General features: G+C 51.4%; 53 protein-coding genes, 3 tRNA genes and 1 pseudogene. 25 read left to right on the top strand and 32 right to left on the bottom strand.

All coding sequences use genetic code 11. From position 1 onward, the window contains the following. Positions 1-459: 459 nt before the first annotated feature. Complete coding sequence (locus KIS30_04845; protein MBX8646067.1) at positions 460-957, top strand: hypothetical protein; 498 nt, start codon at positions 460-462, stop codon at positions 955-957. 85 nt (positions 958-1,042) lie between these two features. Here KIS30_04845 and KIS30_04840 read toward each other — a convergent pair whose 3' ends face one another. After that, complete coding sequence (locus KIS30_04840) at positions 1,043-1,789, bottom strand: gamma-glutamyl-gamma-aminobutyrate hydrolase family protein (GenBank protein ID MBX8646066.1); 747 nt, start codon at positions 1,787-1,789, stop codon at positions 1,043-1,045. Between the two features lie 111 nt (positions 1,790-1,900). Between KIS30_04840 and KIS30_04835 the strand changes: the two genes are divergently transcribed. Beyond that, entirely contained in the window at positions 1,901-3,799 is a 1,899-nt protein-coding gene (locus KIS30_04835; GenBank protein MBX8646065.1) for a S9 family peptidase, read from the top strand. A 283-nt stretch (positions 3,800-4,082) separates the two neighbouring features. On the opposite strand, the gene KIS30_04830 is transcribed toward KIS30_04835, so the two are convergent. The 5 genes from KIS30_04830 to KIS30_04810 all read right to left on the bottom strand — a co-directional run bounded on the left by KIS30_04830 (position 4,083) and on the right by KIS30_04810 (position 10,095). Continuing rightward, the gene (locus tag KIS30_04830; GenBank protein ID MBX8646064.1) at positions 4,083-6,773 is read right to left on the bottom strand and encodes an AAA family ATPase; all 2,691 of its coding nucleotides are present in this window, start codon (positions 6,771-6,773) and stop codon (positions 4,083-4,085) included. After that, positions 6,770-7,861: a DNA repair exonuclease gene (locus KIS30_04825; protein MBX8646063.1), complete on the bottom strand. Its 1,092-nt coding sequence runs from the start codon at positions 7,859-7,861 to the stop codon at positions 6,770-6,772. Before KIS30_04825 ends, KIS30_04830 begins: the two co-directional genes overlap by 4 nt. Before the next feature lie 558 nt (positions 7,862-8,419). Then, positions 8,420-9,385 (bottom strand): hypothetical protein, encoded by a 966-nt coding sequence (locus KIS30_04820; protein MBX8646062.1) that lies wholly within the window; start codon positions 9,383-9,385, stop codon positions 8,420-8,422. Positions 9,386-9,562: 177 nt separating this feature from the next. Next, a tRNA-Arg gene (locus tag KIS30_04815) sits at positions 9,563-9,637 on the bottom strand. 86 nt (positions 9,638-9,723) lie between these two features. After that, on the bottom strand, positions 9,724-10,095 hold the full coding sequence (locus KIS30_04810; GenBank protein ID MBX8646061.1) for a VOC family protein: 372 nt from the start codon (positions 10,093-10,095) through the stop codon (positions 9,724-9,726). A 334-nt stretch (positions 10,096-10,429) separates the two neighbouring features. Between KIS30_04810 and KIS30_04805 the strand changes: the two genes are divergently transcribed. The 4 genes from KIS30_04805 to KIS30_04790 all read left to right on the top strand — a co-directional run bounded on the left by KIS30_04805 (position 10,430) and on the right by KIS30_04790 (position 13,853). Continuing rightward, complete coding sequence (locus KIS30_04805) at positions 10,430-10,624, top strand: hypothetical protein (protein ID MBX8646060.1); 195 nt, start codon at positions 10,430-10,432, stop codon at positions 10,622-10,624. A gap of 279 nt (positions 10,625-10,903) precedes the next feature. Further along, positions 10,904-12,964: an acetate--CoA ligase gene (acs, locus tag KIS30_04800; GenBank protein MBX8646059.1), complete on the top strand. Its 2,061-nt coding sequence runs from the start codon at positions 10,904-10,906 to the stop codon at positions 12,962-12,964. 145 nt (positions 12,965-13,109) lie between these two features. After that, positions 13,110-13,198, top strand: a tRNA-Val gene (locus tag KIS30_04795). A gap of 136 nt (positions 13,199-13,334) precedes the next feature. Then, positions 13,335-13,853 carry a DNA ligase gene (locus KIS30_04790; GenBank protein ID MBX8646058.1) on the top strand — a complete coding sequence of 173 codons (519 nt, stop codon included), beginning with the start codon at positions 13,335-13,337 and terminating at the stop codon, positions 13,851-13,853. Between the two features lie 62 nt (positions 13,854-13,915). Here the strand turns inward: KIS30_04790 and KIS30_04785 are convergent, their stop codons facing one another. After that, positions 13,916-14,791, bottom strand: coding sequence for a hypothetical protein (locus KIS30_04785; protein ID MBX8646057.1), 876 nt, complete (start codon positions 14,789-14,791; stop codon positions 13,916-13,918). A 223-nt stretch (positions 14,792-15,014) separates the two neighbouring features. Here KIS30_04785 and KIS30_04780 point away from each other — a divergent pair, with 223 nt between their 5' ends. Continuing rightward, positions 15,015-18,554, top strand: coding sequence for a hypothetical protein (locus tag KIS30_04780; GenBank protein ID MBX8646056.1), 3,540 nt, complete (start codon positions 15,015-15,017; stop codon positions 18,552-18,554). A gap of 183 nt (positions 18,555-18,737) precedes the next feature. Here KIS30_04780 and KIS30_04775 read toward each other — a convergent pair whose 3' ends face one another. The 3 genes from KIS30_04775 to KIS30_04765 form a co-directional block, all read right to left on the bottom strand. After that, positions 18,738-19,310 carry a hypothetical protein gene (locus KIS30_04775; GenBank protein MBX8646055.1) on the bottom strand — a complete coding sequence of 191 codons (573 nt, stop codon included), beginning with the start codon at positions 19,308-19,310 and terminating at the stop codon, positions 18,738-18,740. A gap of 287 nt (positions 19,311-19,597) precedes the next feature. Beyond that, positions 19,598-19,795, bottom strand: coding sequence for a hypothetical protein (locus KIS30_04770; protein MBX8646054.1), 198 nt, complete (start codon positions 19,793-19,795; stop codon positions 19,598-19,600). Beyond that, positions 19,796-20,314: a hypothetical protein gene (locus tag KIS30_04765; protein ID MBX8646053.1), complete on the bottom strand. Its 519-nt coding sequence runs from the start codon at positions 20,312-20,314 to the stop codon at positions 19,796-19,798. A gap of 512 nt (positions 20,315-20,826) precedes the next feature. Between KIS30_04765 and KIS30_04760 the strand changes: the two genes are divergently transcribed. Beyond that, positions 20,827-21,003: a hypothetical protein gene (locus KIS30_04760; GenBank protein MBX8646052.1), complete on the top strand. Its 177-nt coding sequence runs from the start codon at positions 20,827-20,829 to the stop codon at positions 21,001-21,003. A 67-nt stretch (positions 21,004-21,070) separates the two neighbouring features. Here the strand turns inward: KIS30_04760 and KIS30_04755 are convergent, their stop codons facing one another. The 3 genes from KIS30_04755 to KIS30_04745 form a co-directional block, all read right to left on the bottom strand. Next, positions 21,071-21,562 carry a DUF1634 domain-containing protein gene (locus KIS30_04755; protein ID MBX8646051.1) on the bottom strand — a complete coding sequence of 164 codons (492 nt, stop codon included), beginning with the start codon at positions 21,560-21,562 and terminating at the stop codon, positions 21,071-21,073. After that, complete coding sequence (locus KIS30_04750) at positions 21,559-22,407, bottom strand: sulfite exporter TauE/SafE family protein (protein ID MBX8646050.1); 849 nt, start codon at positions 22,405-22,407, stop codon at positions 21,559-21,561. The genes KIS30_04755 and KIS30_04750 overlap by 4 nt, the downstream gene beginning before the upstream one ends. Before the next feature lie 107 nt (positions 22,408-22,514). Then, complete coding sequence (locus KIS30_04745; protein MBX8646049.1) at positions 22,515-23,255, bottom strand: site-specific DNA-methyltransferase; 741 nt, start codon at positions 23,253-23,255, stop codon at positions 22,515-22,517. 144 nt (positions 23,256-23,399) lie between these two features. On the opposite strand from KIS30_04745, the gene KIS30_04740 reads away from it, so the two are divergent. Continuing rightward, complete coding sequence (locus KIS30_04740; GenBank protein ID MBX8646048.1) at positions 23,400-24,371, top strand: hydroxyacid dehydrogenase; 972 nt, start codon at positions 23,400-23,402, stop codon at positions 24,369-24,371. 66 nt (positions 24,372-24,437) lie between these two features. After that, positions 24,438-24,797, top strand: a complete 360-nt coding sequence (locus tag KIS30_04735; GenBank protein ID MBX8646047.1) for a hypothetical protein — start codon at positions 24,438-24,440, stop codon at positions 24,795-24,797. Between the two features lie 12 nt (positions 24,798-24,809). Here the strand turns inward: KIS30_04735 and KIS30_04730 are convergent, their stop codons facing one another. Both KIS30_04730 and KIS30_04725 read right to left on the bottom strand, forming a co-directional pair. Next, on the bottom strand, positions 24,810-26,363 hold the full coding sequence (locus tag KIS30_04730) for an oligosaccharide flippase family protein (GenBank protein ID MBX8646046.1): 1,554 nt from the start codon (positions 26,361-26,363) through the stop codon (positions 24,810-24,812). Positions 26,364-26,605: 242 nt separating this feature from the next. Next, positions 26,606-26,711, bottom strand: a tRNA-Thr gene (locus tag KIS30_04725). 101 nt (positions 26,712-26,812) lie between these two features. Here KIS30_04725 and KIS30_04720 point away from each other — a divergent pair. The 3 genes from KIS30_04720 to KIS30_04710 all read left to right on the top strand — a co-directional run bounded on the left by KIS30_04720 (position 26,813) and on the right by KIS30_04710 (position 31,481). Then, positions 26,813-28,687, top strand: coding sequence for an NFACT family protein (locus KIS30_04720; GenBank protein MBX8646045.1), 1,875 nt, complete (start codon positions 26,813-26,815; stop codon positions 28,685-28,687). 34 nt (positions 28,688-28,721) lie between these two features. Beyond that, positions 28,722-30,296, top strand: coding sequence for an aldehyde dehydrogenase family protein (locus KIS30_04715; GenBank protein MBX8646044.1), 1,575 nt, complete (start codon positions 28,722-28,724; stop codon positions 30,294-30,296). Between the two features lie 297 nt (positions 30,297-30,593). After that, positions 30,594-31,481, top strand: coding sequence for a DUF72 domain-containing protein (locus tag KIS30_04710; protein MBX8646043.1), 888 nt, complete (start codon positions 30,594-30,596; stop codon positions 31,479-31,481). A gap of 26 nt (positions 31,482-31,507) precedes the next feature. Here KIS30_04710 and KIS30_04705 read toward each other — a convergent pair whose 3' ends face one another. Further along, on the bottom strand, positions 31,508-33,253 hold the full coding sequence (locus KIS30_04705; GenBank protein ID MBX8646042.1) for a cation:proton antiporter: 1,746 nt from the start codon (positions 33,251-33,253) through the stop codon (positions 31,508-31,510). 134 nt (positions 33,254-33,387) lie between these two features. Here KIS30_04705 and KIS30_04700 point away from each other — a divergent pair, with 134 nt between their 5' ends. Beyond that, positions 33,388-34,245: a hypothetical protein gene (locus KIS30_04700; protein ID MBX8646041.1), complete on the top strand. Its 858-nt coding sequence runs from the start codon at positions 33,388-33,390 to the stop codon at positions 34,243-34,245. A 15-nt stretch (positions 34,246-34,260) separates the two neighbouring features. Here the strand turns inward: KIS30_04700 and dph5 are convergent, their stop codons facing one another. Then, positions 34,261-35,061, bottom strand: a complete 801-nt coding sequence (gene dph5 / locus KIS30_04695; GenBank protein ID MBX8646040.1) for a diphthine synthase — start codon at positions 35,059-35,061, stop codon at positions 34,261-34,263. A gap of 15 nt (positions 35,062-35,076) precedes the next feature. Between dph5 and KIS30_04690 the strand changes: the two genes are divergently transcribed. Beyond that, positions 35,077-36,072, top strand: a complete 996-nt coding sequence (locus KIS30_04690; protein MBX8646039.1) for a class I SAM-dependent methyltransferase family protein — start codon at positions 35,077-35,079, stop codon at positions 36,070-36,072. Here KIS30_04690 and KIS30_04685 read toward each other — a convergent pair. The 6 genes from KIS30_04685 to KIS30_04660 all read right to left on the bottom strand — a co-directional run bounded on the left by KIS30_04685 (position 36,014) and on the right by KIS30_04660 (position 43,895). Beyond that, the gene (locus tag KIS30_04685) at positions 36,014-36,556 is read right to left on the bottom strand and encodes a dCTP deaminase (protein MBX8646038.1); all 543 of its coding nucleotides are present in this window, start codon (positions 36,554-36,556) and stop codon (positions 36,014-36,016) included. The genes KIS30_04690 and KIS30_04685 overlap by 59 nt on opposite strands. 106 nt (positions 36,557-36,662) lie before the next feature. After that, a complete protein-coding gene (locus KIS30_04680; GenBank protein MBX8646037.1) occupies positions 36,663-36,893 on the bottom strand; it encodes a hypothetical protein in 231 nt (76 codons plus the stop codon). 117 nt (positions 36,894-37,010) lie between these two features. Next, positions 37,011-41,027 (bottom strand): hypothetical protein, encoded by a 4,017-nt coding sequence (locus KIS30_04675; GenBank protein MBX8646036.1) that lies wholly within the window; start codon positions 41,025-41,027, stop codon positions 37,011-37,013. Positions 41,028-41,080: 53 nt separating this feature from the next. Continuing rightward, complete coding sequence (locus KIS30_04670; protein ID MBX8646035.1) at positions 41,081-41,626, bottom strand: GTP-binding protein; 546 nt, start codon at positions 41,624-41,626, stop codon at positions 41,081-41,083. A 94-nt stretch (positions 41,627-41,720) separates the two neighbouring features. Beyond that, positions 41,721-42,506: an enoyl-CoA hydratase/isomerase family protein gene (locus KIS30_04665; protein ID MBX8646034.1), complete on the bottom strand. Its 786-nt coding sequence runs from the start codon at positions 42,504-42,506 to the stop codon at positions 41,721-41,723. A gap of 210 nt (positions 42,507-42,716) precedes the next feature. Further along, on the bottom strand, positions 42,717-43,895 hold the full coding sequence (locus KIS30_04660; protein ID MBX8646033.1) for an amidohydrolase: 1,179 nt from the start codon (positions 43,893-43,895) through the stop codon (positions 42,717-42,719). A gap of 425 nt (positions 43,896-44,320) precedes the next feature. Here KIS30_04660 and gcvH point away from each other — a divergent pair, with 425 nt between their 5' ends. Both gcvH and KIS30_04650 read left to right on the top strand, forming a co-directional pair. Beyond that, positions 44,321-44,698: a glycine cleavage system protein GcvH gene (gcvH, locus tag KIS30_04655; GenBank protein MBX8646032.1), complete on the top strand. Its 378-nt coding sequence runs from the start codon at positions 44,321-44,323 to the stop codon at positions 44,696-44,698. Positions 44,699-44,700: 2 nt separating this feature from the next. After that, complete coding sequence (locus tag KIS30_04650; protein MBX8646031.1) at positions 44,701-45,495, top strand: nucleoside phosphorylase; 795 nt, start codon at positions 44,701-44,703, stop codon at positions 45,493-45,495. 3 nt (positions 45,496-45,498) lie between these two features. Here KIS30_04650 and KIS30_04645 read toward each other — a convergent pair whose 3' ends face one another. The 3 genes from KIS30_04645 to KIS30_04635 form a co-directional block, all read right to left on the bottom strand. Next, the gene (locus KIS30_04645; protein ID MBX8646030.1) at positions 45,499-45,996 is read right to left on the bottom strand and encodes a DinB family protein; all 498 of its coding nucleotides are present in this window, start codon (positions 45,994-45,996) and stop codon (positions 45,499-45,501) included. Between the two features lie 80 nt (positions 45,997-46,076). Further along, complete coding sequence (locus KIS30_04640) at positions 46,077-46,973, bottom strand: proline iminopeptidase-family hydrolase (GenBank protein ID MBX8646029.1); 897 nt, start codon at positions 46,971-46,973, stop codon at positions 46,077-46,079. 97 nt (positions 46,974-47,070) lie between these two features. Next, the gene (locus KIS30_04635; GenBank protein MBX8646028.1) at positions 47,071-48,663 is read right to left on the bottom strand and encodes a long-chain-fatty-acid--CoA ligase; all 1,593 of its coding nucleotides are present in this window, start codon (positions 48,661-48,663) and stop codon (positions 47,071-47,073) included. 191 nt (positions 48,664-48,854) lie between these two features. Here KIS30_04635 and KIS30_04630 point away from each other — a divergent pair, with 191 nt between their 5' ends. The 4 genes from KIS30_04630 (at position 48,855) to KIS30_04615 (ending at position 51,908) form a co-directional block, all read left to right on the top strand. Continuing rightward, positions 48,855-49,643: a glycosyltransferase gene (locus tag KIS30_04630; GenBank protein MBX8646027.1), complete on the top strand. Its 789-nt coding sequence runs from the start codon at positions 48,855-48,857 to the stop codon at positions 49,641-49,643. A 51-nt stretch (positions 49,644-49,694) separates the two neighbouring features. Beyond that, positions 49,695-50,381, top strand: coding sequence for a glycosyltransferase family 2 protein (locus KIS30_04625; protein ID MBX8646026.1), 687 nt, complete (start codon positions 49,695-49,697; stop codon positions 50,379-50,381). A gap of 118 nt (positions 50,382-50,499) precedes the next feature. Next, positions 50,500-51,048: a TATA-box-binding protein gene (locus KIS30_04620; GenBank protein MBX8646025.1), complete on the top strand. Its 549-nt coding sequence runs from the start codon at positions 50,500-50,502 to the stop codon at positions 51,046-51,048. Between the two features lie 2 nt (positions 51,049-51,050). Further along, on the top strand, positions 51,051-51,908 hold the full coding sequence (locus KIS30_04615) for a TatD family hydrolase (GenBank protein MBX8646024.1): 858 nt from the start codon (positions 51,051-51,053) through the stop codon (positions 51,906-51,908). Positions 51,909-51,910: 2 nt separating this feature from the next. Here KIS30_04615 and KIS30_04610 read toward each other — a convergent pair whose 3' ends face one another. After that, the gene (locus tag KIS30_04610; GenBank protein ID MBX8646023.1) at positions 51,911-52,186 is read right to left on the bottom strand and encodes an acylphosphatase; all 276 of its coding nucleotides are present in this window, start codon (positions 52,184-52,186) and stop codon (positions 51,911-51,913) included. A 385-nt stretch (positions 52,187-52,571) separates the two neighbouring features. On the opposite strand from KIS30_04610, the gene truA reads away from it, so the two are divergent. The 3 genes from truA to KIS30_04595 are packed head-to-tail and all read left to right on the top strand — an operon-like array spanning position 52,572 to position 54,521. After that, entirely contained in the window at positions 52,572-53,354 is a 783-nt protein-coding gene (gene truA / locus KIS30_04605) for a tRNA pseudouridine(38-40) synthase TruA (protein MBX8646022.1), read from the top strand. Between the two features lie 7 nt (positions 53,355-53,361). Next, positions 53,362-53,898 (top strand): adenylate kinase family protein, encoded by a 537-nt coding sequence (locus tag KIS30_04600; protein MBX8646021.1) that lies wholly within the window; start codon positions 53,362-53,364, stop codon positions 53,896-53,898. Next, a complete protein-coding gene (locus tag KIS30_04595) occupies positions 53,889-54,521 on the top strand; it encodes a CDP-alcohol phosphatidyltransferase family protein (GenBank protein MBX8646020.1) in 633 nt (210 codons plus the stop codon). Before KIS30_04600 ends, KIS30_04595 begins: the two co-directional genes overlap by 10 nt. On the opposite strand, the gene KIS30_04590 is transcribed toward KIS30_04595, so the two are convergent. From KIS30_04590 to KIS30_04570, 5 genes and pseudogenes are all read right to left on the bottom strand, one after another. Then, on the bottom strand, positions 54,478-55,554 hold the full coding sequence (locus KIS30_04590) for a DNA primase large subunit PriL (protein ID MBX8646019.1): 1,077 nt from the start codon (positions 55,552-55,554) through the stop codon (positions 54,478-54,480). The genes KIS30_04595 and KIS30_04590 overlap by 44 nt on opposite strands. A 110-nt stretch (positions 55,555-55,664) precedes the next feature. Further along, positions 55,665-55,931 carry an elongation factor 1-beta gene (locus KIS30_04585; GenBank protein MBX8646018.1) on the bottom strand — a complete coding sequence of 89 codons (267 nt, stop codon included), beginning with the start codon at positions 55,929-55,931 and terminating at the stop codon, positions 55,665-55,667. Between the two features lie 16 nt (positions 55,932-55,947). Further along, positions 55,948-56,118, bottom strand: a complete 171-nt coding sequence (locus KIS30_04580) for a DUF1610 domain-containing protein (protein MBX8646017.1) — start codon at positions 56,116-56,118, stop codon at positions 55,948-55,950. Positions 56,119-56,301: 183 nt separating this feature from the next. Further along, positions 56,302-56,556, bottom strand: a complete 255-nt coding sequence (locus KIS30_04575) for a hypothetical protein (protein ID MBX8646016.1) — start codon at positions 56,554-56,556, stop codon at positions 56,302-56,304. 169 nt (positions 56,557-56,725) lie between these two features. After that, positions 56,726-56,905: pseudogene (locus KIS30_04570) on the bottom strand (GNAT family N-acetyltransferase). Positions 56,906-57,172: 267 nt separating this feature from the next. Here KIS30_04570 and KIS30_04565 point away from each other — a divergent pair. Continuing rightward, on the top strand, positions 57,173-57,671 hold a 499-nt coding region (locus KIS30_04565), incomplete at its 3' end, for a hypothetical protein (protein MBX8646015.1).

The following is a 57,671-nucleotide window of genomic DNA, read 5'->3' as shown; positions in this document are numbered from 1 at the left end:
TGATATCTCAGTCTGATTTCTGGGAACGATCAAAGAAGGAGTCTTGGAAAGAACCCACACAGGTGTCGGGAAGAGCTTTGAATTATTCGACGTAAGATAAACAGAATTAGTCAGTGAATCGACTCCACTTGCAGAGTTTGACGGTACCGCTGACGCTGTTTTATTCACATGATTCGCAGGTTGTCCGCCGTAATAAAAAGCTCCGCTGACTATCAATAGCGAAATGACGATTACCACGGCTGTTTTTTGACCTCGGCGCATCGTTTGCTTAAGTCCATTGATAGGTATATTTAAAAGACTTTGTTCAAGATTTTGTGCAGTAGCACCAGCATCTTCGCCGTCAGATGTTCCATAATAGCCACAGATTGCCGCTTTGGTTCTGGACTGAAGCAATCCGTTTCGGCCTCAGGTCTGACTTTAGGAAAACGGATTTATCAGGAGTGTTATATCCGCCACCATATGAAGACCAAGCAAGAGAGCAAACTGAATGTGACAATCAGAAGGGAGAGAGAGCCGGTACTGTTTCCCTTTACAGACTACTTTCAGGGATTCGATAAAGTCGAAGCCGTAAGGAAGATTTTTGGAGCGGAAACGGAAAAGGTGCTGGCTGACCTGAAGGTTGAGTTCTTTTCATCCCGATGGGGGTATATGAGCACTAGCGACGTTGACGGCCATCTCATTATAAGCTCACATCATCTGAAGAACAGCAAATTCGAGATTGTCTACCTCGATGTGATACACGAGCTGTTCCATGTCAAGCAGTTCATGGACGGAAGAGTGCTTTTCGACCACCGCTACGACTATGTGGACAGCCCCATTGAAATAGAAGCATACAAAGCCACTGTCGATGAGGCCAAAAGAATCGGAATGTCCAGAGAAGAAATAAAGGAATACCTGAAAGTCGACTGGATAAACGAGCAGGAACTTGAGACGCTGGCAAAAAACGTCGGCTTATAGTCTGATGAACCGCGAAGGAGTTAGGAATGCGGCCACAGGAGAACGTGCGCGGATGGGCGCATTCTTTTTGTCCTGTGCCGGCTGTTTATTTCTTTGATGCAGAATATGCTGATGATTCAGACACAAATGCTTTGAAGAGCCTGTGGTCGTCGTCACTCTCTGCAGCCAGTTCCTCCGGATGCCACTGGACAGCCAGCATGAACGACGGCCCGGGACGCTCGATTGCCTCTACGATGCCGTCCTCAGCAAGAGCCGAAACAATCCAGCCGTCCGGTATCTGCAAAACAGCCTGATGATGGATGGAATTCACGTTCCTCGTCTCTCTCCCCTGAATAGCATATAGCCTGGTCCCCGGCTTTATTCTGATTGAATGGGATGGATGATGTCTGTCCTCAACCTGCCTGTGACTGATAGCAGGATGTGTGCCATTTGCTTTCATTGAATGCAGACTGATGTCCTGTATCAAGGTGCCACCGGCAAATACATTCAATGATTGTATTCCCCTGCATATACCGAACACAGGCACTCCTTTTTCCCGGACGCGGTTGAATATGACTCTCTCTGTGCTGTCCCTGATTTCCTCGACAGATGCCGGATCCGTGCCGTTGATTTCTTCGCCGTAATGTTTGGGATGCACATCTCCGCCTCCGGTAAAGAGAATGCCATCGCACATTTCGACTAGTTCTGCAGCCGCATCTACATTGGGAAGCGGGACAGGAACACCGCCGGCGCTTTCCACCGCATTCAGATAGCTGCGGTTGACATAATCATATGGCGATCCGTTCCTTACTGAGTGAGACATGGTTATTCCGATGAGCGGCAATTTTTCCATTACAGCGGGAAAAGACCAGGTCTGGTTTAAAGATATTGCAGACGAAATTGAAGGAGTTGGCTGCATCCGTGTCGCGAAAACAATATTTGATGACATGCGTTGTCTCTCAGCATGAAGCGTTTGAAACCGGACGACTTTTTCAGGCTCAAGTTTCTTTCCGACCTTAATGTGTCGGCAGAAAAGGCAGCATTTGTTGTAACCAGACCAGACAGGAAGAAAGACGACTACAGAAGCGAAATATGGATGTATGACGGCAGATTGAAAAAATTTACCGCGGGTCCCAAGGACAGGTGCCCGCGATGGTCTAACGATGGAGATCATCTGGCCTTCGTTTCTGAAAGGGGAAATGAAAAGGAAAACGGTATTTTCACAATCAGCACGTCCGGAGGGGAGGCCGAACAGATTTGTGCGTTCAAGGGAAAGGTAACAGGCATTTCATGGTCGTATGATGACAAAGCAATCGTATTCATTGGCACAACTGAAGGATCGGCGGAAAAGAAAAGCGATGTGAAGGTCATACGCAGATTCCCGTTCTACTTTAACGGAAAGGGGTTCCTTGACGGGAGAGAGACACACCTTTACAGCGTGTCGTTAAGCGGAAGAATAGAACAGCTTACCAGGGGACAGATGACCGTTAACCAGTTCGCCGTGTCGCCTAAAGGCAAACACATAGCGTTTACTGCAAGAAAGGAAGAGTGGGACGTTTACACTTCAGATCTGTTCGTCTGCGACACACACGGAAAACACGTAAGGAGTGTTACAGGGACCCCTGCAGGATACGGCGCGCCGTCATTTTCCCCTGACGGCGCGCGAATAGCGTTCTCATACAGGGCACCCGGAAAATCAATTTTTCAGCACAGCAGGATTGCTGTGGTGAAAACATCAGGAGGGGAACCGGAGGAACTGGTGTCGGCTGACAGGAATCCCGGCAACTCCATAAATTCAGACAGCAGAGTAGCAGGTGAGCTCACGATTCGCTGGTCGGACGACGGCAGGAGACTGGCGTACACATGCACAGATGGTGAAAAATGCGGCGTTTACACCACCGACATTGACGCTGGCCGGTATGCAAGGACCTTTGACGTTCCGGGGAGCATAGAGGCATTTGACACATACAGGGACGGTTATGCATTCATAGCCCAGGACGCATCGAGACCGGCAGAACTGTATACCGTATCATCGGAGAGAGTGGTGAGGAGGAGCAATTTCAACAGGTACTTTTCCTCCATGAAACTGAAGAAACCGGAGCATCACAGGATCACTGCCTCAGACGGGGCGAAGATAGACGCATGGCTTCTCTCATACTCAAATGCAGGCAGCATTCCTGGAATACTGGAAATTCATGGCGGACCCAAAACTGCCTACGGCGATGCCTTCATGTTCGAATTCCAGCTTCTGGCCAGCTGCGGTTATGCCGTGTTCTATGCCAATCCAAGGGGGAGCGACGGTTACTCGGATGACTTCTCCGGCATGGTGCGACAGCACTTCGGGGAGGGAGATTACGGAGACATAATGGCCTGTACCGACCACGTTCTCAGCAAGGCGAAGAACATTGACGGCAAAAGGCTTGGCGTTACCGGAGGTTCGTATGGCGGGTTCATGACCAACTGGATTGTGGGCCACACAGACAGATTCAAAGCGGCTGTGACGCAGAGGTCGATAAGCAACCAGCTGTCGTTCTTTGGAACGTCGGACATTGGTCCGTGGTTCAATGGCGACCAGATAGGCGGCACACCGTGGGAAAATCTGGAAACGTACTGGTCCAAGTCACCGCTTAAATTTGCAGCAGACGTACATACGCCCCTCCTGATCATACATTCAGAAGAGGATTACAGATGCCCCGTAGAGCAGGCATATCAGTTCTATTCGGCTCTTAAATATTTCAACAGGGAGGTTGAGATGAGACTGTTCCCCGGGGAAAACCATGAACTTTCAAGAAGCGGGAAGCCACAGCACAGAGTCGAAAGGCTGGCTGCCATAATGGAGTGGTTTGACGGTCATCTCAAGTAGGAACAGGACCGGCGGGAACGGCCATTGCATGATGCGCTGCGGCAGCGTCTGCAATTTCTTCGGGTGACCGTAGCTTTTGGTCAATTGACTGTATGCAATCACTCGACTGTCCTCCGGATGAAATTATTACGGTCAATAAGCGCTAATGATAATAATTTGTTGCCCAGCGTTGACGCAAGCCTGAAAAAGATACGGACAGCATACTTTTGTCTGATGCAATCTGCCGGCTCCTGACCCCAGTCTCGGCAGCAGAGAGGTTTTTACGCGGCATGCCGGAATCCGATTACTGGCCGCCTGCCGGCACGCGGATAATTTTCGCATCGAGAGAAGCATACGGCGTATCGTTGCATGTTGCAATAACAATCTGGCAGTGTTTGGCGGCGTTCTCGAGAATTTCCGAAAGGCGCTTCATCCTGACAGTGTCGGCATTGACAAGTCTGTCGTCAATTACCACCAGATTTCTGTTCTCGCCGCTTACAACCACACCTATAGCAAGACGTAGCAGCACGATCACCTGTTCCTGCATACCGTAACTGAGACTGTTGACAGGCAATTCTGAATTGTACGCTGACAGTGAAACGGATGAAGGCTTGAGTGCATCGTCGAGTCCGAGCGAGCTGTAACCGCCGTCCGTGAGAAACGATATCCACGGATTCACAATCCTCCCTATTGGGGCTGAAAGCGCCTGCGTTCTGCGCCGCTCATAACCATCTGCAAGGTTCTTGAGCAATCGGACTGCCTCGGCGCGTCTCTGCAGCACCTGCTGCCTGCTTTTTGCCTCTTCCAGTTTGGTTTCAACCGCCTCAGTGCGCTCGTAACTATTGTCGTTCACGGCCTCGTCGATCAATGCAGACTTAACATTGATCTCGTTTTCGATCCGGTTTATCTGCTCTCGCAGTTTTTCTACACGTGATTCGAGCTCACCATACATCTTTCTGGGCCTGATCACATTTTCCTCGTAGCCTGCAAGCAGATTCCCAAGCTCCCTGCTCTTTTCGGAGAACCTCAGCTCTGCTTCCGAGACCAGCCTGGAGAGATTATCGGCAGTGCCGTAAATCTTCAAAATTGCTTCAATTTCGCTCTCATTTTTCTGTCTCTCTGCCGTGAGTTCCGACAGCCTGCTTGTGAGTGATATCAGCTTGCTCTGACTTTCCTCGAATCGTCTTCTCTCCTTCTTCTCGGCAGCCTGCTTAACGGCGATTTCGGAAATCAGTGTGTCCTTCTCCCTTTGCTTCTGCCGTATCATCTCCCTTATCAGCGTACCTTTTCTTTCCTCGGGCTGAAGCGGATAATGCGATGCGGTGAGTCTTTCCTCATCGATACCCCTGATTACTCTTGCGAGTTCCACATCTGCGTCGGGATATGAGCTCCTTAATTCTTCAAGACTGCTTTGCGCATTTTCAATGCTCTTTTCCATTTCTCTTCCTTTCTCATGCAGAGACAGGAGTTCCTCACGGCTGCTCGCGCCGAATTTCAGCAGAAGTTCGTTCAGCTTATTCTGAAGATCTTCTGACTGCCTGCTGAGTTCTCTGAGTTCCTGTGCGTCGCTCCGTATTACAATAGTGCCAAGCCCCTGCACCCTGAATTCTGTTGGTTCCGTGACCAGAAATTCGTTGCTCTTCAGATTTTTCGCAGGAGGAACTGTTGCGATATTCTTCTCTCTGGACTGCCACCTGAAGATGACACGTATTGCGCTTGCCTGAATCTTGGAGTCGACGGAAAGGATCTCCTCGTGGAGCTTATTGAGTTTCGATACTTCCTGGCCAGAAGGGAACACGAGATTTGATTGCTCATTTTCCAGATGCTCGAGTTCCGCTGTCTTCACGCGCACCTTATTGATGTGATTCTCAAGCTGCTCCTTCTGCTTTTCGAGTGCTCTGAGATTCTTTGCGGCTTGCAGTGCATTGAGTTCCTGCTCGACTTTTTTCAGCGAGGGCAGAAGCTCGTTCTGAACGAGAAACTCATTACGTTCAGACGATTCGTGTGCTGTCTCCATCTCGCTCCGCAGCACAGAAAGTGATTTTTCGATTGAATTTATTTCATTGGTGGACTCATATATGTTCTTCTGGCAGTTCGAAACAAGCGACATATTTCTTCGCAGTTCGTCCAGATTCTGTCTGGAGTCGTCGATATCCCTTTCCAGCCTGCTTTTCGACTCTTCAATGGCTTCGGCGGCTTCAACTTTCACGGAAAGTGATTTCAGCTGAGCATCTGAGACTTCACGCTCCCTGCTCTTTTCGTTTTTGCGCAGCTGCAATTCTTCCATATCCTGACGGTGAGCCGCAATTTTTCTTTCAATGCGCTGAAGCGCAGTAAGTTCTTCCGTCAATCGCGCAACTGCTGCTCTGATTTCGTTCAGTTCGCTCTTCTGGTACTCCAGTCCGGTCGGCGTCCAGTACTTCCTGTATTCGGTTTCCAGATTTTTTATAAAATTCTCTTCAGCGTCGGATCTGATGGCAATACGCACCAGACCCTGAATGCCCTGTCTCACACTCTCATTCCAAGTGCCCTGAGGAATGGCGCCGTCCGATTGCAGATACCACAGTGCCTGAGCTATGCCACGGTTTTCCGCCCTTGCTGAGGTCCTGAGTGATGCTTCACCGCCAAGGACGCTTCTGACATTTGAATCTGCCTGATCGCCGGTATCGCTGAGTTCCCAGTGGCCGTTTCTGTCAATACACAGTTCGCTCAACGGATCCTGCAGAAAACGCTTGTGTATCCTGTACCTGGTGTTTAGAGCGCTGAAAACCATCCATGCTTCAGGGCCGAGAGAGCTTCCGACCGGCTGCATAGACTTGATTTCCTCCGTCCTGGAGGTGTGCCTGTCGAACAACAATCTGGTGAGCACTTCGAAAAGAGTGGATTTCCCTGCTTCGTTTCTGCCCACCAGCAGATTTATTCCGTTGTCGAACCTGAATGTGTGCGCTTCCCTGTATCCGCGCCAGTTGCAGACTGTTAATTCTTCTAGAATCAGTGTTTTCCCTCCATGTACAACCGTCTGAGGATGGCTTTGGCTTCTGAAAGCACAGAGCTTTCTGTATGCACCAGAGGCCCTTCCGGCATTTCCTGCTTGTTTCCGTCAATGAGGGACTGAAGAACGGCATCGATTTCCGACATAATGCCTTCGGGCAATTCGGATGAAATGTTTATCGGAGGTTCAACGGTTTCTCCCGGCCAGTCAAGGTGAAATGCGTTTTCGGCCAGTTCTTCCCGGAGCAATTTGACCGAATTAACGGCGTTTTGAGATATGCCGGGAGCAAGAGCGGTCCTGATTCGCAACAATTGCTCAGAGACAGCACCATTGCCGTATATCGATGAATGGAGCGCCATAATATCTGTTTCATCATTAATCGGCGTCGTAAATTCACGCCATCGGAGCCGTCCAACACGCTTCTTTGTCAGAACAGGCTCGCTCTGAGAACTGTCAATTTGCACGAGGACAACATTGCCTGGATCAATCTCGTCAAATCTTGTCTGTTCGGGTGTTCCGGAATAGACAGTTCTCCCGTGTCTGCTGAAACCATGCCAGTCTCCAAGGGCAAGGTAGTCCAGTCCCGAGCGATCCTGTCGGTCGGATGGTATCGGAAAATTGCCCGGATGGGGGATTACATCCAGTGTGCCATGGGCGACACCTATCCTGATGCACCCGTCATCGGCGGTTCTCTCCGGTATCCAGCCAGTCGGATCCGTTCTGCTCAATTTCTGTGCGACGGGACATGGAAAGAGCACCGCACTGTTCGCAACACGAATTTCCTTTGGCTCTGTAATCAGCCTGACGTGGCTCCCGGCCTCTTTCCACGAAAGCCTGTCCCAGATGCCTCCAGTGAGAAGCGGATCATGATTGCCGGGAAGCACAAAAACGTCTATTGGCGCAAACTTATTCAACACTTCAACCGTTGACCTTACTATACGATCGTCAACGTTGTGACTGTCGAACATATCACCGGCAATTAGGACAAAGTCAACCCTTTCCTCTTTTGCCAGGTCGACTATCAATGACGCTGCCTGATATCTCTTATGCCTAAGATCCCTTGATTTTTCTCCAATATGGGCAGTCTTCAACCCCATATGCCAGTCCGAGGTGTGAATGAATTTAACCGACATTGAATAACCGCCAACTGATGCTGTTCGTTTACATCGTTGAACTACAATCACAGGTTAAAAACATCTTGCCCTACCGACCCGATAACCAAGGCGGAGTGCTGAATCCTGATTTTCGCTGGGTGATCAGGGAGTATCGAAAAGACCAATGTTTTTAAAGGGCGGATGCACGGAATCCAGCATAATGAAGTCAAATATCTATTTCGGAATTTCCTCTATTAAAGGGCATGACATGACATAACTGACCTGACTCATGCAGAGTGAGCATCTTTATTGCGCCTCCTGAAATCACTGTCATGAAAAACCAGGTCAGAACCGCTCACGTTAAGTCATTGCAACCGGACCGGGAAACAGCGTCAGGATTCACGAGCGCAATGTACACGGCAGTCGGTATGCGTGCATTCCCCGGTAGACTCGAAGCACAACCTGCATCATTGGATATCCGGTATTGGCTGTAGCGATAGAAACTGTTGCAGGTACTTTAGCGGGATTACGCAACATGCTATTGCTGCTCCTGCGCTAGCTCGCATCATCAACGCGCTTCAATATTCGAAGAGCGATGAGAGTAATCCACTTGCTCGGCTTGCCGGGCACCTCCTGCTCAAGTGGCTTGACTTTTTTCACACTCAGGTTAATTTTCGTGCCCGGTCCCAGATCCGGATGCGCTCTGTCTAATGCCCATGTTCCATCAGCGCGGCGCTTGTCCTTGAGTATCTTGAGAGCAGGACCGAGGCGCTGGTCGTCTGCGAATCCAAGCTTGGTAATCATGTCGAGGCCAACCAGAATGTCATAGTAGATGTGATTCGGATAATGGAATCTGAGCCAGGGGGCATACTTTCTGCCTTCCTGAAAGAGTCTTCTTTCCAGATAGAACTCAGCTCCTCTCGTTATGGAACGCTCAATCCTGCCCGATCGTTTTGACTTCGGCATAGCCGCAAAGGCGGCCAGAGCCTCCCAGCTGTCCAGCGTCCCAGGCGTGCCCTGTGAACAGTTCCATCCTCCGTCGTCCCTCTGGTCTTCGATGAGCCAATCATAGAGCTTCTTCACACGGTAGTCGTCCCCGTAGCCGAAACGGGTCATCATGCGGGCGGTATTACCGACGTAGCACACCTCCTCATTGAAGATGTTGATCATGGTTCCCGGCTTGAGCTTGTACTCGAAGAAACAATCGGCGATCTTTCTGATTCGAGGGTCTCTGGAAGTGAGGCCCAGGTCCGAGAGAACGATGGCCCTCCACGTGGTGGCGACGTACTCCGGAACACGGAGAAAATTCAGCCATTCGAGTGCATTCGTCGGCCCGTGGGATTCCCAGAACCCTTTCGGTTTCTGGAGTTTCAGTATGTCCCGGGCCCATCCGATTCTCGGAATTCTGGAATAAGCGTCTCTCACTTCAGGATCGTCTTCTCTGCGCTCCAGCAGGTCTACCAGAGTGTGGTAGCGAACGGACGGCTGGTCTTCCTCGAGCAACCAGTTCATGAGTTTCATATACCGGCTGTCGTGCCTTGAATTGAAAGCCTGCGGCATGGTGGGGAGGAAACCTCAATGGTAAAATATTTCGCGGCTATTTAGGTACATGTTATCCCACCGAACTCATGGACAGTGTTTCGCATTCCATCTTTCCACCTGTCGCCGTTAAGCATTGAGTACAAATGTACATTGTTACGGGCCCGCCGGGATTCGAACCCGGGTCGCTGGTTCCGAAGACCAGCAGGATGATCCTGGCTACCCCACGGGCCCATAGCTGAAACCCCGACGATCATATAAAGAGTGCATCGGATTGCACGCAGGCAATCATCTCCACCGCGAAATAAGATGAAAAACATTCACTTCCTTTCTATAATTTCAATCCAGATGCCGTTAGGATCTTTTATGAAGGCAATCCTGCTCGTCCCCAGCACGTATGGCTCCTTTGCAATCTCGACACCCTCCTCCTTCATTCTGGCAATGAACTGATCCATGTTTTCGATGCTGAATGCTATGTGGTCCAGCTGATCGCCTTCCACATACTCGGTCTTGTCCTTCCACCACGTGAGTTCGATGTTGTGATTGCTCCCCTCAATGCTGAGAAATGCAATCTCAGCGTTATTCTGTTTTATCTCCCTCCTGCTTTCAAGCTTCATGCCAAGCTTGTCAGTGTAGAAGTTTATTGTTCTGTCCATGTCCTTCACATTAATCGACGTGTGCAGCATCTTCATGATTCCACCCCGCTTCCTATACCTTCGTCTTCAAGCGGTACAGGAGCGCCAAGTCGTTCAACCATATTACATGCGTCCATTAATAATGCTCCGTACGCTGATGAGTGTATGCATCCCTGACCACAGGCAGTTTATGACGTTGCTTCATTTGAACAAGGCTTCCAGTTAAGCATTCAACCACATTGCCTGCGGTGCCTTCAGTTAGACGTTCCTGAGCATTTTCAGTTTCAAACACTTGTCAAGCATAATGTCATAGGTTGAGTCTGCCCCTACTGCCAAATGTATCCTCCTGACAAATGGCAGTGCGTGCGGTAGGGAAGGTGCCTGGCGTTCGATGAATTCGGATGCGCTCCAGGCATTCTTGCGGGACAGACAGTATCTTCCCAATAGTTACAGAATAAAGGCTCGAGGAAGACTGCATCATGCCAGCATCGAGGAACAGTATCTTTATCCGCGAGTCAACGCCACGGTCGCCTCCAAAGCCGTCGATCTTGGAATCGCAACAAAGAAACTCCATGAAACGAATTGAGCGAGAGTGCGGAAAAAATAATCGTCAAGAGCAGGGAAGTGTTCGCATCATTAAGACGCAGCGGTTTCATCGAAAGATGACGCGTCTGTGTGCTGTGCATTTGCGCACGCCGTGCGCTTACGCGGCAAACTGCTTATTTCCGCTTTTGCTCTTATGGCGCTTATGTCCAGGATACCAGAACCGGCCCGGAGACGACGGCAAAGAATATAGTCAGATGAACAATTCGCCTCAAGAGTACAACGATAGAATCCTTTGGCGGCATAATGAAGGAGGCCGAATATGGCGAATGGAGAAGCACGAGCAACTAAAGAAGCCGGAGAAGAATTGTCAGAGGCGGAAATAGCCGTACACTGGAAGGAAGAACAACACTACTATCCGCAGCCTAAATTCATCGGTCAGGCTAACCTGTCCGATCCGGGCATCAACGAACGTTTCAGCGAGAAGAATTTTCCCGAATGTTTCAGGGAATATGCCGAAATGTTGAGCTGGGACAGATACTGGCACACAACACTCGATACAAGCAACCCTCCTTTCTGGAAGTGGTTTGTTGGCGGGAAGCTGAATGCCTGCTTTAACTGTGTTGACAGGCACCTGGAAAATCACAGGAACAAGGCTGCATTTATCTTTGTTCCGGAACCGGAGAACGAGCCCGTTGTCGCCCTTACATATCAGGAATTGTTTGTAAAAGTTAACGAGTTTGCTGCACTGCTCCGTGACTTTGCAGGCCTGAAAGCAGGTGACAGAGTAACACTTCATCTGCCGATGACGCCGGAGCTGCCGATTACAATGCTTGCATGCGCGAGACTCGGCATCATACATTCCGAAGTTTTTGGCGGTTTCAGCGGAGAAGCGTGCGGCGCACGCATCGTGGATTCGGGAAGCAGCGTGCTGATTACGATTGACGGCTACTACAGGAACGGCAAGCTCCTGGACCACAAGACAAATGCAGACAGAGCTGTCGCTTCAGCAGTCGAGGGCGGACAAAAAGTGGAGAAGGTCCTCATCTGGAAACGCCTTGAAGGCAAATCGGTGTCTGAAACGCCGCTTGTCGAGGGAAGAGATTACATAATCAATGACCTGCTGAAGAGCTTCTCAGGCGCAAGGGTTGCGCCTGTTTCCATGCCTGCGGAAGCCACCCTTTTCCTGATGTATACCAGCGGTACAACCGGAAAGCCCAAAGGCATTCAGCACAGCACGGGCGGATATCTGGCCTATGTGACAGGTACTTCGAAATATATACAGGACATTCACCCGGAGGATGTATACTGGTGCTTTGCCGATATCGGCTGGATCACAGGCCACTCGTACATCGTCTACGGTCCACTTGCGCTTGCTGCCACATCGGTGATATACGAAGGTGTTCCCACTTACCCTGATGCTGGCAGACCGTGGCGCATCGCTGAAAGACTCTCTGTGAACATATTCCACACTTCACCGACGACCATTAGGATGCTTAGAAAATCCGGCCCGGATGAGCCGTCAAAATACAACTTCCATTTCAAAACGATGACTACTGTGGGCGAACCCATCGAGCCTGAGGTATGGAAGTGGTTTTATCACACTGTCGGGAAAGAGGAGGCGGCTATCACTGACACCTGGTGGCAGACAGAGAATGGCGGATTTCTCTGCAGCACTAAGCCGGCGCTTGACAGAATGAAACCTGGAAGCACAGGACCCCCGATGCCCGGCATTTATCCGGTAATTTATGACGAGGATGGAAATGAAATACCCAAAGGCTCTGGTAGAGCGGGAAACATATGCATCAGAAATCCTTGGCCTGGCGAGATGCTCACCATATGGAACGACCATGACAGGTATGTGAAGACGTATTATCAGAAATACTGCAGAAACACTAGCAGCAAAGACTGGAGGGATTGGCCATATTATGCAGGTGACGGAGCGCTGCAGGGAGAGGACGGATACATCAGAATACTCGGAAGGGTTGATGATGTGATAAATGTGGCAGGTCATCGTCTTGGAACCAAAGAACTGGAGTCAGCATGCCTCACCGTCGCGGCGGTGGCGGAGGCAGCGGTCGTGCCCGTTGCTGACGAACTCAGGGGACGTGTGCCGGTTGTATTTGTTTCGCTGAAGCCCGGTTTCAAGCCTGGCGAGGCCATACAGGCGGAAGTTTCACATGCGATTGAAAGCGTCATCGGCAAGATCGCCAGACCGAGGGAGGTGGTTATTGTTCCGGATATGCCCAAGACACGTTCTGGCAAGATCATGAGGAGAGTGCTGGCTTCTCTATCCAACCGGTTGCCGGTAGGCGATATTTCGACGCTTGCGAATCCCGATGTTGTCGAACAGATTCAAAAGATAATGCAGAAAGCCGGCTGATGTAAACCAGCCGGCATGTTTCGGAGACATGCCATTCTTCAGTCAACATCATCATGAGAACGAGGACGAATTCCAAATGCAGGATGCAGCACCACCATATTCAATAGAAAAAAGATTAAACCGGGCTTTGTTAGTGTCGTGCCAAGGGCTGGTGGTCTAGTGGTTATGACGTCGCGCTTACAACCTTCCCGGTATGAAACGCGGAGGTCGGCGGTTCAATTCCGCCTCAGCCCATTTTGGCCGTTGCATTTTAGCCCCGCGCTGTTGAGTTTCAACAGCCTGCAAAAGGCTATCAATCGATTCAGACCTTGCCCATCCTGGACACGATCAGGGAAGTGAGGCAGACACGGAGATACACAACCTGGCCTTTGTGGTGCATAAACACAGAGCTACATCACTTCACTACGATTTCAGGCTGGAAATAGGTGGAGTCATGCCTTCGTGGTCCATCCCGAAAGGTCCGACTCTGGATAGCGGAGTAAAGCGTCTTGCAATGCCTACGGGCGATCATGAACTCGCATACAGAACATTCGAAGGAGTGTTAACCGGAGGTTCGCCTGGAACCGGGGCAGTGATGATATGGGATGACGGAACGTACGTTCCTGAGATGGAGGTAAGCAGGGGCACGAGGAAAGAAGTAACCGATCCGGAGCTTGCAGACGAAGTTGCCAGCAAGAGTCTAGGGGAAGGAAACCTGAAATTCCGCTTGTACGGGAAGAAGCTGCAGGGCTCGTTTGCACTAGTCCGCACCGCTGGCATTCGTGGAAAGGAGTCCTGGCTGCTGATCAAACACCGCGATGAATACTGTAAAACAGGATATAACGCAAATGACTATGATTTCTCGTCCTTCAGCGGCCTGTCGCTTTCGCAGATAACCGCACGCGGATAATCCTCCAGGCTGGAATTCTGTGAGGCAACAATTGTCGTGACTGCAATTGCACTGCGGCTGTATCATCGCTTCTGTTTCAATTGTGCCACTGGACTCAAATCCGGACCTTGTTGTTGAACTGCCTGTCCCGACCAAAGCTTCTCAAACAGCTTCATCATTCTTGAAATGTAATGCCTGTCGCTGACCCAGAAGCCTATCTGCTGATCAGAATTAACGTACTTTCTTGTCAGATCCACGTCAAGAAACACGAACATTTCGGTGCCGTCGGCTGAAATGAAGTTGGGATACACCGATATATCGTGATACCGCCTCAGAATGTCCGCGTTTGAGTCCAGTGAGTGCAGACTCTCGGCATAACCCTCAAGCAAGGGATCGGTTATGATGCGTATCCGTGGCGTGTGAGGTGAGTTTGAATCTTTTGTTCCCAGCACAGACTCGATACGATGCATGTTGTTGCCGTCCACAAGCATCGCGACATCCCTCATCGCGCCCGAAACCATTCTGGTTATCGTGTTCAAAATCGGTCCCGTGCCTCCGATGAACCGCAGCTTGAATGATGAGTACTCGGCATTCATCGCCTGAGTCCTCTTGAGTTTTTCACCAAACAGGCGGATGATGCCCGCAGCTTCCCTGCGCAGGTCGATCAGCTGGTGTTCATACTCGTTGAGTATGCTTGAAACACATGTTTCCAGAGGCACCGCTTCATACCCGACGGGAGATACTGAAACCTGACTTACCATGCCTGCCGACTCGAGTTTCTTGAGTATGCCATATAGTTTTGTTCTGTTGATGCCGCAGCTGCGCGAAAGCGCGGAAACTGAAGAGTTGCCGTAAAGAAGCAGGCAGATGTAACACGCGGATTCCTCCTCGCTGAGGCGACCCTTGCCCAGAAAGGCTATGAGCTCCTGATAAATTTCAAGAAAATGCGCGTATTTCATCGTTGCCAAAAGCATGATGCGACATTAAATAGGTGATGCACGGGAACACAGGCTGTTGTTTGCCGGAAAAATTGATCGGCACTTTCGGGGTAGCGTGTGGCAAGTGCTTTCTGAAGCTTCGAGTCCTTCGTTTCTGTCAAGTCAATCAGACTGAACGTAGGCCGCTGTCTGTCTGGACGTGACAAACACTCGGTTAAATACGATTCCATGATTTCAGGCTTACATGTCTCATGAACGAAGCAGGCTGTTGTTTGTTATTGGTGTGGCCGTTATTGTGACTATGCTGATGACCGGCATCGGGATTCCCGTGTTCCACAGTTCAATCTCTTCGGCAAAGATGCCCTTGGGGCGGAGCACAAGTGAGGGCGGGACATTGAGCACCACCCCTTCATCAATAACATCCACAACTGATTCGCTTGTTTCCTCAAATTCGCTCTCCGAACTGCAGGGTAGTGTTTCCTATATTCCGTCAGGCTCGCTCGCCATTGGACCGCTGATCGGCGAAAACATAACGGTATTTCTGGGACTCGACACGGTCAACAGCACTCTGCTTTCACAGTTCCTCAGGCAGGTATCCAATCCGGCAAGCCCCGAGTACGGACACTACATGTCACATGCTTCATTCATGAAATTTTTTGAACCGAGTGCGGCTGTCTACCAGTCGATTGCGGCATACTACAGTTCGAACGGCATAACAGTCGTGCCGGGAAACGACAGACTGTTCATGCAGTTGTACGGCCCTGCTACCCAGTTTGACACGGTGTTCAACACAAGCATTCAGCTCTACGACACGCAGATGGGTGCATATTATTTCAATACGGAAGCAGTCTGTGTGCCGTCCTCATTTTCCGGGATGATAAGCGGTGCAATCGGTTTTTCCAATTATCCCTACCTACAGTCAATGCTGCTCGTCAATCCGGCGTCCAATATGACAGTCAGCCAGGCAGTGAACGCGTCCAACAACGGCTTCGGAGGAGCAGCATCTCCGCAACCTCCATACACTCCGTATGCCATGCAGCTCGCTTACAATGAGACGGCGCTGATGAACAGCGGATACCAGGGGCAATACGAGACTGTCGCCGTGACGGATGCGTACGGTGATCCGACTCTTGCAGCAGATATGGCCACCTACGATAGCCTGTACAATCTTCCATCCCCGGCTTCGTTTCAAACCATGTATCCGTTCGGGCAACCGAATCTGCTCGGTACCGTGACGCAGTCGCTCAATGCTGCCATCAGTCTGTGGGAAGTGGAGACCTCGCTTGACGCCGAACTGTCTCACGGTTTTGCGCCTCAGGCGAACGTTATTTCAGTGGTGTCGCCGGATGCAGGCTACACTCTGATTCAGACCGTCGCTTATCTCATCACGAATCAGCTCGCGAACGTCATCTCAAACAGCTGGGGAGCCCCCGAACCCGAAGTGGGATCGTTTGCAACCTACATGCATCCGTTCTTCAAGATGGCGGCTGCGGAAGGTATAACGGTACTTGCCGCTTCCGGAGATCAGGGTTCTGCGGGTTATGACGCAAGCGTTCCCAGATCAGTGCTCTGGCCCTCCGATGACCCGTATGTAACTGCAGTCGGCGGCACGACAATTTTCATGAACGGAACAGTGTCGACGGTCAGCAACCCGCTTAACGGCCCGCCGGAAGTCCCTGAAGTCTTCAACCCCGTCGCTATGGTCAATGAGACGGCATGGGACGGATATACCGGCGGCGGTTACAGCGTCATCTTCCCCAGACCGTACTGGCAGACAGGATACGGACTTCCGGTCAACGGAACTGCCGCCGGTGAACGGGGAATTCCCGACGTTTCAGCAAACGCAATGTTCGGAGGTAACGATTTCGTATTCAACGGCCAGACTGGGGGGTCATACCTATTTGGCGGAACCAGCTTTGCCTCTCCGGCATGGGGAGGCATGGTGGCGACCATGGACTCGTACGTTGCGTTTGTGCAGGGAACGCAACTGGGCTTCCTCAATCCCGCGCTGTACAGTATACTGAACTCACCTGTCTACAACCGCAGCTTCCACGATGTAACTGTGGGATTCAACGGCCCGGGCGGCTACTACAATGCCTCCCACGGATGGGATCCAGTGACGGGTATCGGGAGTCCGGACGTATCATTCCTTGCCCGTGAACTTGCCGAATACAGATACGTTGCCGGTGCCTACGGAGACTTCAACAGCACAAACAACACGGGCATTTCTGCCGTCGTTCAAACCGTCCTGCCGGACAGAGCTGTAGGTTCATCCTCCAATCTCTTCTACGTGAGTGAAAAACTCTCCGACGGCACTACACTGATGCTGGGTTATGCCGTCAACAATTTCATCCCGTCAGGTGCCTGGTTCTACAGCATCATACCATCAAGCAGTCAATTTGGAACGGCATTCACCGATTACGGGATCGCGGGGAGTGCGGGAACGAACGGCACGTTCAACAACTACACAATAGTTGAAACTTCCCCATATCAGTGGTCGTTCAGGGTCAATGCCGTCACCGTTGCAACCTACTCGACAGCGGCTACAGGCAGCGGGCGCAATGCGCCGGAGTTTCTGGTTTCGGCACTCGGCGTAACAAGCCAGTACAACATACTCGGACCCGCAGTGTTCAGAAACATGAGCTATGTGAGAGGAGGGGTATTCTATCCAGTAGCCTCCGAGATGAGTCTGGAACAGACAAACATATACGGCTCATATTCACCGCCGTACTTCTTCCCCAACCCGTACGGCGTAGCAGCATACAACAGCAGTTCACGCGAAATAGTAGCGGGCAGCGGCATAGGCTACGAGAATGGCAGCGTTCTGTTTGGCACATTCTATCCAACGCCGCCGACCACTGTTTTCCTGGAATATCCGCAGGTAGTTGCACTATATGCACAGCATGTCTCATCCGCCGCCAGCTCCGGCGCCACAAGCTTCGGCATGAACACGACCTTCCCGTCGGGTCAGAACGATTTCAACAGTTTCTATCTCGCACCTGTGCTTGGCCCGAGTACCTGGAAGTTCAGCCTGGATCAGCCAACGTCAGCAAGCCTATATCTGTCGCAGGTCAACACAAGCTATGTTCATTTCTTCCTTTCCCTGCAGCCGCTGGCCGGTTCAGGAAATCTGACATCCGTTCCTGTGACAGTTGACGTCGGCGTAAACGCGGGACAGTATGCGATCGGAAGCGCTTCACTGACGCTGAATCTTCCCACGGACGGATCGGTTGTGGAATACAATGTGCCATTCCTTGCCGAATCCGGCGTCCTGCCATCGGGTGCCTACATTTCCATGTCCGTCTCCTGGTACATGCTTCAGACTGCAGGCACCAACATAGGTTATGCCATCCTGCTGCACAGCGGCCAGGATTATCCGATATCCCTGGCTCTGCCCGTCTACAATCCAGTGGATATGTCGCCACTGATGGCCACAGCTCATAACAGTACAGTCTATATCACATCGAATATTTTCAGCCCGTTCGGATCCGGTGATTTGAAGAATGTGGCCGGAACCATAAACTATACGAGCGGTGGCTACGCGTACGTTATTTCTCCGCCCATGGCCGTGAATGGAAACACCTACACATGGATCGTAAACGAAACAGTGCTCCCGGACGGCACATATAACTTCACCGCGACCGCGTTCGACATACAAGGAAACTACAATCACAATATGACTGAATTCACAATAAGTTCAACGTCCGTGCAGACCAGCACACCGGGAAAGCCACATCCGCCACCAAGACCGCCCAAACCGGCCGAGATTGAGCCGCCGGACTGATAAGGTGCTTGCGCCAGCTCTTTCATCGTCGAAGATTGACCTGCCGTCAATAGTTGCGTACGGTCAGCCCGTCGAAGATGCGCGCGCATAGCGTAAACACTATTGTGACCTGATGCTTCACTCTGCGCGCGGAAAAGAAGGCGGGAAGAGATTTCGTTCAGCAGAACATGTGGAGGAGATGAGTTAGTTGAACTCCGCTATTTTCCTCCACCATCCGTATTTCTTCTCGATGTGCGCGTCAATCGTATATGGATCTGTGCCGTGCGTGGCATTCAATGCCATGAGCACAAGGAAACAGACCAGATAGACGACGCCAGACCCTGGATCCGTATATCCTGAGCCGAAGGGTCCTCCCAGTCCTTCTGGCACAGCCCATATCAGGAAACTCAGAAACGGACCGACGACGTACGAAAGCTTTCGTGCGAAGCCGAATATGAGCGCAAATGCGAGCGCTCCTTCGGCAGCTCCTGCCCCGTAAAGCATGAGCGCTGAGTTTGTCAGGGAAGCCTGGTACCAGAAGGTATACCATCCCAGTATCCAGGCAGGCTGACCCGTGGACGCATCCTGTATCCACCCGGGGAGCTGCGACGGTGTATCAAAATAGAATTTAGAGAATGCATCGAGCCCCCAAATCAGTCCGAATAGGAGGGCAGATATGCGTGCCAGCTTCATGCTGTTCCTTGCGAACCAGGTCAGGGAAGCACCTTCACTGACTTCCAGCGTTTTGTTCAAGACAGTCGTATTTAACTCAACCATTATATCGCCTGAAATTCCATCTCTCCGCGCACGCATTAATGATTTGTAATTACAATACGCATAATATGTAAGAATCAGACAATTGGACATGATGTATTCAGGTTGAGCTGAAGGCACATGAGGCAGCAACCAGTACCTGAAAAAAGTCATCTGCCAGTGCGCCCGTGGGACTGATACGCCTGCCGTTCCAGAATTTCGCAGACATCATAGACAGGGCGAGATTGAAAAAAAAATGTCGAAGCGTTCAACCCCGCAGTTATAACACACCTGCCTCGACATTATTTCGGTCAAATCAGGAATGCTGTAAAAGCGATAAGTGCAAAGATAACGACATGCCCGAGGATACCGAGTCTCAGAATACGAATGCCCCTTCCGTCGATTTCACCCCTGTGAAAACTCCTTGCAGCCCCGGCATAGATGCTCATATATATTGAAAGAAATGCCACTGCAAACAGCAGAGCAGCAATGAGTGCGCTTAACACCATTTAGCCCACCCCGAGCACTGCGATATGCGCCATGATGAATATAATCGCAACCTGGAATGCAGCCTGCACGCCTGCAAGTTTTATGTTCAACATGTTTAGTCTTATTATCCTCTCCTGGTCGGGAACCGGTTTCGACACCTCAATGAATATCCTGACGCTGTTCGGCAGGAAGATGCCGAAGCCCTGTACGGTAAGGACCAGGACAGCAATGCCCGCCCCGATTATCCACGGCGAAGTCAGTACAAAAGCGCCAAGTCTGATTGCCAGATATATGCCGGCCACTATTGCAACTGTTGCAAGAGAAGGGACGGCGAAGAAGTTCAGCGGTGTGAGCCTCTTGGCAACTTCCACCCTGGCCCTTGGCTCGAGTGTTCTGAAAACCATTGACATGATTAAGCCCATGAAGAGGTCGAATCCCGTCCATGTCGCGCCAGTAATCACATGCACGTATTCGAGGAAGACGAGGCTTTTGACTGATAGCGCGTAAATCAGCGCGACGGGCGGGACTATGCCGAGTATAAAACTCCAGCGGAGGAGACGGCCCGTATAAGAGGGGAAACCGGCATTTCCTGCATTTGACACTTCTCCAGCTACGAAACTGTTGCTCGAGGCTACATCTCGCCCTGTCATGTTTTTACCCGAGGATGTACTGGAGTTGAGTGCTTTGTGCTTTTAAATATCTGTTCATCGGCTAAGGCGCACGGAATAAATCTAAATGGCCAAAAGAGCGTTCCTGCAGGTTGTATGTGAGTTGAGATCGGATGCAGATGCTGTTTCAACGGTTTCTCCAGTGTGCAGGATTAGACAAATATCACATTCTCCGCACATCGCGTTTCAGTGTGAGATGCATTCTATGAATCCTCCGGGAGTGAAAACAGGCTGGGAATCGTGCTTCCATTGAATATGAGGAAAAGCGATTTCCTGCTTCATATCGCCATGAGAGAGTATAGCTGAAGTTTTAATTCGCGCCTGACAATGAGGCGTTTGAGAATTTCAAAGCACCATGCAGAATTCTCAGACAGTGACCGGAGATGGCTGTAAAAGGAAGAAAGTGCACCAGATACACGGGCCACTTCGCACTTCTGGGCATCGGTGCAGGACTCACGGTTGAGGCGGTCTCCCGCGATATCCTGATCATGATTGGCACAATAATTGTATTCCTTGCATTTGGAATGAGGATAGATGATGTGATTAACGGAATTGTCTGAAAGTGAGAGACCGGCTTTTTGACGAGGGAGTATGCTGCGGGCTGGTTGCCCGGAGTGTCTCTGTATTTCACCGGAGATACAGGCTGACAGTGAGTATGACGAGGACCCAGAGTGTGATGACTACATATTTGGTGTTTTTTTCCTTGACCAGAAAATACACCCAGGACGATAGAACCCTGATGTAGGGGGTGAGCATCAGTATGATTATTCCAAGGGAAAGAATGCCGAACCACGATTCGTGGCCCGAGAGCACTGCACCGGTGGCACTTGAAACGTAAGCGGCAAAGCTGGATACATGCGCAATCTGGTTAATTTCCAGACTGTGATTTTGTATATAAAAATCAATGACACCGGCAGATGTTACGATCATGGCTATCAGGACGCCGTACAGCAGGACGTAGCTGAGCGCCGCCTCAAGATCAAGCCCTTTTCGCTGCCTGATCTCGTTCACTTCTTCCTCGATTCTGCCTATTTCGTCGTGATCAGCGGGGAATGATATGATTATGTCTCCATCTGTGGTGAATCTGCTGTCCAGTTTCATATCGGTTTTTCCCTTCATGGCAGAACACCTGCACCTCTGAGTATCATCTCAATAGCAAGTCCCAGCAAGATGAACAGAAACATGTACCGTACCTGGACATTTCTCATCTTTACCAGAAACTTTGTTCCAAGAAAGGCACCCGCAGTAACACCGATCATGACAGGAGCGACAATGCCGACGTTAACAAGTCCTGCGGCGATGAAGACGCTGCTGCCGGCAAGCGCAGTGACACCGATAATGAAGTTGCTTGTTGTTGTTGATACCTTTCCTGACAGGTTCATTATCAAATCCATTACTGTGACCTTTAGGGCCCCCGCGCCAATACCGAGCAGACCTGCTAGCATGCCAACACCAAACATAGCGGAACCGCCCTCCAGCGCATGGGTTGACTTGTAGTATATCCATTTCTCGCTGACCTTGTCGAAATAGACACCGTGTAGAGTGAGCCACTTCGATGCCCTGTCCTGCTTCTCAACATAAGGCAGTTCGGAAGACCTTTTGACGGTCAGCAGCTGCCACCACGATATGAGCAGTACTGCTGCGAATGTGAAAAAGAGAATAAAATCATATTTTGAGGGAAGTATAACAGCGATTGTGGCGCCGATAACAGCGCCGGGAACGGTGAACATTTCAAGATACATTCCTATTCTTACATTAGAGAGGCGATCGCGGACGTATGCAGACGCCGAGCCGCTTGAAGTCGCGATCGTCGACATAATGCTGGCAGCAATCGCATATTTGATTGGTATACCAATCAGAGTGAGCACGGGAATGAGAATGATTCCACCGCCGATTCCAGTCATTGCACCCAATATACCCGCGGGAAATGCGATTGCAAGAAGATATAGGAAATTCGGTAGCATGCTTATTGCCTGACCATGTTCATGGGTTGAAGGAAAAGGTGACGATATTTAACTTTTAATACAGACTGACAAAATTTCTGACAGTGCGGGCGAAAGTGCATGCGCATTTAACCCTTTGTGCTTCGGCCAAGCCTTTCCGTTATAATACGATAATACCTTTCGTCGATTTCCGCAGAAATGTACTTCCGTCCCATATCACGACAGCACACAATTTCCGAACCGCTGCCGCCAAACAGTATCAGCACAGTGTCGCCGGCAAGGGTACACGCGCTGATGAGCATTGCTGACAGTTTTTGTGGTATCTGGCATGCATGTGCGGTCTTTTCCTGGCTCACGTTCTTCACCAGGTCGAAATAGAACCAGTCATATGGCATCCTTCCCTTTGATCCGTTCTTCAGATTCTCCCTTATCCGTCTATCGGAAGGATTCTTGTAAGGCTGGGCGACGGCCTCCTTGAAGAATCTGTTGTATTTTGTCTTAATGCAGTGCAGTATGCTTCTGTGAGCAGTAGTAAAATGGCGCGGAGTATGGCCAACATTCGTGTTATAAACCCATGAATAGTCGCGAACGTCATAGCATAATTCATCAAGGCACTTTACGCGCAGGTACGCATTCTGTTTCGGAAAATTTATGAAAAATGCATTGCCTGTTTCCTTCAGCACACGTACAGATTCGGCAGCTACTTTTGAGTACCAGTCAATGTAGTCGTCAAAGTCCATCCTGTATGAGACGCCTCCGTAACTCACACCCATGTTGTAATCGGGGTCACCGTAAACCATATCAATGGAGCCGTCAGGAAGTTTGCCGAGTAATTCCAGTATATCTGTTCGAAAGACCCTGTCGATCATTTCCGGCGGTAAAGAGCTGCTCATCGAAGGTTCATGAAAGAACAAACTTTAATCATTGTGCTATATGTGAAAAGGGCATATGAGAGAACACACAGTAAATCCGACCGGGCCGGCTTGCTTGATTAACATTGCGGGAGGCAGACATTGAAAGTCCTGATAGCTGCGCACCTGGAAAGTGAGGCAAGGGATGCAATCGACAGACTGGCGTCCGGGTGCGGTTTGGTCAACACTCAATGGAGAGAATTCACGGACCAGGAACTGAAAGATTTTGATGTGCTGTTCATCGGATGGGGATGGAACAGAGCCGAGGCGCTGTACGATCTTGTGGCCAGATGCAAGAACGTCAAGCTTCTGCAGACTTTGTCCGCCGGGGTGGATTACATCAGGTTCTCTTCCATACCTGAAACAATAACGGTTTGCAGCAATGCAGGCGCCTATTCAGAGCCTGTGGCAGAGCACGCGTTCGCACTGATCATGTCACTTGCAAAGAACATCAAGGCAAATGAGGCGATGATGAGGCAGGGTATATTCGACAACAAGGCCCGGTCGCTGGAACTTGAGGGTGCGACGCTTGGCGTTTTCGGGTTCGGAGGCATAGGGAAGGAGGTTGCGAAGATCGGAAAGGCGCTGGGCATGCGCATATTTGCCGTTTCAAGAAGTAAACCGCAAGAAGAGGACGTGGATTTATTCACAACGCCGGACGGTATTGACGACATGTTGCAAACATCCGACGTTGTGGTGATCGCTTCACCGCTCACAAAGCAGACGAGAGGTCTCTTCAGCAAAAGCAAACTGGAAATCATGAAGAAAGATGCAGTACTCGTTAACGTCGCGAGGGGTCGGATTATTATTGAAAACGATCTTTATGAACATCTGAAAGAAAATCCGGGCTTCCGGGCCGGCATTGACACCTGGTGGAATGAGCCTGCTGAGGGCTCAAAATTCACGCCAGGGCATGACTTTCTGTCGCTGCCCAATTTCGCCGGTTCGCCGCACAATTCAGGCGCAGTCGCCGGCACGGGAAGACGTTCTTTGATCAGGGCCTATGAAAACGTAGTGAGATATGCGCAGGGAAAAAAGCCGCATAACATTGTTAACAGGGCTGATTACCTCTGAGCGCAGTGTGTCCCGCTGGCTCGGACAGACATTTTATTTAATGGCCCGGGGACTCTGCGAAGTGATATGAGCGAAACTGACGATAAACTACTGGAGATGAGAAGGAGCATGTTCGCCACGCTGAAGAACGAAGGATTTCATGCAGTGGCAGCGCTGATCGAAGGTGAACAGGAGCCTGGAAAAATCAACGGAGTTCAGCCCGATCTCATCGGTTTCAATGAAAAAGGCATAGGTGTCGTTGTTCAGGTGGAAACCTGCGAAACAATACGAACGTTAAGTGCCGAAGAACGGCTAACTTCCCTCGTGATGGTGCAGGCCGAAGGCCATGAATACAGACTGCTCGTGCCGACGGAATGCATGAATGCAACAGTTGAATGGATCGGCAGAATAGGCCTGGATGAAGACATAGTCTGGGAATATTTCTGACTCAGGCGGCAATCACTTTTTTCCGTCGGAGAATTCCGACTTCAGTTCATCAGAGACATACCTGCGCATTGCAACAGGATTAAATGATTCAATCAGCACTTTGATGTCCCCGAAACCGACCATTCGGGTGAGGATACCAAGACCCACGTAAGCAAGCATTCCGAGGCAGGCGAACAACAGAACATCGTACCACTCCCAAAGGCTAAGCGGCAGTGCATATGTCAGCGGATAGATGAGCGCATATGCGGCTATCGCCTCTATGATGAAGCCAATAACTTTGAAGCTGAAACCCGTGCCTGCAAGCTTATCTGCATGTCGGTGGGACAGGAAATATGTCACCATTGCACCGGCAAGCAGTCCGAATGCAGCGCCGTCTGCTCCGAGGCCGAGCAGTCGGATGCTAAAGATTGAGCCGGGTATCGCAATCACCATGACAGCTATCGAAACAAACGTGCTGGCGATTGAAATCCATCCCAGCGTCCGTGGCCTGTTCATACCCCCGACAACACTGTTTTTTGGACCTGCTATCCCATTGACATAAAGCCACAATGCGAGTATTCCGAGCGGTTCCGATGCTTTAAGAAAACTGTTGGACATTATGACGTGGAGTATCCCGCCCGGATATACCAGAAGGAATGCCGATACAGGCGCGAGCACAAAAGACAGAAAATATTCAGACTTCAACGTGCTGTCCTTTATCTGTCCTCCGCTACCGCTGCTGTGAAGTTCAGATATCCGCGGGAATATTACACTCGAGACGCTGCCGCCGAGTATGACGAACACTGAAGTAATCCTGAAACCGGCATAGAACAGGCCAGCAACCTGCAGATGCCAGAAGAACTGGACAAGCACGACCGACAGGCTCACAGGAAGCATACCGATGAGCGATGGCAGGAGGAGAGGATCAGCAAATTTCCTGTATTCCCTGAGTATGGACTTACTGGGTCTACGGAGAGGGTATCCCCTGAAATAATAGAAGGTCACAGCAGCAGAAGCCACTCCGCCCAGGAAATATGCCCAGATGACATCGATTACTGAAAGACTGGAAAAAACAACGAACACTATTACGGCGACCCTGACGATATGCCCTGCAAATGTGCCTATCTGTGCCTTCGCGACCTCCCTCCTCGCGCTGAATGTTGCCATTGGCACACTCGCAAACACAGTGACAATGGTATAGCCGAGCATTATCCATATTCCCTGAAGCTCCAGGGGCGTCTCGAATCCGTGATGAAGCAGATAGACCCACAGAAATATGGTTGCAAAAACGAGAAGAGACATCAGGCCGGTGAGAACAGCAGTTATGAGCATCATTGCACCATTGCATTCACCGATGTCGGCACCCTCTGACACCTTCTTTATGTGCGCAGTTCCGAAGCCAAGCCTGCTGACCGGCAGGAAGATGCCCACATAACTGACGGTGAAACCAATCAGACCGATGGTCAATTCATTTGTAGGAGCAGGCATTAATCTAGATATAACAAAAATACCGGCGTAAGCTACGACAGCGCCGAAAATGTTTATGAGTGTTGTGAACAGCGACTTCCGTGCCAGAGACTCAGCCATGCGCAACCTGCCGTGGTTCGATACGCTAGCAATTCAATAAGCTTTCCATCAGCACAATTACATATCGCCATCATTATCGACCGACAGATTCGCTACGCGGTTGGATGTTCAGCAGGGTGCATGGAATGCATACAGACAGAGACAGGCTGCATCACAGGAGCAAGGATAAGGCACAATGCCGATTTCGGCGGGATAGAAAAATACAATTCCATGGATCGGCAGAAACATCATTAGTTGTCAGGAGCCACTGGAGGGAATTGAACCCTCGACCTACGCCTCATTGTGCGGATGATACCAAGGCGTCGCTATATAGTGGCGCAATATGCGCTACCACTAAGCTACAGTGGCCTGTCAGCTCAGAAACTGGCCCAAGGTATTAAATTTTCGTCAACCGTAAGGTCACCGGCGAAAACAGCTCAAAGCCTGCTGCATACCGGAAGTGTGTCTGATTGAGGAACAAGAATTCAATGACTTCCCTCGACGTGCTGCTGCTGCAGAGGGAACTCTCCACGCTGATTGGTGCATATGCCGAAAAGGCGTTTGGCGGGAAACCTTTCTCGATCCGGTTCAATGCGCCGTCCATGAAACGTGAACTCGTTCTTGCAGACGGCCTTTTCCTCTTCCTGACTGAGAGACTCGAGAAACAGGATGGGGCTGAAGTCGGTGAATTCTCAGCAACGATCCGCAGAAAATTTGACAACTCAAGAGTAACGGACGTGAAGCAGGAAGGATTTGATCGGCTCATACGTATGAGTTTTTCAAGGCCGGAGAATGCCGAGATTGTCTTTGAACTGATGGGACGGGGAAACGTGCTTGTCGTTGAGTCGGGAAAAATCACAGCCGCCATGAAATATGAGCGGAGAGGAAGTGCGGAGATCAAACAGGGTAACGAATATGTCAGGCCCGGACTGAGATTTGATGCCCGGGCTGCCCAGTTCGGGGCATTCAGGGAAGCACTCCTCTCTTCCAGGGCCGACATTGTGAGATCGCTTGCCACTGTGCTCGGACTCGGCCCGGATTTTGCCGAGGAGATTTGTTCGAGGACAGGCATCGTGAAGGAGACAAGACCTTCCGAGCTCACGGAAGAACAGATGAAAAAGCTGAAGGAGACGACAGATGGCATAATACTCGAGACCATTGAGAAGCCGCATCCTGTGGTCTACTATTCAGACGGCTACGCGGTACAATTCACACCGGTTCCTTTCGCAATTTTCTCCGGACTCGAGAGAAGGGAGTGCCGGTCCATCAGCGACGCCATACTGCAATACATCAGCAACAGGAGGACAGAACAGAAGGATGACGCGGCCGAAAAACATGAAAAGCTGCTCGAAAGACAGAGAGAGGCAATACGGAATCTCACGGAAGAGGGGAAGAAGGCGAGAAACTTTGCCGATTCCATATATGCAGATTACGCACAGTTCGGAAAACTCATCTCTGCATTCAGGAAAGGTAACGATGCACCATATACATATACGCGGAAAGCAGGCAACGTGATCTCCGTCAATGCGGGTGGATGCACGCTGGAGATCGACACATCAAAGGACATAGACACTATCGCCTCTTCAATCTATGATCAGGCGAAGGAGATTGACAGGAAACTCAGGAGAGCCGAGAAAGCGCTGGCCGAGATGGAGAGCAGCCGCCCTAGTTCCCTGAAGCCTAAACAGGCACTGCACATGAGGAAGGCATCAAAGAGATTCTGGTTCGACACATACAGGTGGTTTATAAGCAGCGAAGGATGCCTGGTAATCGCCGGACGGGATGCGAAAACAAACGACAGACTCGTGTCCAGGCATCTTGCGCAGACAGACCGCTATGCACATGCTGACGTGTACGGAGCGCCGAGTACGGTTGTCAAATGGAAAGAAGGGGTAACGGAGGCTACGCTGGAGGAAGCCTGCGGATTCGCACTGTGCTTCTCCAGAGCATGGAATGCGCAGATAGGTGCAGCTTCGGCGTACTGGGTAACGCCTGATCAGGTAAGCAAGACACCCCAAACGGGGGAGTTCCTGCCGAGGGGTGCATTTGTGATCAGGGGAAAGAGGAACTATTTTAACAGGCTGAAACTGGAGCTTGCGCTCGGCGTCATCGAATACGAAGGAGAGAGGCGCATCGCATGCGCGCCGGTGAGCGCGATCAGAGCGAACTCAGACAGATATGTGGTCCTGACGCCTGGTTCGATGACAAAGGAGAAGATAGCCGCCGCACTTCACGCTGAATTTGAAACAACATCAGATGAAATTGTTTCGGTTCTGCCGCCGGGAAAAAGCAGCTTCACTCCGATGGCAAAAGAAGTGCCCGCGGCCGCAAACACAAAAGAGTAATTATCGAGTATTGCATGGTAAGGATGGTGCGGCCATGACGTTTGTAAATGAAAACACATACAGGAGATTCAGATCAGAAGGCAGGGAAGAGGAATTTCATGCTCAGTACGAAAAGGCGATGGAGAATGCCAGACATTCGCTGGGAAGCACTCATCCACTGTACATAGGCGGGAAGAGCAGACAATCGAAAGATGGCGTTTTCGAAGTCTTGTCCCCTCAGAACAGGGAGATGCTGATAGGCAGGTTTCAGAAAGGGTCCGGAAAGGATGCTGCCGATGCCATTCAGGCTGCACATGAAGCATTTTCAGCGTGGAGGCACGAAGACTACAGGAAAAGGGTCTCCATAGTGAATGCGGCCGCGGAAATTGCGGCCCACAGGAAGTTCGACATTGCAGCGATGATGACACTTGAAAACGGCAAGAACAGATTCGAAGCTATGGGCGATGCTGATGAAGGCATCGACTTCATGAGATATTACGGAGAGCTCATAACAAACAACAGGGGTTACACGACAGAGATGGGCCGTTCTGGACCTTCTGAAGACAACCGTAGCGTGATGAAACCGTACGGTGTATGGGGGGTGATAGCACCGTTCAATTTTCCATTCGCCATAGCCTGCGGCATGACTACGGGAGCGATAGTGACTGGAAACACCGCGGTGCTCAAACCCAGCAGTGCGACGCCTATGATGTCACTCATGCTCTACGAGATATACAGAGAAGCAGGCCTTCCGGACGGCGTGCTGAACTACGTCACAGGACCCGGTTCTGCAGTGGGACGCGAGATGGCCCGGAATGATCTTGTCCGGGGCATCGTCTTCACAGGCTCGAGAGAAGTGGGCCTGAAACTTTCACGGGAGTTCAACGGTGGAAACTTCAAACCGTTTATCTCGGAGATGGGAGGCAAGAATGTCGTGATAGTCACTGAGCATGCGAACATGGAAAAGGCTGTCGCAGGCACTGCACTTGCAGCATTCGGTTTCGGCGGCCAGAAATGCAGTGCCGCATCGCGGGCAATCGTACACAGGAGCATCAAAGAGGAGTTTACAAAACGACTGGTGGAATATACGAAAAAACTGAGCACGGGCGATCCGGCGGAACGGGGCACATTCCTGGGACCGGTCATTGACAAGGGCGCAGTGTCGAAATACGAGCGGGCTGTGCTGGATGCAAGGGAATCGGGCCAGGTGCTCACAGGCGGCAATGTGCTGAAGATGGATGCGCTGGCAAAAGGTTACTTTGTCGAACCGACAATAGTGGACGCACTTCCTGCCGATCACAGACTCCTCAGTGAGGAGCTATTCCTGCCTATACTCGCGCTCGCGGAGTACAGGAGCTTCGACGAGGCGATTGAGTTTGCTAACTCCGTAGACTACGGACTCACGGCAGGAATATTCAGCGATGACAGAGAGGAGCTTAACCGGTTCTTCGAACGCGTGGAAGCAGGTGTCTGCTATGCAAACAAGGCTACCGGCGCAACCACCGCGGCCATGGTCGGGTCGCAGCCGTTTGTGGGCTGGAAGATGAGCGGTTCTACGGGCAAGGGTGCAGGTGGCATGTACTACCTGCTACAGTTTATGCGGGAACAGACAAATTCGGTGTTCGGCTGAGGACATTGTTTCCCGGCAGTAACTGTTGCGTTCACAGAACGCTCAGCGCACTCCCGCACCTGACCCATGCCGGGATGTTGTGCACCGGGGTTGTCCCCCTGTCACGCAGGGACGGCGCGTCCCAGTCTAGAGGGGACCCATTATACGATGCACTGTAGTCGCTGACTTTGCCCGGTATCACCGTTCAGCCAGTTCCAAGCCTGCGACATGAGAGTAATTGGTGTATGATAGATTAAAGCGTTCCGTTTCGGGGAGGCGCAGTTAATCTTTATTAATCGAGCAGGAGTATAAAGATACGTGAATATTCTAACTGGCTGCAGCGGCTGGTCTTACAGCGATTGGGTCGGCCCCTTTTACCCCAAAGAACTTTCACACAGGCATACAGAGTGGCTGCGCTATTATTCGCAGTTCTTTTCTACAACAGAGGTCAACAGCACGTTCTATTCGATGCCATCTGCCGCCACAGTCAGTTCCTGGATAGAGAAGACAGCCGATCTCAGGCAGTTCGAATTTTCAGTCAAACTGCCCAGAAGGATAAGCCACGATCTCCTGCCATCCGGAAAAATCGATCTTGCGGTTGCCGAAAGAGGACAGTTCGCTGACGTATGCACAACGCCGTTGAGAAAGGCCGGGAGGCTTGGCGCCGTGCTGCTGCAGCTGCCGCCTGAATTCAGGTATTCGGACAGGAGTCTCTCTCATCTTGCGGAACTGCTCGAAGAGATAAGGAAGGACGGGAATGATATAGCGGTTGAGTTCAGGGACAGGAGCTGGCTTACGCCGGGAACGGAACAGCTGATAACAGAAGCTGAGGATGCACTGACATCCCTGAACTGCAGCAACGTCTTTGTCGACAGCCCTGCATTTCCGGTGATGCGTTCGCTAACCGGCGATCATGCTTACGTAAGGTTTCACGGAAGGAACAGGGACATATGGTACGGAGGCAAGAGCGAAGATGACGGCAGGATAAACAGGTATGACTACCTGTATTCCAGAGGACAGCTTGAAACATGGGTCCCGAAAGTGAGAATGCTGTCCGAAAAGGCGCAGGTGTCCAGGATATACTTCAACAACCACGGCAGGGCGAAGGCGGCCAAGAATGCAATGGAGTTCATGGACATGATGGGCATTGAGCATCCAATGAAGAGCATAAACATAACAGATCAGTCGAAACTGGACGCATTCTGAGCGCAAACCATGGCTGCCCCTGGGCCTCAGCGCAGCATGAGTTCAATGAGCATTTCATTTTCAGATTTCTCTGTATTCCTCTTTCCCCTTTCCTTGCTCCCCGGTATGGATATGCTGATATCCGATATTCCCTTCCAGAGGAGAAAGATGATCGCAGCTGACGCAGCCACAGATATCAGGACGGTAACCGGAGCAAAATAGAAAACAGATGTAACCGAAGATGCGATGACCAGATAGCCGACAATCATATACACCGCCTGCAGCAGGCGTTTGAGGAGCTTTGCCGAAAAAGATGATTCCATGTCCCTGTCGCCGAAGAATCTTTCTGTCTCCATGATCAGTGTATGGAGTGAGGAGTAGAGTAGAAGCACTACAGCGACCAGATAGCCGAGCATCAGAAGCGTCAGGTTCAGTAATGCGCCGGATGAGATGGATCCGGCGTATGAAATGAAATACTTTGTCATGACGAGAATGGAGACGACCACCATGATATTGAGGCCGAACGTCAGGAGGAGCGCCCTGGATGGTTTTTCCATCTTCAGAGGGCCGGATATCTGTTTAAGAAGATTACCCACGAAAGTCCTGATTGCGAGTGCATAAAGTACGACGGCGCCCGGGGTTCTAGATTTGACCGCGTTATAGATGCGTTCGTTTCTCCTGATGGTCTGCGGCAAAATGACAATGGTCACTGCGGAAATCAGCACGATAAGTGTGTATATCTCCTGAGTGAGGAAGCCGAACTGCAGACCCAGCCTGCCGATTACAAACGAGAATTCACCGATGGCGCCGGCTGCAATGCCGACGTATGAAGCGTTACGGAGACCGAATCCGGTGAATGTAAATCCCAGCGTGACCGATACAAACTTCCAGACGATGAACACGACGCCAAGCAGCAGCGCAATAGGCAGCAACGTGATGAGGTAGGATGTCTGGATAAGGGTGCCTATGGACACGAAAAACACCGCCAGAAAGATGTCCCTGATGGGCACCATCCTAGAATGTATCCTGTCCTTGTGGTCGGATTCGGCCACGGCTACACCCACTATGAATGCACCGATGACAAATGAGAAGCCGAGTTCATTGGCGAAGAGCGCCAGCGCAAAACAGAGCCCCATTGAAGTTATGACAATTATTTCGTCGCTTCCGAAATTCACTATGTGGTTGATCGCCCTGGGTATCACATTTATGGCAAGGATCAGACTGACAACGGCAAAGAATGCCATGCCTCCCATGATTTCCAGCAGCTGTATCACACCGAATGCCTGATGTGAAGTTATGCTCGACAGTATAGCCAGCAGTCCGACGGTGAGCAGATCTTCGACAACAAGCAGGCCAAGGACGAGGTCTGAATATGACTTGATCGACTCCCGGCAGTCTCTCATCGTCTTGGTTACCACAGTTGTGCTGGTAAGGGCGAAGGCAGATGCGAAAAAGATTGCCGTCTCCGGCGACCATCCCAGCGTAAGGGACACTATATACCCGATCGGGAGCATAAGCAGCACTTCTATGATGCCGGCCACGATTACCTTCTTGCCAATTTCCTTCAGCACATTCAGACTGAGCTCCATGCCCATAGTGAATGCAAGCAGTGTTATGCCGAGGTCAGACATGAGCGATATCAGTCTGATGTCGGCAGTCAGAAACGATGCAGAGAGCACGCCTGCGACTATATAACCCAGGATGAGCGGCTGTCGCATCTTCCTGAAGACAATGCTCACAATAGCCGCTGCGGCGAACAGTACGGCTATTCCATCATATCCAAGCGAGCTCAAATGAGTGCCTCGTATTCTTCAGGTCATGATTCTTTTATAAAACTAATATCAAAAATTTCATTTCTGATAAGCGAATAGCCACGCCACATGCCTCGTGAAAAAAGGCGCACAATCAGGAAGGTTATGCATTCAGGATGAGCAGAATAGAGATAAGGGAAAGCAGCAGCCTGCGTCCACTGCTCTTCTGCTGCGGAGGAAGCGGAAAAAACATCGGCAGGGAGTTGAGGAAGCTGGATTGCGTCAGCGTGGATTCATACGGAGCAGACATACAGCTCGATGCCGGCACGCTGTCCGTAAGGGAGATGGAACCGCGGCTGCTCAAATATGCAGATGTGCCGTTTGTCAGGACGATGCGTTCCTTGCTCAAGGGTCGCGACGCAGCATTCGTAGTTGCCGGCCTGGGAGGATTTGCCGGCGGCTCGGGAGCCGCCGTGGTTTCAAAGGCAGCCGCTGCGCTGTCTGTTCCGGTCATTGCCTCCGTAGCTCTTCCATTTGGCGTTGAGGGCGGCATGAGAAGGGCGGAAGCCAGAAGAGATCTCGACAGACTGCAGGCAAGCGCGAATCTGACTGCGGCGTTCGAGAACAATATAGTGCTGGAAAGCACGCCAGGCATGAAAATGACGCAGGCCCTGCCAGTGATGAACAGGATAGTCTCGTCGCCTTTGATAGAGCTTGTGAAGCACGCAGACGCAGAATGGACGAAAGGACTCACAGGAAAACATTACAGATGCACCTATTCTGTCGATCACTCGACTGGAGAAGGGTGGGAGAAGAAGACAGCACACGCGCTTCTGGCGCAGATGCATGATGCATCGGGCAGAGGAGGCATGGTGTGCCTGTTTGTTGAAACCGCCTCTGCTCCTGCGGAGAGTGCAGTCAGGATAGCGGAGGAACTGGAAAGGAAATGCAGCGCTGAAACAATCACTGTCTGGGCCGGAAAAAGGAATGCGGAAGGACAGAACAGGATCGGAGCATTCATGCTTTCCGAATGAGCGCCGGACAGGCATTCAGACAGTAAAGCCGGAAACTTCATCTCGCCGGGCGCCGGAAAAGAGGACCAGCGCGTCAGCCTCTTCGAAGTGCAGCCTGGATGGCACGACGACGCAGTGAGGAGGCGCGCCTGTGTCGATATCCATAAGTCTGGATATGCTGCCGGCATGCGTTTCAGAGCCAGCGCTTCCGGCTCTGGACACGGTGCATGCCAGTGTGTCTCCGTTCAGGAGAGTATGCCCGGCCTTTTGCGAAAGCTCAAGCAGCTGTTCGAAGCATGTGCGCGGTGCCATGAAGTAATTGCTGTCCGCATCTATATCGAGCAGAAGGAGCGTGTGGAGATTCGCGTTAAGGTTTGCTTCCACCATCTCGAGCGGACTCGACGGCCTGAACCGTTCGGTGAAGAGGGGCATTGAAACAGTCCTTCCAAATCTGTACTGCTGCAGTCCCAGGAGCGACGGTGCTGCAGTGAAAATCGACTGGCCGAACACCATTTCCGTTCCTATGCCGCGTCTGGCCGCTTCGATACGCAGAGAGACGTGGGTGGTTGCAGACATTGCATCGCCGCCCACAACCAGGGCGCACTTTCCGGCAGAAGCAGACTCCAGTATGATGCTGCCGTCCTCGACTTCCTTCCTTCCGACCACACGCACGCGCTTCCCGATCATGGAAGAAAGCTGTCCAGGGAAATCTTCCGGAAGCAATGTCGTATATGTCTCAAGATAGACGCAGGCGGAGTCTTTCAGCACGTCAAGTGCCTGCGGCGTCAGTGATTGCGGTCCGCCGAGCCCCGCACCTACAAATACAAGCCTTCCCATTTTTACGCCTCACAGATGTACACCAGGGGCATTAGAGTATCGCTTTCGGAGGCGGAAAAAGCAAGACGTGAGCTTATCAGGACAGGAGCTATCGACAGCAGGCTTTTGCTGTTGAAGGATGAAAAAGGAGTGGTCATACCTGTGACCGATTTTCCCCCGCGCAGAGAGGGATGGGAGCAGTGTTTCGCAGTCTTCAGGGAGAAGAGACAGGTGAAAGGTGGATACCGGGAACTGTTAGGCCCAGGGGCATGGACGGACAGTCTTCCGGCCTCGTTTGACGTCCTGGGAACGAAGGCGCTGATCAGGCTGCAACCCGAACTTTCAGACAGGCATCACGAGATAGGCGATGCCATACTGAAGGCAAACCGCAGCCTTGACAGCGTATTTCGCGACGACGGTGTCCATGGTGAGTACAGGATAAGAAAACTGACACTGATTGCCGGCAGTGGCGGCACAGAGACATCGGTTTCGGAGTACGGCCTCAAATTCAGACTGGACGTGGCGAAAACATTCTACTCGCCGCGGCTTGCGGTTGAGAGAAAGAGAGTCGCTTCAGCCATTGCACCGGGTGAACGGATACTCGACATGTTCGCCGGCGTTGGACCGTTCAGCATATCGGCGGCAAGGGCGGACGTGAACGGTACTGTCACGGCGTTTGACATCAACCCGTATGCGCTGTCATACCTGAAAGAGAACGCGGAACTCAACAGGATTGCCAACATCGAGTGTCACCTCAGGGACAGCATGACGGTCGAGCCTGACGTGCCGTTTGACAGGATATTAATGAATCTCCCCCAGGACGGGGAGCGCTTCATCGGAAAGGCGCTGTCCATGCTCAGAAAAGAGGGTTTCATACACTATTACGAAAGAGCAGAAAATGCCGGTATTGCGGAAAGAGCTTCTTCGCTGGAGCACTCGATCGACAGGTTGCGGGTCGTCGACGTCAGGAAGGTCAAGAGCTACTCTCCGGCGGAAGGGATTTACCATCTGCTCCTGACGAAGATGTCCTGACCGGAGCCCGTTCGGGCGGTTCGAGAGTGATGCCTGCCTGGTTCTGGTAATTCCCGGATCTCGAGGCATAATCCCGGTCGGTGTTTGAGCACAGCCGCTCGAATACTATCTGGGCCACCCTCTCTCCGCCGGCAAGCCTGATTGACTTCGAAGACGCGTTGAAGAATGAAAGCGTGAGTGTTCCGGAGAAACCGGCATCAACCTTTCCGAAGCTGCCGAATAAGCCCTTCCTCGCGTAGCTGCTTCTGATCCACAGCTGTGCCGAGATGTTGCCCGGAAGTGTGATCTTCTCGAGCGTCGAGACGACAAACCAGGAATGAGGAGGTATTTCCGCATCGTGCGATGTTTCATGCGCAGTTTCTGGAAGGAGCATCGTCTGAATCCTGAGGTCATAACCGTTTGGCGTGACAGAGGATCCGCTGAAACCGTCCGATATCAGCAGGCCGGAAGATGCCATCGATGTTATTTCAGAATCGGTGAGTATACACATGATGCACTGAAAATCGGGCTGCTTATTTCAGGATTGCCACCGGCGCAGCATGGAACGCATCGTGGCAGACATGAGTTTAACGGGACAGGCACCGGCCGGCTCACCTGACGAAGGGGGCAACTTGACTGTTATTTGCCTTGCGAGGGGGAGGAGTAGGCAAAACCATCGTCGTTGCATTCAACCCGTCAGGATCACCGGACATCAGTCTGAGCAGTATTAAACCGTCATCCACGGCTTTGTCCATTTCCCCTTCGTTAATTTCGAGGAGGAAACGATGCGCCATCTTGAGGACTGTTTCTTCTCTGCCCATTCCTGTCCCTGTATACTTCAAGGCAGGATGCATGTATTAAAGGGATGTAATATGAATATCATTCTTGCAAATAACAGCGTACTCTGGCTATGTTCGCATTTTGAGCTAAACGGAACGGGCGGAGGGTGATTGATGACATCATCTGCTCTGGAACAGAGCCGAGATTATTGCCCCTATGCCCTCTATGCCCTCCTGCTTTCCGTCCCAGGCGTCGAGGTTCTGGTATGTCCTCTCAATACCGTCAATGGTAGCGCGCAGTTTTTCACTCCACCCTTTCGGCGTTTCGCCCGAATAGATTGAAAGAATAAACACTATCCTGCCGCGCTCGACGGCAATGCTGTAATCGCCAAGCTCAATCCTGTTCAGGGAATGGGAGCCGTCCATCTCGGGGAAGGAAGTGGAGACGAAGTCCTGGATTGCAGTGAACATACCCACTACGAGATCTCTGTCCATTCCCCTGTAGTCCTCCCTGTGGCCATATGCGATCAGCCTGCCGTCATTGTGAATGAGCAGAACGGAGTTGAGCTGGAATCTGTGCGGAACGAGCCGTTTGTATGTGAGCAGGGCCGCAAATAGAATCACGATGAAGAGTAGGCCGTAGAACAGGAGGGCGTACACGTTTGGCACTGGCGACAGAAGCTGCACGCCGATCGTTCTTTCAATCACCGTTCCCTGCGGTGTGGTGAAGAACAGCGTGATCGTCTCCCCCTGCGAACCGGACGGCAGAGAAACGAGCATGTCTGAGCCGACAACCGTCACACCACTTCCTGCAGCGCTTATCGTGAGCGGTACGCTATTATGATCGGTAATGTACCGCGACAGATTGACCACGAATGTCGCCGTTTTTGTCGTAATGTGCGCAGGGAGGCTTATTACAGGGGGAATGTAAACCGGATAGACGTAGACGAGGACGCTGTAGTCTGCAAAGCCGTAATCAGAGCCGATGGTGAAATCGACTCTGACGCTGCCGACAAAATACTTCTCAGGACGTATTGTCACGAGGCCATACTGCGAAACTGAAATCGACAGATTGTCGGCACTTCCGCCATAGCTCAAGGGACTGTTCTGAGGCGAATAGAAGATGCGCGACAGATTGAGTGCAGCATTCATGCCATTCTCAGAAACGGAAATGAACGTCGGCGTAGAGACGCCGGAAATAACAGCGGGAGGATAATTGGATGATACGTATACCGCGAGTCCCACGCTCACGGAATCGTTGGATATCTCAGAGAGCGGGCCGCCGATTAAGAGCAAAGTGGTGTTGAGCCAGTAAGGACCGTTGTATACGGAGCCTCCGGAAACGTTTGCAGGCAGGGAAAAGGAGAGCGAAAAATTGCTCCTGCTGAACGTGATGTATCCGGATCCGGGAAATACTGAAATCATGTACAGAGGTAAGTAGCTGTCCGATACGTAGGGAAGGAGCGAAATGGTGTACGCACGGACTCCGGCCGTCGCGTAATGAACACTGATTACAGGGATGGGTTTAACCACCGGAGGAGTTACAATATTCACGATGCCGACGTGCAGGAAGAGAAAAGCATACCCTCCGGCGCTGTTGTTCGCCTCGACCAGAACCGTTCCGTTGAATGTCGAGGGTCTTTCAGGCGCAGATATGTAGAGTATGCCGGTTCCCGACAGATAGGTTGACACTACCCCGGAAATGATGCTGAAATGCAGATATTGCGCGCTGTTGAAATAAGCGGAAAGCGGAGACGCGAGCGTCACATTCTGCCCCCTGTAGACAGATATGAACGATGGAGGGGCACTTCTGGTGTCCAGCGAAGGAGGCGCCGTTGAAACAACCGAAATAATCTGAATTATGCTGGTGCTCAGATTGTCCGGGTTCGTCGCAGTAATGACAATCGGAAAAGTACGTCCGACAGCAGTCACGGGGAACAGATAGTTCAGGGACTGACCCGAAACGTAGACAAACAGCGAGTTCGTGCTCACGCGTATCTGGTTCACGGCGAAGGGCGACGAGTCGATGAAATACGTGTAATTGAGCAAGTATGTAGTTCCCCCGCGCACTGACATGTAAAGCGGGAGACGGTTTATCCATCCGGGCCTGGGCAGCAGCGTTATGCTGAATTCCATGGACGCACTGTAGCCCTGCCTGTTGATGACCAGAAGCGTTGCATTTGCACGGCCATAAGCGCCAGGGTAAGGAACGAAGGTTATCTGAGTGTTGCCGAAGATGCCTGAACCCAGGGTATAGAAGAGCTTTGCGCCGCCGTAAAGAAACCATTCCATTCCCTGTCCCGTCGGATCGTCTGGATTTGATACATATGCACTGAGGTTCACAGACCATGCATGACCTGCTGGTTCTGTAAGGTTGACGACAGGCGTGACTATCTGCGGGCTGTAGGCCGAAGGCACGACAGTCAGCAGCGAGATGGCATCGAGTCCGGCTGAATAAGCCTCGACGTACGCGGCTGACATGAGGGAAGCCGTAACGTTGAGCATCGCGAAACTCCCGTTGGCATACAGCGTGCCTGCGTTTGTGGACCACACAACATTCACAGGCTGAACATAGTTTCCGTAGGCATCGAAACCTGAAACCTGGAAGAAGTAGCTTCCTCCTGCTAGCACCGTCTCGTTTGACGGGTTTATCTGGAGCGAAAACAGCGATCCTGATGATACAGAAACATTCGCATAACCCGAGACGCCAGTGGTTGCGTCGCTTGCGGTTATCATGCCCACTCCGGCGGTCGTCGCCGTGAAGGTGCCGTTCGGGCTTATGCTGCCTATGCCGCCGGAAACGTTCCATGAAGGCTGCCATGTCGTGTTGACGTTGCCGTAAGCATCACTGGCTGTTGCGGTGAATTTCTCCGTGGAGCCGGCGAGCATTGAATATACAGACGGGCGGACCGCTATACTGCTCACAGGACCTGCGGACACGTGTATTGCAGCGCTTCCCGTAGCACTGCCTGATGAAAAAATGACGGTGAAATTACCCTCTTCAGTGATCACTGCGCTGATGTTCGAAACACCCGAGACGAATGCGGCAGTGTGAGGCGAATAGAGCGATTGCGGCAGAGGCGTTCCGCTGCTATTCACTATCTGCACGGCCGCCGTGCCGTTGAATGAGGTCATATTCAGGCCGTCGTCGGCTACTGCCTGCGCCTCGACTGAAAAGGACGCGCCGGCGGTTGAAGCGGCGGGAGAAGAAACGATAAAGCTGCCCAGCGACGGCAGTACCGTCAGATTATAGCTCTGCAGAAATGTTTCGTTGCCGCCGGAGAGATTCGACTTCGTCCCGGCGGTGACATAAAGAACGTACTTCCCGTAGTGGAGTGGACCGATGACGGCAGTGAAGTTCGATGCATACGTGCTGTATGACGACAGCATCATGCCGACGCCGCTCAGAACGGTGATGTCGCTCTGGTTCACGACGGACAGTGTCGCGTATGCTATGTCCCCGCGTCCCAGTGCATCCGTTACCGACGCACCGACAGTGAAGCTCTGATTGTCATAGATGGTGCTGCCGGCGGATATCGCCACACCCGAGATACGCGGCGTCAGTGAAACACTGAAGCTGGACGGCGTGGAATTGTAGTCGAACTCCACATACACAGATGCGAGGGAATTCGCGTCAGTCCTGGTGACGTTCAGAATCAGGCCGCTGCCGGCGGAAAGCCTGTACGGCTGGGGGGAAATATTCATTGTCACGTTGACCTGCTCGTTCGGTACCAGGGATATGCTGCCAGTCGAGCCCTGTGTGATTTTGTGCACCTGGCCCGCGGTATCGTTCTGTAGCGTCACAGTAAAATTGAAGGGTATGCCGGTGGATGTGTTCGACGGTGTGAGATAGAGCCTGACGGTAACGGTGCCGTTCAACATAACTGGAACGCCTACCGACGGATAGGCGATCCACCGGAATGAATCATACGGCGGAGAGTTGTTCAGCAATATACCCTGATAGCTGCTGCTTATGAAATTCGGATTCAGCGGGTTGTAGGGTCGGGAGGTGTTTGCCCAGTCATAGCGTTTGCCGGGATGCCCGAAACCGTGCTGATCGTCATGGAGATAGAATGTCGTGGTCGAGCTTGCCGGGGCTGGAGAGCCCTGGGCATTCTGCGAAAAAAACACGAATGAGGAAGAGAGCAGGAGGAAGACAACGAGCAGCGCCCCGCCCATTCCATGTTTGTGATGCATCTGCAACTCTCCTCGTACACATCAGCGGAGCAGGGGATAAGAATGATGCTGCACTACTTTCTTGCAGTCAGCATGGAAGCAAGGCGCATGAAGGCAGCTTCCACATTCTCACCGGTCTTGGCGCTCGTAACCATTGCTGGAGAGCCGTATGATGTGGCAACCTTGTCTATATCCTGCCTCGTTACGACAATCTGATCAACAAGATCGTTCTTGTTACCGATGAATATCATCGGTATATGGCCGGTGATGCTCTCCATCGACTTGATCCAGTATTTCAGTTCATCCAGGGATTCCCTGTTTGTCACATCGCAGACGCAAACAGCCGCTTCCGCCCCGTAGAAATATGATTCCCTGAGCAGCTCTCTGAATCCCTTCTGGCCCATAATGTCCCATACAAGCATGGACAGGCTGACTTCACGGCCGTTATCCCTCTTTACGTTGACCTCCTTCTTCGTTACCTTCGTGCCTATGGTTGACGTATACTTGTCGTCGAACGAGTCCAGCACGAACCGCCTTATAAGACTGGTCTTGCCTACATTGTTGTCACCGACCAGACAGACTTTAGTTTTTATTTCCTCATTCAGCTGAATCACCATCAATTTGCACAGCAAACAGCATGCTCAGTAAAGATAGTGTAGCAATCACTCATAAATATATTTCATCACACTTCCATGAAATGAGATTGACGAATATTCATCTACCTGTGAACTTCGGCGGTCGTTTGGAAAGGAATGCGTCCATTCCCTCCTTCTGGTCGGCAGTCGAGAAGAGGGAATAGAACATACGCCTTTCGATCCTGAGACCCTCAGCCAGACCAACGTCCTGCGAAGCGTCAACGGCCTCCTTGGCCAGCATCAGTGACAGCAACGATTTCTGCCCTATGAGTCCTGCAATTCTGACTGCCTCATTGAGCGCCTGGCCGCGCTGCACCAGTGAACTGAGGAGGCCCATTCTGTCAGCCTCCTCCGCACTGAACAGCTCACCCGTCAGTATATAACGCATGGCTCTGTGACGGCCAATGCTCCTGGTCAGTCTCTGAGTCCCTCCCGCACCCGGCATAATCCCGAGGTTTACCTCAGGCTGGCCGAATTTTGTACCTTCTGAGGCAACAATAATGTCGCAAGACATGGCGAGTTCGCATCCGCCGCCTAGCGCATAGCCCTCGACTGCGGCGATCAGCGGCTTCCTGAACCGCTCCATGGCGTCCCATACCGAGAAATCGTCATCTGCTGCAAAAGAGGCAAATGTCTTGCCGGCCATATCTTTAATGTCTGCACCGGCTGAAAATGCCCTTTCTCCTCCGGTAATGATGCATGATTTCACGCCCGAGTCCCTGTCCTCCTCCGCGAGTGCCTCCGCTATGTGTGAAACAAGTTTAAAACTCAGCGCATTGAGCACGTTGGGCCTGTTGAGCCTTAGTATTGTGAAGCCTTCCCTCTTTTCGACAACTAGATCGTCGTAAACATTATTACCGGGCATAGAAGACAGATGTGCTTCCGCCGTTAAATTGTTTCCACGAGTCGAACAACCGCTGGGCTTCACGCCTCTTCCGGCCAATATCGCCAAATCTATCGCTAAACGGGATTGCGGTGCGGTGCAGGTTTTCCCTGCCGTGCGGCCGTGGCGTCTGTGGCGTCACAATATGGCAATTCGAGGTTATCTGGCAACGGAACGGTATACAGCCAGCAATCAGGGCAGGAAATGCAGCGCAATTTCGGCAAGCGAAGCGGTGCCCAGCCGCAGCACGTCTTCGTCGACTGTGAACATGCTGCTGTGATTTGGATAGACACAGCCTTTGGTTTCGTTCATCGTTCCAAGGAAATAAAAAGTTCCTGGCGCCTTCTGAAGAAAACGCGAGAAGTCTTCGCCGCCCATAACCGGATCGGTTTCAATGACCTTACCCGATTCCATATTGCGCAGAAGAGACTGCACCCTTTCAGTCGCCTTTCTATTGTTTACCGTCACAGGATAGGCGTTCTCCATGAAGCTCACTTCGCATCCGGCACCAAAGGACCTGCATATGGACTTAGCAATGCTTGATGTGAGCGACTTGGCCCTCAGTCTTGTCCTGGTGCTGAATGTTCTTATTGTGCCTTCGAGCGTCACTTCGTCAGGTATAATATTGTCCTTTGTTCCCCCGTGAATGCTGCATACCGAGAGCACGAACGGTTCTATAGGGTCGATAAAGCGCGATGAGATGCCCTGCAGCGACGAAACTACCTGCGCGGCAATGAATACAGGATCTATGGACATGTGGGGAGCGGAGCCATGTCCTCCCTTTCCCATGACCCTGATGCGGAAGGAGTCTGGTGATGCCATAATCGGGCCGGGACGCAGCGCAAACGTTCCTGAGGGGTATGCTGAAGAGATGTGCAGGCCGAAGACGTATGATACTTTGGGGTCGTTCATAACTCCGTCGTCTATCATGGGTCCGGCACCGCCGCGTCCTCCATGCTCCTCTGCAGGCTGGAATATCAGCTTTACCGGGCCCCGCAGCTCGCTTTCGTGTCGCTTCAGCAGCATTGCGGCACCCAGAAGCATTGCCACATGCGTGTCATGACCGCAAGCATGCATAATGCCCTGCCTCTCTGACCTGAATTCGACCGGGGCACTCTCCTCCAGCGGCAGCGCGTCCATGTCTGCCCTGAGCGCGATGCACTTTCCCTCCGAAGCACCGTTGAGCAGGCCCACGACACCCTTTCCTCCGACTCCTGTTCTGACAGGAATACCGATGGATTTCAGCGTCGATGCGACGAGCGCAGCGGTTTCGTTTTCCTGAAAAGAAAGCTCGGGTTTCCGGTGTATCTTCCTTCTGATGGCAATAATGTCGCCTTCAAAATCATGTGCTTCGTTGTATATCGGGGACATGAACCGAAAAGCGGGTATGAATATAAATCGATATTTCAGCAAATTGGCCGTTTCAACAGACGGCGTTGACCTGCCGGAGAAGATAATAGAAGATGACGAGTGTCATCAACATGCATCATTGGGAACAATAGGCCGTGTCCAAATCCTGGAGAAACGGTACAGTCTGTAGATGGTTTGTGCACAGCGCAGCGCTTATAGAAACATTTATTAATATTTATTAACGCTACTAAAAGCACCATGGCGTGACAGAAGTCCCAATATGGGTCGAATGTCTCCAGACATTCACTTTGTTGGGCTGTTTTCGGAACACTGACCTGTTACCGCTGCGAAGCAGATTTATAAGCAGGAACGGCTCTCCGTGAAATTTGCAGTGTCGAATATGACTGCAGGGCATCGGAAGTGCGGTCACAAGGAGGGCATTTTGCATGAGTACCGTTCCGGAAGATCTGTATTACACGAAAACGCATGAATGGGTGAGAAAGGAAAAGGAAGGCTACAGAATCGGCATCACGGATCACGCACAGTCGGAGCTCACTGATGTTGTTTATGTCGAATTTGAAAAGCCGGGCAAGAATGTGAAGACCGGAGATGTTGTTGCAAGCGTAGAATCAGTGAAGACTGTTTCAGAGATATACGCACCCGTGGACGGCACAATAATTTCCGTCAACGAAGCAGTCGCGAAGAAGCCCGAACGCATCAACCAGGATCCGTACGGAGAAGGATGGTTTATCGTGCTCAGGCCCGCATCGGGTGGCGAAGGCCTGCTTTCTGCCCCGGATTACAGGAAGGCGATTGGTGAATAAGAATGGCTGTCCAGATTATCACAGGACTCAAGGAAAACGAAGGCGCCAGATATGCGCTGATATGCGGAGACCCTGAAAGGGTGCCACGAATCGCGTCAAGGCTTTCTTCTGTGAAGAAGGTGAGGCATGTCAGGGAGTTCAATATCATGTCGGGCAAACTGCTCGGCGAAAGGGTCCTTGTTGCATCCACCGGCATCGGCGGACCGTCGACTGCCATTCTCATGGAAGAGCTTGCAAATACCGGGACGGACACATTCATACGTGTCGGAACTTCAGGCGGTATTGCGGAAGGACTGAGGAAAGGCGATCTAGTCATCACAACCGCAGCCTACAGGAGGGACGGAACGAGCCGCAGCTATGTTCCCGATACGTTTCCGGCGGCTGCGCACCACGAAATCATCGGTGCACTCATGCACGAGGCTGAGGAGCGCAAGTGCACATTCCAGAAGGGAGTGACGCTGTCAGTTGACGGTTTCTATTCAGAGAACAGGATATTAAATGATGACAGGGTGATATCGATGTCCCGCGGAGGCTTCATGCTGTCGCATACAGCCGGAAATCTGGACGATGCGAAGAAGATGGGGGTCAAGAACATAGAGATGGAGATGGGCACCGTGCTCACGTTGACGACGCTGTGGAATATCAGGGGAGGGGGCATCTGCCTAGTCTCGGATGTTGCGCCATGGCATGAGACAGAGGACATCATCGACCCGGAATCAGGCATGGACAGTTGCGTCGACACTGCCGTCGGTGCGCTGATCAGGGTGATAGGCGCTGACAGGGAGCGTGGCAATTAGCTGTCAAAGCGTCGATCTGGGATTGTTGTAGAACCACTGCATCTGAGGAGGCTCTATGTTGAGCTGCCAGAGCAGGGCAATGAGTTCACCCATATGGTAGAGTTGCTCAGTGAATGTCTGCAGGAGGCATTCCTCGACTGAGAGGTTGAAAACGGCGCCCTTCATTGTCCTGAGACTTACTTTTCTACGAAGCTCTTCATTGTCTGCTGAAGCGAGGAACGAGGCTGTCCTGGATTCCACTGCGTCCAGATGCCTGACTACAGATGCGAAATCGGGATAATCCTCAGATTTCTTCCTGACATAGGCATCCTGCTTGCCCGGTATAACAAAATTGACGATCATGTCCTCGTTGTCGATCATATGAAGCATTATGTTTTTCATGCTGTAGAAGCTCGCCTCCATATTCCTGTCCACTGTTTCCTGTGGAAGGGCGGAGAGAGCGGTTGCGAAGCGCCTTCTGACCGTGCTGCAGTATGTTATGAGTTCCCTTATTTCCACCATATCACAGCATATAGACATCAGATTAATGTGTTTTCAGTATTAAGAGGAAGAGAAACTATGCCGGCGCACAGCGTGTGGGGTCAGCTTTGCCTGTTGCGCGAAACACCGTCAAGGAAGTCTGCAACGCGGGATATGAAACGCTCCCTCTCCTCCCACATGGGCAGATGAGAGCTGTTCCTGAATATAACCAGCCTGGAGTTCCTGATGCCGTTGCTTATCTGCCTGGCGACTCTGGGTGTAACTTCATCATACCTGCCGCCAGTGACGAGCACCGGCACCCTTATCTCCCCGAGCCTTGACGAAATATCCCAGTAGCGTATGTTGCCAGTGATGGTGAATTCATTTGGGCCGTTCATCGTGCCGTATACGGGCAGACTCGTGTTATTCATCGATTTAATGAGATCATCGGGCCAGACCGGCAGCCTGCAGAGATGGCGCCTGTAGAACACTTCCACTGCCTTCAAGTAGTCCGGATTGCTGAATTCGCCTTTCTCTTCATACCTCGTCAGTGTCTTCCTCACGCGAGCAGGAAGGAGAGACTTCAGCCTCTCCATCTCGGAAATCGTTAGAGGCACGCTAGCAATGCCTCCCACCGTCACAATGCTGAGCAGATTGCGCTGATATTTCAGCGCGTAGGCAAGGGCAAGAAGGCCGCCGTAACTTGAACCCATAAGGTGAATTCTGCCCAGCCGCATCACCTTCCTGAGTTCCTCAAGCTCCTCGACTCCCCTCTCTATCGTGAAGAGTGACGTGTTGGGCGGAAGTTCTGACTTTCCGCAGCCAAGCTGATCGTACAGAAGAACACGGTAACCGTGTCCGGCCAGATCCGCCATGGGAAGAAGATAGTCGTGCGTTGCGCCTGGTCCGCCGTGCAGGCACACCACCGTGCCTCTGAACGGTGAGTCGCCGAATAGTCTGTAGAATAACCTGTGGCCCAGTATCCTAACATGGCCCTTCCTTTCTCTAACGTGCACCATGCGTGGTCATTTATGGCGTAGGATAAAAGCACTACGCCAGCCGAAACGTGCATGATGCGATCGACCTGAGCTGTCATACTGATGGCGTGACTGCCGTTCAGTGCAAACCAACTTTGAGCACTTTCTTGTCAATCTTGCCAGTACTGGTCTTTTCGAGTGCGTCGACAAATATGAACTGATCAGGTATCCAGAATTTTGCGATCCTGCCGACATCCACCAAACCTGAAAGAGTCTTCACAATGTCGCCGGAGGTCACATCGCCTTTCGCCACGATGAAAGCGACGGGGCGTTCACCCCACGTTTCGTCTTTCCTGCCCACAACGGCAACTTCCGCAACTCCGGGACACGTGCTTATTGCATCCTCGAGCAGCAGGGATGGAATAAATTCGCCGCCCGATTTCACGGCATCCTTCTCCCTGTCAACGATCTGCAGATAACCATATCCGTCCAGAACTGCCAGATCGCCGGTATGCAGCCAGTCCCCTTTCCACAGTTCTGCTGTCTTCTCCTCATCTTTGTAATATCCCTTTGTCAGCCATGGAGAGCGTACAACAATCTCGCCGATGCTCTTCCCGTCGTGAGGAACTTCCTTCCCTGAACTGTCGAGCACCCTGATGTGCACAAGCGGCACAGGATAGCCAGTCTTGAGACGGAATCCGTTCCTCTCCTGTTCCGTCATCTGCAGGACTGCGTGACTGAACGTCGCCAGGGTCAGGACAGGAGCGGTTTCCGAAAGACCGTATCCGGAAAACGTATGTATGCCGAGCTGCGCCGCCTTTTCGGAAAGTCCCTTGGGAAGTGCTGCACCGCCCACCACCACCCTGAGGTTGAGTCCAGAAAGATATTTTGGCGCATCCGGATGGCTGATCATCAGATAAAGCACGGACGGCACCATCGCCATGAGCGTCACCTTTTCATTCCTTATAGTCCTCAGAAGTTCGGGTATCTCGTATTTTCCAGGCATCACGTATTTCATGCCCTTCAGCAGATTTGAGAACGGCAGACCCCAGCTGTGAACATGAAACAGAGGAACCAGGGGCATCCAGACATCCTCGTTCGTCATCTTTATCGGCGGATCGGAAAAACTGGATATACCGCAAAGCGAGTGAAGAACGATCTGCCTGTGGGTGAATGTGACGCCCTTGGGCTTACCTGTCGTCCCCGACGTATAGAATATTGTGGCTGTCTCGTTCTCGTTAACCTGTGGCAGTTCAAAATTTTCAGGCGGGTTGAGGTCCTTCAATGAAATCGATCCGGGAAGCGTTGATTTTGCACCCTTTTCACTGACCACAATCCATCCCCTTATGAACTTGAAGAGATCGGCGTGCTTTTCGGCGACGGGAAGGAAGTCATCACGTATGATTGCATACTTGTCGCCGGCATGCTGCATCGTGTAGTACATGACTTCTGGTGGATAACGGATGTTCACTGTGTGCAGTATAGCGCCAAGTGAAGGGACGGCAAAGTATGACTGCAGGTACGGGATGGAGTCGTAATCCAGTACTGCAACTACATCTCCCCGGCCAACGCCGAGTTTACTGAGACCGCCGGCAAGGTGTTTTACATCCCCCATGAACTGTGAATATGTGAAGTGATCTCTATCCCTGAATGATATGGTCTGATTGGGGTTTCTCTCAATCGCGGACGCTATCAATTCTCCGATCGTAAGCTGGAAGTCAAAGAAGGACATGATTCTTACATAGTGAATCGTATCTTAAATTATACCTCGTTCAGTTTATGTGTTTCGGCACATAGTCATGCGAATAAACTGAAACGCGATGGAGCGTCGGTTAAACTTTATTAAGATATCCTTATTGCAGTCTCGCCGCTTTGAAGAGGGAGACTCTCTGCGGGCTTATCTGGAAGGGAGAATGCGTAACAGTGCTGGTCAGTGTGATTGTTACAGTGAGGAACGAGGGACGGAACATTTCCGACCTGCTTGAAAGCCTGATCAGGCAGAATGTTGAAAAAGAGGTGATAATTGTGGATGCGTTCAGCACAGACAATACGGCGGATATTGTCCGTTCCTACGCTGCCCGTTATCATTTCATAAAACTGTATTTGAAGAGCGGGAAGAGAGGGGAGGGAAGAAACTTCGGCATTCAGAGGTCAACGGGCGATATTGTCGCATTCATAGACGGAGACTGTAACGCCTCTGATCACTGGCTTGAGGAGATTGTGACATCGCTGGAATCAGTTGATGCTGTCGCAGGCAGGACCATTTATGTCGGAGAGGGCCCTTACAGCGGGCTGGAGAGAGTTGAACTTTACAGAAGAGGGCTGGATGTCACATATCCCTCCTGCAATCTCGCATATAGGCGCACAGTCCTGACTGACGTCGGCGGTTTCGATTCATGGTTTATAACGGCAGAAGATATTGATCTCAACATAAGGACCGTGGACAGGGGCTATGACCTGGCGTACAATGAAAAAGCGGTTGTTCATCACAAGACGCGTGAATCGCTTTACGCTTTCTCAAGACAGGCATTCTGGAACGGAGCGGGCAGAAAGCAGCTGACGCTCAAATACGGCAGTCTATGGAAGAGTTACAAGCCGCTGGAAATGCTCCGGCGAAAAGTGACGTATTACGGTTCGGTGAGGGTTGTTATGGCGCTTTTCGGCTACGTTGCTTATAAACTGTACGGTCAGAAACGAAAAGTGCCCTTTTGAGAGAAGCCGTTGCTTTAGCAACAATTATTAGGGTTTACAGGTTAAACATTGATGTTGCATGTGATTTCAATAGTGATTCCTACAATAAATGAGGAAGAGTCGATAGGCCAGGTTATAGACAGGATAGCAGACGCGATGAAGTCTACTGGCCGGGAGTACGAAATCATAGTGGTGGATACGAATTCCAGGGACAGAACCGTAGAAATAGCGAGAAGCAGGGGATGCAACGTCGTTGAGGAAAAGAGGCGCGGTTATGGAAGAGCCTACAAAACGGGTTTCGCTGCATCAAAAGGGAATGTGATAATAGCCATGGACGCAGACTCGTCTTATCCGCCGGAAGCCATACCCCGTCTGCTTCAGTCGTTTGACGACGGTAATTTTGATTTCATTACAGCCAACAGATTCGTTTCCATGGACAGAGGGGCGATGAACAGAACGCACAAGTTCGGGAACTGGGTGCTCAACATCGCCACCAAACTGCTTTTCCGGGTATCGATAACAGACTCCCAGAGCGGTATGTGGATTATGAAGAAGGAGGCATATGAGGGGCTCAACGTGACAAGCAACGGCTTCCCGTTCTCAGAGGAGATAAAGATCCGTGCAGCCAGAAGCCTCCGGTTTATGGAGGTGCCGATAGATTTTGTGGAACGAAAGGGAGAGAAAAAACTCAGCACTTGGAGAGATGGATGGAATAACTTGAAGTTCCTTCTCAAACTACGATTTTCACGCGACTTCTGAGAAGCCTCTTAATACGAAAATCGATATAATATTACTAAAATAGTGCTGTAACCTGGGCTGAAACCGCTTAAATAGTTATTTAAATACATATGAATTTCATTATTTCAGGGAAACACTTATGCCGAAAATCAAAATTGAAAATGTTGTTGCATCCACTTCACTCGGTGAGGAGCTAGATTTACAGGCAATTGCACTTGCTCTTGATGGTGCGGAATACGAGCCTGAGCAGTTTCCTGGACTCATTTACAGACTGAAGGAGCCGAAGACTGCCACGCTGCTTTTCAGGAGCGGAAAAGTCGTATGCACAGGTGCGAAGAGTCTTGAAGAAGTCAAACTTGCAATCAGCAAGGTGTCAAAACAGATAGGCAAGGCAGGCATAATAATCAAGATAGAGCCCAAGATCGAAGTTCAGAATATTGTCGCATCGTCTGACCTGGGTCAGGAAATCAACCTTAATGCCATAGCCATAAGCCTGGGGCTGGAAAAAGTTGAGTACGAGCCTGAGCAGTTTCCTGGACTCGTTTACAGGCTGGACTCTCCAAAAGTCGTCGTACTGCTCTTCGGAAGCGGCAAGCTTGTCTGCACAGGAGCCCGTAAACCATCGGACGTAGGAGACGCGGTGCAGAAGATAATGGAAGAGTTGCAGGGTGCGGGACTTCTCCACTGATCATGAAGTATCCGGTGTTTGATAATCACGTGCATCTTCAGCGCGGCGGAAGATTCATTGATGCGGCGATCGAATTCGAGAGAAAGGGAGGAAGCTCAATGCTGCTTGTCAATCTTCCGCCCGACGGCGATCCTTGCTCGCCTGATTTCTTCGAAATCATGTACAGTGAGGCGGAGAGCATAAGGGATGCAGTAGTGGAACATACTGGACTGACAGTACTTCTCGCCGTAGGTCCTTATCCTGTAACCTTCATTGAAATGGCACGTGAAGAGGGACTCCAGGCTGCAGAAGAGAAGATGATTACAGGGGTGGAACTCGCAGCAGCTCACGTCCTTGACGGAAAGGCCGATGCAATAGGCGAGGTAGGCAGGCCGCATTTTCCCGTGCCTGAAGAGGTTATGGAAGCAAGCAACAGAATCATGACAGAATGCATGAAGAGTGCGAAGGAAGCTTCATGCGCGGTTGTGCTGCATACAGAAGATCCGTATCCGTCCATGATGTCTGGCATAGCGGACCTGGCCGACGGTGCAGGAATAGAAAGGGGGAGAGTAGTGAAGCACCACTGCACTGATCTCATCACTCCTGCAGAGAACAGCGGGATCTTCCCGTCTGTAAAGGCGACAAGAGAGCTCGTACAATCTTCAGCGGCGAAGGGTACGCGATTCATGATGGAGACAGACTACATCGATGATCCGAAGCGGCCCGGAGCCATCCTTGGAATCGGCACAGTACCCAGGAGAACGAGAGAACTTATTGAAAGCGGCGAGTTCGACGACAGCATTGCCTGGAAGATACACGGTGACAATCCCTCGGCGGTGTACGGCAACGATCGTGTATCGGCACGCAGTCACGGCCGATGATTTCAGCGTATCGAGAAGGAGGAAAATTCGCCTGTATACTTCATGTTCGTTGCCTCAACAGAAGAAACATGCGCCTGGGCGATGCCCATTTTGCAGCGTTCAATAACAAACCGGACGGCCTGCTCCTCCCCCTCAAAAACTGCTTCCACTGTGCCGTCGTCCCTGTTCCTGATCCATCCGGTTACTCCGCTCTCTTTTGCGAATTCCACGGCATGAAATCTGAAACCCACGCCCTGCACACGTCCTCTGAACCTGACCGTCGTTCTCACCTTAGCCATGACCCAGCACATCCGCACTCCCAGCATTCGGCCCTGAAACGCTCGCTTCAATCGCCTGCTTTAATGTGAAGCGCCACACACGGCGTGTCACCTTTATTAAAGCCATCGTGAAGAGCTCCCATTGCAATGGGAAGACGAAAGCGGGTGACAAATATATTACAATGCCTGGATATGCCCAGGACTGCAGGGCAGGGCATGCCGGAAATCACTCGTCTGGAGAGAACGTCTGATCAGACGGTTCTCCGAAGTCCATCCAGTGTCCCTCCGGCTGTTCCCGCTGGAGCACGAACAGCCACCGATTTCGACGGGAGGGGCCCTGTATTTATAAGGTGTAGGATGTCACTAAATTATCGTCGCATGAGTGATGATGTGCCGGTGCAGTAGCATGCCGAGGATTGCATTGAAATTTGCCTATGAAGGAACAAGTTTCTCCGGATACCAGCGTCAGCCTGGCGCAAGGACAGTGGAAGGAGACGTGATAAAAGCGCTGGTCGACATCAGGGCAATATCCGGCGCCGCAGAAGCAAACTTTGTCAGTGCAAGCAGAACCGACAGAGGCGTTCATGCGATTGCAAATGCAGTTGCCTTCGACACTTCATTCGATCCTGACAAACTTGCAGGAGCGCTTAATGCCAGATGCAGGGACATACTCTTCCATTCATACCTGCTGGTCCCGGCTTCATTCAATCCGAGAAAAGCTGTTATGAGACATTACCGTTATCTGCTGTTCGGATGCGGGAACACTGAGAAACTACGCGGCGCGCTCGCTCTTTTCACCGGGCGCAGGGATTTCATCAATTTCTCCAAAAGCGGTGCGGCGGGAAGGTTCAGGAGCATAGAGAGAATAGATGTTACAGAACGTGAGAGATGGACGGAGATAGATTTCTACGGCAGAAGCTTCCTGCACAACATGCTCAGGCGCATTGTGAGCGCGGCAACTATGGTTTCGGACGGAAGGGCGGAAATGGAGGACATAAGTCTTGCGCTTGAGGGTAGAGAACGGATGAGTTTTGGTCTCGCAAGACCGGAATTCCTGATACTGATGGACGTGGACTACGGCATGCGGTTCGTGCGGGCGCAGTATTCGCCGGACTCCGCAGAGAGATGGAAGGATAAGCTTTCCCGCATTGAAACGCTGGAATATCTGTATCGTTTGATGCCGAAATGAGGTCTCAATGAAATCAGTTGCCCTCACTGGAACACCCGGAACCGGAAAGAGCACAGTAGCACATGTGCTGAAGGAGCGCGGATACCGCGTCATCGGAGTGATGGAGATGGTGCGTAGGACCGGCACCAGTTACACCTACTCCGCCAGGGACAGGTGTCATGTTGTGGATACGGACGAACTGGCAAGGCGCAGCGCCGCGCTGTGGCGCGCCGGAGTTGAAGGAGTCACGATCGTCGAGGGGCACCTTGCGCATTATGCATCCTGCGACATGGCCATAGTGCTCAGATGCCGTCCATCAGAACTCTTTGCGAGACTGGAGAAGAGGGGATGGAAAAAACAAAAGATTCAGGACAATGTGCGCTCGGAAGTTCTCGATGTCATACTGATTGAAGCGATGGAAAGGATAAAGTGCATTCACGAAATGGATACGGGCAGCATGACGCCTGCGGACGCCGCCGACGCGGTCGAAATGGCGATAAACGGAAGAAGCAGGAACCCGCCGGTGACATCCAGATGGAGAGGTGAAATTGAAAAATGGTTTTAGACAGGGTGAGAGAGTCCTCGGAGAGGATAGTTGATCCTATAGCACGAAGGATGGCAAAAATCAATCCAAACACGGTCAGCTGGATTGCATTCGTGCTTGCGGCGTTTGCCGCCGTTCTCCTTGCAGGCTCCTCCATAGCGACGCGTGACCTGCTGATTGGCGCCTTTGCTTTCATACTGGTGAGCGGCACATTTGATGCGCTGGACGGAGCCGTAGCACGTGTTTCCGGCAAGAGCAGCCAGAAAGGCGACTTCCTTGACCATGTCCTCGACAGGTATGCAGACATAGCGCTCATACTGGGTTTCACCTTCAGCTTCTATTCGGCAGGGCTAGCGCTGGGCATGTTCGCGTTGATAGGCGTCTTCATGACCAGCTATCTCGGAACACAGGCACAGGCGGTTGGGCTGAAGAGAAATTACGGAGGCATTCTTGGCAGGGCGGACAGACTCGTCTACATGCTTGTTGCCGTTGCGGTGGAATATCTCTACGGCACATCGCACTACGGACCGCACGGCGCAACATTCCTCTTCCTCACGCCGTTTGAGTGGCTCCTCCTGTTCTTTGGCATCGCCGGGAATCTCACGGCTGTCTGGAGGGCGATCGCTTCCTGGAGGGAGATTTAGCGGGCCTGCCCTTGGTTATGTAATACGTAAGAGGATGTTTCATCCATTCCCTGCCGCACAGGCTGTCCGGATTGTAGCATATGCCGTAGGACTTCATGGTGCTGCATTCCGGGACGGAGTACTCCGTCGACGATATCCTTCCGGTTATATGTTCAATCTGATATCTCGTCTTGTCGGCACGGAAATCGGGCACAGAACTGAACAGATCGAATATCTGTTCCGCACTCATGCCTATCGCGTGCAGAAACGTCACTATGGCGAATCTGCCCATCTGCGGCACATTCTGAGATGTCTGTATCTGACGGAGTATTTCCTTCATGCACGGAGGATATCTTGCCTCGCTTATGTCGCCCAGATTGTTCTTCTGAAACTCTGCTTTCTTTTCATTCAGCACCGTTGCGACTTCGTGTATCTCTGCGGAGAGCGAACTGCGAATCTCGTCGGTGTACGGCGGCAGCCTCTCTGACAGATGATCGGTAACGGCCTGTTCCACAAGCCTGATAAGACGCTGGCGATCCACCGTGACTCTTCCCTTTCTCAGACGCTGGTAAAGCAGTTTCCAGTCGGGTGAGCGCATCTTCGAGGAGTACTTCAGAAATGCGGTGAAGTGAATCGAGTACACCCCCTTTCCCTCTTCCTCCTCAACAGGTTCAATGCCGAATTCCTTTGCCATCGGCATTATCAGAGCGTGATTCCGCGCGAGCAGCGCACCGGCAGCCTTGCCCTCCGTCACCGCGACCCTGTTTACGAGAAACCTGTCACCGATGACAGAGCATATCATCCTTGAGACGGCAAAGGAGAGTATTTCCTGCCTGCATTCCTCCTCTGTCGAGAGTCTGCGTTCGCCCGTCTCCATGTTGTTCAGGGCGGAGAGTGTCCTTTCCTTCCCCCGCACTCTCACCATCTCATAGAGGGGACTCCTGAGCATGACAGCTAAGTCGTACATTTCCGGATGCGCGGCCACGTATGTCCTCACGGCCTGCGTATACGGGAACATGGCCATGTTCCTGACGTTGTCGAGACTGGACAGCATGCTCTCAAGAAGAAATAGAGACTGTGCATTTAAAACAGTGATGGAACGTAGACCGAAAACTTGCGGCCAGAGAACATTTGGTCTAGCCAAGGTGTATTGAAACGGAAGCTTCAGAGCAGCGTTATCTCAATGGACTCTACGCTTCTTATTCCATTGATGCTTTGAAGTGCCTTTTCCACGCTGTCAGAAGTGCCTTCCCTGTCCTCGGCAACAATCATGACTTCAAATGAGCTCAGGCCGAAGGCAATCGGCACTATTCTGCCGTCCCTGAGTTCTGAACCTCCGGGCAGTTTTGACGTTATGACCCTGTCGATACCTGTAAAATCGAAATCGGTTGATTCAGGCATGAGTCTGTACGTCATGGCCACTTTTCCCATTTGCAGACCTCATTAATCATGGTCCAGAAAAGCCACATGAACTGCATGTGTACCTTATGCCCTGATCCCTGCACTGGGCACATCTTCCAATCCTGTTCTGCCCGCAGCTTGGGCACATGAAGGAAACTACGCCTGTATCTACGAGCCTTATTCCGCATGAACTGCAATTCAAATCGTTGGATGTCATCGGCAGCTTTCTGAAACCATACCCATATATAACACCTGACATACTCCCCGCCGTAAACAGCGGGGGTTCCTGGGCGCGTGGTATTCATGGACGGGAAATCGCCGTAATTTATGGGCATTGGGGAGTCATAATATGCTCATGAATCCCGCTGCTTCTTCTGACATGACAAAGCACTCACAAATCCTACTGCTTCTTCCCTTTGACGCGCTCAATAGAAAGGGCCACACCTATCGTTGCAACAACAGCAATGATCGTGACTACTACAGCATAGACAAACATTGGAAGGAGGGTTCCGGTCGTCCCGAATATCTGCTTGAACAAAGCCAATATGAATCCGTTCCATGCAAGAGCAGCAACGAGGCCGAAAGCTGCGGTTATCAGCGCAGAGAAATTGGTCAATACCTGTTCTTTAAAACCTGCCTTCTGCGAATCAGCCATATTGCGGACAATTCAGTATTGAATATCCATTATAAATCACAAACGGAGGTGGGTCGGTGCGAGTGCTCCGCCCGTCGGGCAAATTGAAGGCACAGCCAGAAACTTCATCCGAAAACGTGGAATCGCCCGAAGGTCCGTACAGCCGACAACAATCTGATCGGCACTCAGATCACAGATTCATCTTCATTTCGTTTGACTCCTGGAAACCCGCTTTAAGGTAAAGGTTCCTGCCGTATACTGATGCATGGAGGACCATACGGCTGCATCCTTTCAGTCTGCTGAATTCGATGGCTCTGTTGAGTACAGCTGTGGCGACACCCATTCTGCGATATTTCTCCTCCGTGTACATGGGACCTTGTCAAATTTTCCTTGATATTCCAGCAGCTTTATGGTTTCTGCGTACTCCGCCCGCTGCAGTCACACCTCTCGTCGTCAGTTGCAGACAGCGACATGGTTGCAGCAGCGAACACAGTCAGTGTTGTGCGGAAATAACATGTTTCGGCGACCTCCCCCTGTCGCCGTTTAAATAGCCTGCATGACTGGAATGATGCATGCGGACGGCACGTTATCTGCACTGTGTCAGTGTCTGCTGTGCCGTTACAGGGGTGGAAGGTACATGTCTGCTGTGAAGGGTGTGAAGTTCGGCTATGAGCACAGTGCCGAACTGGCACGGGTGCTTTCACTGTTCCGCGACATGGTGAATGATGCCATACGCATATGTATTGCAGAGAACATCAACGGACGACTCAATCTGCGCAACCGCATATACAGGGAATTCATAGACCGTTACAGTCTTGCGAGTCAGTATCCGTACTCTGTTGCAGAGATTGCATGGTCCATTGTAAAGAAACACAGAAGATGGCACAGGGTGCCTGTCGCCAGGCACCCGATGATGAAACTCGACAGTTCTGCGTACACAATCAATAATGGTGTAATGAGCATCGCATACGGACAGGGAAGGAACGGACAGCGCATATGCGTCAGACTGAAATTCGGTGAATACCAGAGACTGTTTATGGAAGACAGAACACTGAGTATGGGTTCGGTCACAATCACTGCTGACGCAATAGTTGTCGCATTCACAAGGAACATTGCGGCAACAGCACCGGTCGGGA

It is taken from the genome of Candidatus Sysuiplasma acidicola (assembly GCA_019721035.1).
GTDB lineage: Archaea > Thermoplasmatota > Thermoplasmata > Sysuiplasmatales > Sysuiplasmataceae > Sysuiplasma > Sysuiplasma acidicola.
This window is presented reverse-complemented; position numbering and strand designations above follow the sequence as displayed.

Excerpts from the sequence above, each read along its gene's own strand:
- KIS30_04845 (MBX8646067.1), top strand. The coding sequence starts at position 460 with ATGAAGACCAAGCAAGAGAGCAAACTGAATGTGACAATCAGAAGGGAG.
- KIS30_04840 (MBX8646066.1), bottom strand. The coding sequence starts at position 1,789 with ATGGAAAAATTGCCGCTCATCGGAATAACCATGTCTCACTCAGTAAGG.
- KIS30_04835 (MBX8646065.1), top strand. The coding sequence starts at position 1,901 with ATGAAGCGTTTGAAACCGGACGACTTTTTCAGGCTCAAGTTTCTTTCC.
- KIS30_04820 (MBX8646062.1), bottom strand. The coding sequence starts at position 9,385 with ATGAAACTCATGAACTGGTTGCTCGAGGAAGACCAGCCGTCCGTTCGC.
- KIS30_04810 (MBX8646061.1), bottom strand. The coding sequence starts at position 10,095 with ATGAAGATGCTGCACACGTCGATTAATGTGAAGGACATGGACAGAACA.
- KIS30_04805 (MBX8646060.1), top strand. The coding sequence starts at position 10,430 with ATGAATTCGGATGCGCTCCAGGCATTCTTGCGGGACAGACAGTATCTT.
- acs (MBX8646059.1), top strand. The coding sequence starts at position 10,904 with ATGGCGAATGGAGAAGCACGAGCAACTAAAGAAGCCGGAGAAGAATTG.
- KIS30_04785 (MBX8646057.1), bottom strand. The coding sequence starts at position 14,791 with ATGAAATACGCGCATTTTCTTGAAATTTATCAGGAGCTCATAGCCTTT.
- KIS30_04780 (MBX8646056.1), top strand. The coding sequence starts at position 15,015 with ATGTCTCATGAACGAAGCAGGCTGTTGTTTGTTATTGGTGTGGCCGTT.
- KIS30_04775 (MBX8646055.1), bottom strand. The coding sequence starts at position 19,310 with ATGGTTGAGTTAAATACGACTGTCTTGAACAAAACGCTGGAAGTCAGT.
- KIS30_04770 (MBX8646054.1), bottom strand. The coding sequence starts at position 19,795 with ATGGTGTTAAGCGCACTCATTGCTGCTCTGCTGTTTGCAGTGGCATTT.
- KIS30_04760 (MBX8646052.1), top strand. The coding sequence starts at position 20,827 with ATGGCTGTAAAAGGAAGAAAGTGCACCAGATACACGGGCCACTTCGCA.
- KIS30_04755 (MBX8646051.1), bottom strand. The coding sequence starts at position 21,562 with ATGAAGGGAAAAACCGATATGAAACTGGACAGCAGATTCACCACAGAT.
- KIS30_04750 (MBX8646050.1), bottom strand. The coding sequence starts at position 22,407 with ATGCTACCGAATTTCCTATATCTTCTTGCAATCGCATTTCCCGCGGGT.
- KIS30_04745 (MBX8646049.1), bottom strand. The coding sequence starts at position 23,255 with ATGATCGACAGGGTCTTTCGAACAGATATACTGGAATTACTCGGCAAA.
- KIS30_04735 (MBX8646047.1), top strand. The coding sequence starts at position 24,438 with ATGAGCGAAACTGACGATAAACTACTGGAGATGAGAAGGAGCATGTTC.
- KIS30_04730 (MBX8646046.1), bottom strand. The coding sequence starts at position 26,363 with ATGGCTGAGTCTCTGGCACGGAAGTCGCTGTTCACAACACTCATAAAC.
- KIS30_04715 (MBX8646044.1), top strand. The coding sequence starts at position 28,722 with ATGACGTTTGTAAATGAAAACACATACAGGAGATTCAGATCAGAAGGC.
- KIS30_04700 (MBX8646041.1), top strand. The coding sequence starts at position 33,388 with ATGAGCAGAATAGAGATAAGGGAAAGCAGCAGCCTGCGTCCACTGCTC.
- dph5 (MBX8646040.1), bottom strand. The coding sequence starts at position 35,061 with ATGGGAAGGCTTGTATTTGTAGGTGCGGGGCTCGGCGGACCGCAATCA.
- KIS30_04690 (MBX8646039.1), top strand. The coding sequence starts at position 35,077 with ATGTACACCAGGGGCATTAGAGTATCGCTTTCGGAGGCGGAAAAAGCA.
- KIS30_04675 (MBX8646036.1), bottom strand. The coding sequence starts at position 41,027 with ATGCATCACAAACATGGAATGGGCGGGGCGCTGCTCGTTGTCTTCCTC.
- KIS30_04665 (MBX8646034.1), bottom strand. The coding sequence starts at position 42,506 with ATGCCCGGTAATAATGTTTACGACGATCTAGTTGTCGAAAAGAGGGAA.
- KIS30_04660 (MBX8646033.1), bottom strand. The coding sequence starts at position 43,895 with ATGTCCCCGATATACAACGAAGCACATGATTTTGAAGGCGACATTATT.
- gcvH (MBX8646032.1), top strand. The coding sequence starts at position 44,321 with ATGAGTACCGTTCCGGAAGATCTGTATTACACGAAAACGCATGAATGG.
- KIS30_04650 (MBX8646031.1), top strand. The coding sequence starts at position 44,701 with ATGGCTGTCCAGATTATCACAGGACTCAAGGAAAACGAAGGCGCCAGA.
- KIS30_04645 (MBX8646030.1), bottom strand. The coding sequence starts at position 45,996 with ATGGTGGAAATAAGGGAACTCATAACATACTGCAGCACGGTCAGAAGG.
- KIS30_04640 (MBX8646029.1), bottom strand. The coding sequence starts at position 46,973 with ATGGTGCACGTTAGAGAAAGGAAGGGCCATGTTAGGATACTGGGCCAC.
- KIS30_04635 (MBX8646028.1), bottom strand. The coding sequence starts at position 48,663 with ATGTCCTTCTTTGACTTCCAGCTTACGATCGGAGAATTGATAGCGTCC.
- KIS30_04625 (MBX8646026.1), top strand. The coding sequence starts at position 49,695 with ATGTTGCATGTGATTTCAATAGTGATTCCTACAATAAATGAGGAAGAG.
- KIS30_04620 (MBX8646025.1), top strand. The coding sequence starts at position 50,500 with ATGCCGAAAATCAAAATTGAAAATGTTGTTGCATCCACTTCACTCGGT.
- KIS30_04615 (MBX8646024.1), top strand. The coding sequence starts at position 51,051 with ATGAAGTATCCGGTGTTTGATAATCACGTGCATCTTCAGCGCGGCGGA.
- KIS30_04610 (MBX8646023.1), bottom strand. The coding sequence starts at position 52,186 with ATGGCTAAGGTGAGAACGACGGTCAGGTTCAGAGGACGTGTGCAGGGC.
- truA (MBX8646022.1), top strand. The coding sequence starts at position 52,572 with ATGCCGAGGATTGCATTGAAATTTGCCTATGAAGGAACAAGTTTCTCC.
- KIS30_04600 (MBX8646021.1), top strand. The coding sequence starts at position 53,362 with ATGAAATCAGTTGCCCTCACTGGAACACCCGGAACCGGAAAGAGCACA.
- KIS30_04595 (MBX8646020.1), top strand. The coding sequence starts at position 53,889 with ATGGTTTTAGACAGGGTGAGAGAGTCCTCGGAGAGGATAGTTGATCCT.
- KIS30_04590 (MBX8646019.1), bottom strand. The coding sequence starts at position 55,554 with ATGCTGTCCAGTCTCGACAACGTCAGGAACATGGCCATGTTCCCGTAT.
- KIS30_04585 (MBX8646018.1), bottom strand. The coding sequence starts at position 55,931 with ATGGGAAAAGTGGCCATGACGTACAGACTCATGCCTGAATCAACCGAT.
- KIS30_04580 (MBX8646017.1), bottom strand. The coding sequence starts at position 56,118 with ATGACATCCAACGATTTGAATTGCAGTTCATGCGGAATAAGGCTCGTA.
- KIS30_04575 (MBX8646016.1), bottom strand. The coding sequence starts at position 56,556 with ATGGCTGATTCGCAGAAGGCAGGTTTTAAAGAACAGGTATTGACCAAT.